This is a genomic window from Posidoniimonas corsicana (assembly GCF_007859765.1).
GTDB classification, from domain to species: domain Bacteria; phylum Planctomycetota; class Planctomycetia; order Pirellulales; family Lacipirellulaceae; genus Posidoniimonas; species Posidoniimonas corsicana.
In genome coordinates, this window is the sequence record NZ_SIHJ01000003.1 from 172,437 (window position 1) to 228,267 (window position 55,831).

Sequence of the window (55,831 nt, forward strand, 5' to 3'; positions counted from 1 at the left end):
ACGGGTCGTCTTTCACCAGGTTGAACTTGTGCACGATGTCGCGGAGGGACTTCTCCTCCTCGACCTGCTCCTTGACGAACCACTCGAGCTCGACCAGCGCGGCGAACGCCTTCTGCTCGATCGCCAGCTCAAACAGCCGGTCGATCTGCCCGGTGACGGTCCGCTCCTGCTCGAGCGCGGCCTCGAACACCTGCGGGATGCCCTCGTAATCCTTGCGGGGCTGGGCGAGCGCCTGCAGCACCACGCGGCTGCCGCGGGCGGTGAGGAACTCGTACAGCCGCATCGCGTGGGCGTTCTCTTCGACGCTCTGCGCCCGCATCCACGCGGCGCAGCCGAGGAACTGCTCGTGCTCAAGGTAGGCGGACATCGCCAAGTAGCTGTAGGACGAGCTGAGCTCGTTCTTGATCTGCTCGTTGATGGCGTCCTGCATGACCTGGGAGAGTTCTTTCATAGCGGCGAGTCCGTGGCCTGCGCTGTGGCAGAGTAGGTGGTGAAGCGGAGCAAGAAACTGCCGGCGGAATCACCCGCCTGCTTTGAGGGTACCAGGACCCGGAGCGACCGCCCAGAGCATAGCGGGCGTTGGCGGAGCGGTTTTCGCGGCCCGATCGGCGGCGGCTGAGACTCAGTATCGCGGCGCCAGAATCCGCCGGCCGGGCGGCCGAGAACGAGTCGCGTCAGCGGGCCGCTGGTTGGGGCGGGGCGCATAAAAAACGACCGCCGGAGAACCCCCTTGCGGGGAGCTCTCCGGCGGTCGACCCTTCGGTGATCGAAGAGTGGGCCCGACTGGAGTCGAACCAGCACGCCCTTGCGGGCACATGCCCCTCAAGCATGCGCGTCTGCCTATTCCGCCACGGGCCCAAAACATGCGGCGGGCCCCAGGGGACCCGCCAGCCTCAAAGTCTAGCTGATGGAGCGGGGGCGTCAAGTTGGGGCCCGCCGGCGGGGCTGCGGGGAGGGCCTCAAACACCGGGCAACACCCACAAACCACCTGCCGCTTGCCGCTGGGCACGGTTATCCTGGCGGGATGCCAGACGCCGAACGACTGATCGCTGTGGACGTTGGGAACAGCCGGGTAAAGCTCGGGCTGTTCGAACGCCCCGTCGAGTGCGAGCAGGCGGCCCTGGCCGCGCCGCTGCCGATCGCCGGGCCGCCGCTGCCCGAGCCGGTCGACACCTTCGATTTCACCCACATCGAGGGCGAGCCCACCAGCTACAACGCGCTCCGCGAGTGGCTCGGCCCGTACGCCGGCGCGGCGGCGCTGGTCGCCTCGGTGCACCGCAGCGCGGGCCAGTCGACGCTCGAGGCGCTGCGGGCCTGCGGGCTGGATCGCTGCAAGCCGCTGGTTGGCCGGCAGCTGCCGATCGAGGTCCGCGTCGAGCAGCCCGAGCGGGTCGGCGTCGACCGCCTGCTGGCCGGCGTCGCGGCCAACCGGCTCCGCCGCGCCGACGCGCCGGCCATCGTGATCGACCTCGGCACCGCGATCACCATCGACCTGATCGCGGCCGACGGAGCGTTCGAGGGCGGCGCCATCCTGCCCGGCATCCGCATGGCCAGCCGCGCGCTGCACGACCAGACCGACGCGCTGCCGGACGTGGCGATGCAGCAGCTCGAGCACTCGCCCGACGCGGTCGGCAAGACCACCGACGCCGCGCTCCGCGCGGGGCTGTTCTGGGGCGCCGTCGGCGCGATCCGCGAGGTGGTCGCGCGGCAGCGCGACCGCCTGACCGTGCCGCCGCAGCTGTACCTCACCGGCGGCGCCGCGCCGTCGGTCGCGCGGCTGCTCGCCGAGCCCGACTGCACCGTGCGGTACCTGCCGAACCTGGTCCTGTCCGGCGTGGCGATTGCCGCCGAGTCGCTCGCCGCCCAGCAGCCATGAGCGAGAAGCCCGTCGTGAGCGGGAAGCCCGCCATGAGCGCGCAGACCGCCGTCAGCGTGCAGACCGCCGAGGGCCGCGGGGCCGTGGCCGTGGTGCAGGTCACCGGCCCCGGCGCGGTCGACGCGGTCGACGCCTGTTTCCTCGCCGCGTCCGGTCGGCCGCTCGCCCAGCAGCCTCCCGGCGCCATCCGCTTCGGCCGCTGGCGCGACGCGTCGGGCGAGGAGGTGGTGGTCGTCCGCCGCGGCTCGCCCGACCCGGCGGTCGAGGTCCACTGCCACGGCGGCGCCGCCGCGGTGCGGGCCGTGGTGCGGGATCTGGTCGCCCAGGGGTGCGTGCAGCAGCCCGCCCGGCCGGAACACGCGCCGCCGGGCGCCGCGGCCGTGACGCTCGACGCGCAGCTCGCGCTGCGGCATGCGCTGACCGAACGCGCCGTCGGCGTGCTGCTCGACCAGGCGGAGGGCGCGCTGGAACGCGCCCTCCGCGAGATCGCCGATTCGCTCTCCGCCGGCGGCGGCGTCGACCAGCTGCGCCAGCTGCTCGACCGGGCGGAGCTCGGCCAGCGGCTCACCTCGCCGTGGCGGGTCGTGCTGGCCGGCGCGCCGAACGTGGGCAAGAGCAGCCTGATCAACGCGCTGCTGGGCTACTCCCGCGCGATCGTGTTCGACCAGCCCGGCACCACCCGCGACGTGCTGACCGCGGCGGCGGCGATCGAGGGCTGGCCGGTCTCGCTGAGCGACACGGCCGGCCTCCGCGCGGCGGACGACCCGACCGAGGCGGCCGGCGTCGAGCTGGCGCGGCAGATGCTCCAGCAGGCCGACCTGATCCTCGACATCCGCGACGCCGCCCAGCCCGACGCGCCGTCCGCCATCCCGGCCGACGCGCCCGCCACGCGGCGGCTGGTGGTCTGGAACAAGCAGGACCTGGCGCCGGCGCCCGCCGGCTCGCTATCAACCTCTGCCGCCACGGGGCAGGGCGTTGATGATCTTCTCGCCGCCATCGCCCGCTCGCTCGTGCCGCACCCGCCCGAGCCCGGCGCGGCGCTGCCGGTCACCGCCGCGCACGCCGAGCAGCTCGCCCGCGCGCTCGCCGCGGCCCAGCGGGGCGATTACGCCGCGGCGCTGCAGGCCGTGCAGGCGCTGCTGGCGCCGGCCGGGTCCGACTGATTTCACGCAAGTCGGCTGGGCGGGTTTGACGATTGTGTCGAATGGGCGGCCCCGTGCCGCGACGCCTCCTCCAGCGAAAGCCTGCTATGCGAACCCCGACCGCCGCTGTGGCCATCCTCTCCGCGCTGCTGCTCTCGTCGGCCTCGACCGCGTTTGCCCAACGCGGCGGCGACGCCTACTCGCTGCGCCGGTACCTGGGGAGCGACGCCTACCTGGTCGAGACCTTCTCGCGGCCCAGCTCGCCGCTCTCGGAGAAGGCCACCGTCAACCAGGCCGCCCGCCAGGCGCTGCCCACGCCGGCGCCCGCGCCCGAGCCGCCGAAGCTCACGTCCGGCGCCAACAACACGCTCAACTACTACGGCGGGGGCGCCGCCGCGCGGCACACCCTCGACCAGATGCCCCGCCGGCCGCGGTTCATCCCGCAGGGCGGCCAGGCGATCGGCGCCGGCGCCAAGCCCTACGCCAACTCCGGCGTCGCGACCGACCCGCCTATCAGCCCGTACCTCAACCTGTTCCGCGAGGAGCAGGAGGACTCGCTGCCCAACTACTACACCTTCGTGCGGCCCATGCAGAAGCAGATCGAAACCAACCGCACCCAGCAGCGCGAGCTGCAGGGGCTGCAGCGCCAGGTGCAGCGGGCCTCGTACCAGACGCCCACGACCGGCGGCGCGGGCGGCGTGCCCGCCACCGGGTTCCGCGCCCGCTTCGGCGACACCGGCCAGTTCTACAGCGGCTGGAAGTAGCCCCCGCCGGGTTGTCCGCCCCGCCCACGCTCCCAAAGTTGCTATCCGCGCCCGCATGCCGGACAATGGCGGCACGCGGCGACCGACCGGTCGCCCGCCACGTGTCCCCACCGCGGAGAACGCCATGCGGAGCCGCCTTGTCCTGCTGACGCTTTGTGCCGCCGCGCTGCCAGTAGCCGCTGCCGCCCAGCCCGCCGCCACGCCCACCGACGCCGCCGCGCCAGCCGGCGCCGCTGACTCTGAACTAGAGCTCTCGCCCGCCGAGCAGGCGTTCGCCAAGGCGATGGCCGGCGCGACGCTCGACGGCTCGTTCACCCTCAGCGACCGCCCCGACGCCAAGCCCCGCGCCGAACGCTACGACCTCGGCCAGGTCCGCAAGGTCGGCGAGGGCATGTGGCTGATCCCGGCCCGCATCCGCTACGGCGACCACGACGTCGAGCTGCCGATCACGCTGCCGGTCGACTTCGCCGGCGACACCGCCGTGATCCGCGTGGACAACCTCGGCTTCCCCGGGCTGGGCGTGTACTCCGCGCGGGTGATGATCCACGGCGGCAAGTACGCCGGCTACTGGCAGGGCGCCGGCCACGGCGGCCACCTGTTCGGCGAGCTCAAGCACAACCAGCCGGCCGATGAAGCGCCCGCCGTCGACAAGCCCGCTGCCGAGAAGGTCGAAGAGCAAGCGACGACCCCGCCGGCGGCGGATTGATCGCGGCGCCCGGCCGCGCGACTTTTGTCCCGGTTGGCGCTATCGATTTTTAGGGACAAAAGTCGGCTCCCACCCCGAGCCCGCAGGCTCGTTTCACACTTGTATAGCAGTGTCTGCCGGTTTGCTCCTCGCTGCCAGCGGCCGACTTTTGTCCACCCCTGTGCGCCAATAGGGACAAAAGTCCAAGCCTAGTGAATTGCCTCCGCCTTTGGGGAGGACCAGGGCGGGCGCGCCCCACGGACAGCAATCGCCCACACCCACCCCGCAACCCGATCGGCGGCGCGGACCGATCCCCACGCACCCCACATTAGACCGCGCGGGGTGGCCGGTTTCTACAAAGAAGTGGCGGGGGGAATGAGAGCGGTCTAGCTGGCCGCGTAGCTATGCCGACGCCGTCCAGGACGTTGCGCCTAATTCTATTAGGGTAGCGTACACCTCCGATCGGCACTTCCAGCGAGCTGGGCAGTGGCGCCGAGAAGCATGGGCAGCAGCACACGCAGGTGGAATCGGACTACGCCACAAGTATTGGGCATTGAACCCCGCGCTTAACTGGTCTCTGAGGCAGCCGAATCGGTGCAATTTGACGCCTGCTCCATCTGGAGGAGACTGACCAGGGACTCGATCTTGGCAAACAGTTCGTTGAACGTGATGACATCGACCGCTCTCAGGCCCGATCGGAAGAGCTCGAACGAATCGAGTTTCTCAGCATCAGCAAGCTGTTCCGTGTCGCCGGCAATCACCAGGCAACGAGGTTCAGATAACCGCACTCTCTGGCCGGTCGTGTCCTCGGTCTCCACTCGCTTTTCGTTGAAACCTTTCAACAACTTGTCTCTCTGATTCGAGATTTGGGCGACCGCTCCCGTCAACTCGCGAGAGGGGGCGTAGACCCCCTGTCGATATGCCTGCGTGTCGAGCAACCGAGAGCAAGGCGTCTTGATTTCAACCAGCAGAAGGTGGTTAGTCAGCGTGTTGCGAAGGAGGTAATCGACCTCCTTGCCGCCCTTGTTGTGGAAGTTCTTACCGCCGACGTAGCTCTTACCAGCCAGCATCACCACGGGTGATGAAAACGCTTGCGATAGCACGAATGGTCGTGCTTGAAAGGCCTTCTGCCAGAACTCCTCACTAGCATTCGTCTTGTTCGCTTCCCACAGGCACAGTGCTTCTCGCAGGGCACCAAGACTGGCGATAGCGCCTAAGCCCGCAAGGTCGTCCGGCTGAAGCTTAGAGATCGCTTCGATCGCTAGCCCAGACGATTTGGCGTCCGTCAGCAGGCGGATTACATCAGCGAAGCCTTCTTCGCCAACGGCTTGCAGCAGATCGGCCAGATTGCTAAGAGCATCGAGGCTTGCTGCTGTCTTGGCGTAGTCAGCTAGCTCGAAAGTGTCACCATCTCTTGGCAGCTGGTGCCCGTCCTTCCAGAACTTGCCATAAAGGCCGCGAACAATCTGAGTGAGCGAGAAGAGCTCTGCAGTACTGAGCTGCAGCTGCATGCCAGTGCCGGCCTTCATGGTGGTCAATTTGAAATGGGTGTCATCCTGCCAGGGATCTGTGACATCTGCTCTGCCCCGCTTCTGCCAAACCAGTTTTCCCTTCACGGGTTGCAGCTTGTCCCTATCGTTGTTCACGATCTTTGGCTTGAACACCAACCGTGCAAGCGGACCATCCCGAACTACCAGCGGTTCGACCTCCGCAGTATCAGCACTCGTGGTGGTTATTTTGGCTGTGGGCACGGCTTATCTCGTGTAATGACTCAGTCGCCTCGCATACTGATCCCGAGGAGCTGTCGGATCGAACCCAAATAGGCAGGCATCAAGTGATTGTCGATTTCCGGCACGGCCATCGAGTAGGCTCTGGGAGCGTCGTCGAAAACCGGTGGTGGTTCTGCCTTGAGTCGTTGCTGAAGTAGGCGACTTTCTTCTTCGGTCAACGGGGGTAGTGGGTGAGCTTGGAGAGGTTGGGCAGGAAGCGAGTCGTCGACACTGGATGAGGAGTACACAGCACGCGTACGTCGCCATCGACCGGGTCTCAACGTTCCGTTGAGTTCGACCAATGAGCCTGCGGGCTCATAGCCAGGTGGTGTCTTCGGTACGACGTCGCTGCCATTCACGAACCATGCGTATCGATTGTCAAAAAGGTCATCCAGGTGCTCGGCGAGATCAAGCTTCGCGACCATGGGTTGGCCGAACGTGATCAGCCCGGTGACTTTGTGTTCGCCCCGTGATTCGAGTCTGTAAGCACATACCGTTGCCAGAGCGCCGCCAAGGCTGTGCCCTGTGACCCACAGGTGCTTCGGCGCAAGTCGATCAAGCACTTCATTGATCTGGGGCGACAAGCCATCATACGCGCGATCAAAGCCCGCATGTATGCCGCCGTGCTCTGTGGGAGCCGCTCTAACAGCCTTGTTGACTCCCCAGTCAGACCATTCATTGAAGTCCGTACCCCGGAAAACGACAACTGCAACATCATCGATCGCAAGTACATATCCGACCATCGACCGGTCAAAGAGTGGAAAGCATCGCGAGAGACCAAGTCCCTCGTACCTTCCAGCAGCGAACACCGGCGGATCGTACGCGATATCGCTAATCTCCGCCAACGTTTCAACTACGGGCCAACGCGGATCTTCGTAGGCTTCCCACGGATTCTGTAGCCTCTCCACCGCAGTTAGTGAGGTATCGATTAGTCGGTCAGGGTCGAGCTCCTGGGGTGTAGTCTTTTTGCCACCCGGACCTCCCCGAAGAACTGCGAGAAAGCAGACCAAACTGAGCAACGCAATTCCACCTAGTACTCGCCATCGTGACCTGCTCGGGCGCGTCAGGGTGATCCGTAGGAAGCCCATCGCGATGCCGATGAGTGAGACGGCTCCAGCGATGCCGAGAATCAGCTCGAAGTACGTAAGAAACCAGTCGAACATCATCAAATCCCGCAGGAGTATCTGAACAACCGTCTATTGTCTCTGAATGTGGCCGACATCTCAATGCTGCACGGCTACGCCGAGTACCACTGGCTCAGCCACTGACACTAGCGTGCTGCGGAAGTCGCCCTAGAGACGCCAGTGGCACACGCAACCGGCTCGTTGCGCTGCAGCGATTCGGACAACTGCTGCGAACGCTATTTGAGGGTGAGTTTGTCAGGCGCCACGCCCACGTTGATGCCGCGTAAAAGCAGCGCCGCCCTCGCTGACGCTGCGGGTTGGGATGAGGGCGAAACCGGCTATGTTGCGGCGGCGGTTGTCGCCGCGGTTAGGAGGGCCGTCGTCTCATGAACGCCGACAGTGCCGCGGCCGTAACGACCGATACGCAAGCCGGCGGCGCCGGGGCGGCAAGGCCGACGCCCGGCGCCAACGCGTCGCGCCACACGGTGTAGTCCGCGGCGTCGACGACGCCGTCGCTGTTGCCGTCGGACTGATCGCCCGGCGCGGCGACCGGCGTCCCGTACTGCGACCGCCAGAGGTGGTAGTCGAGCGCGTCCACGGCGCCGTCGCGGTTGTAGTCGCCGGGGCGGATCGGCGCCGCGATCGCGATCCCCTCGCGCCCGTCGGCCAGCGCGTAGCGGAACGCAAACTGGCCGGCGTCGTTGTAGGCGTCGTACGCGGCGATCTCGGTGACGATCGAGCCGAACAGCGGGTCGCCCGTGCCGACCACGCGGTCCTCGTCCACGTCCGTGCCGTCGAACACGCCGATGCGGCCGTTGTCGAACACCGCGCTGAACAGCAGGCCGCCCGAGTTGTTGACGATCGCCCCGCCCAGCACTTCAAACGGCCCGGTGTCGTCGACCAGCAGGTCGGCCACGGGGTCGGGGCCGGTGAACAGGCCGGTGACGCCGGAGTCGAGCTCGGCGTAGAACGTCAGGTCGCCCCGGTTGTTGATGCGTGGGCTGATAAAGGTGGCGGCGAACGGCCCGGTGGAGTCGACCAGCGTGTCGGTCGCCGGGTCGGGCCCCGAGTAGAGCCCCGCCTCGCCGTTCGGCAGGCGCGCCTCGAAGACCACGTCCCCGTGGTCGTTGAGATCAACCTGCGTGCCGACCGACAAGAAGGGCCCGCTGTTGTCCACCAGCAGGTCGGCTACCGGGTCGGGGCCGGAATAGATCCCGGACACCCCGCCGGGTCGGCCGGCCTGAAACAGCACATCGCCAAGGCGGTTCATCGCGGGGAACAGCCCCACGCCGGTGACGCCGTCGGCCACCTGGTTGACGATCGAGTCGACCGCCGGGTCGGGGCCGGTGAACATGCCGGCGCCATGCAGGAAGCTCACCGCGTAGAACGCGACCTGGCCGCTGTCGCTGAGGAGTGGGAACTGGGCGAAGCTGGCGTCGCGGTAGGGCGAAAGGCCGTTGGAGAACGCCACCTGCTCGATCGAATCGCCCGCGGTGCGGAACAGCCCCAGGTCCGGTCGGGGACCGTCGTCGTCAAAGACCTCGGCGACAAAGACGACATCGCCCGCGTTGTTGATGATGGGGCTGCCCACGAACCCCACGAACGAATCGTCCTGCTCAACGAGCGGGCGGTACGCCCACTCACCGGCAGAGCAAACCGGCGCGAGCAGCAACAGGAGCGCGGCGGCGTCAACACGGAGTCGAGTCATAGCAGCGTCTACCGCGATCAAGAGGAGGGCTGACCTGCGATCCTAGAACCCTCGCGACCAGATTGCAATCAATCCCGGCCAGGATCGGCTCCCGCGGCGGGTTGGGATGGGGCGGCGGGGCGTTGGGGGGCGACGCGCGAAGCGCTTGATTGACGATCCGCTAGTCCGACAGCCTTAGGCCGGCGGGGCGAACGCCCGCACTAGTCGAGGTCGGGGCGGAGCTGGTGCTGCTCCAGCGCCTGGCGGACCATCTGGCCGAGCCGCCGGATGCGGAACGGCTTCTGCAGGAACGGCACGCCCTCGGTCAGCACGCCGTGGTGCACGATGGCGTCGTCGGTGTAGCCGGACATGTACAGCACCTTGATCGCCGGGGTCGACTCCGCCACGCGGCGGTACAGCTCAGCGCCGCTCATGCCGGGCATGATGACGTCGGTCAGCAGCAGGTGGATGTCGTCGCGGCGCTGGATAGCGAGCCGCAGGGCCTCGTCGGGGTGGGCGGTCTCGAGCACCTCGTACCCGAGCGACGAGAGCGTCTGCGACACCATCCGGCGGACGAGCTTGTCGTCCTCGACCAGCAGCACGGTCTCGGTCCCGTGCATCGAGTCGAGTTCCGACGCGGCCGGCTCGTCGTCCCGGCCGGCGGCGTCGGCGATCGGCAGGTAGACGCGGAACGACGCTCCGGCGCCCGGCTGGCTTTCGACGCGGATCGCGCCGCCGTGCTGCTTGACGATGCCGAAGGTGGTGGAGAGGCCGAGGCCCGACCCCTTGCCCTGTTCCTTGGTGGTGAAGAAGGGCTCGAACACCCGCTCGCGCGTGGCGGCGTCCATGCCGTGGCCGGTGTCGGTGACGGCCAGCATGACGGACCGCCCGGGCGGCTCGTCGCCGGCGTCGGAATCGTGCGGGCCGGTGTTGGCGGTCTCGATGGTCAGCCGGCCGCCGCGCGGCATGGCGTCGCGGGAGTTGATCGCCAGGTTCATCAGCACCTGCTCGATCTGCCGCGGGTCGACCTCCACCAGCCGCAGGCCGTCGGCGAGCCGCACGGCGAGCTGCACGTCCTCGCCGATGAGCCTCCGCAGCATCTCCTCGAAGTCGGCGACCACGTCGTTGAGGCTCAGCACCTGGGTCTGCAGCACCTGCTTGCGGCTGAAGGCCAGGATCTGCCGGGTCAGGCTCTTGGCGCGGTCGGCCGCCTCCTGCACGCACGCCAGCTGCGCGTAGGCCTCTTGGTCCTTGTCCATGGTCTGCATGACCATCTCGACGTAGCCGAGGATCGGCATCAGGATGTTGTTGAAGTCGTGCGCGATGCCGCCCGCCAGGCGGCCGATCGACTCCATCTTCTGCGCGTGCCGCAGGTGCGTCTCGACGTTGCGCCGCTCGGTGAGATCGACCAGCTGCACCGTGTAGCCCGAGATCGCGCCGGCCACGGTGAGCGGGCAGACGAGCATGTCGAGGTGCAGCACGCCGGTCTTGGAGGTCGGGAACAGCCCGGCTTGCTTGACGCGGCCGAAGTCGAGCTCCGTGGAGATGCAGATCGAATGCCCGCTCTTGACCTGCGCGATCCGCTCGGGCGTGTAGTCGGGCGAGTCCCACATCACGTAGCCCAGCAGACGCTGCTTGTCGTCGACGCCGAACAGGTCGAGCGTCCGCTGGTTGACGTCGACCAGCCGCCCGGACTCGTCGTACAGCTGGATGGCGATCGGCGATTGGTCGAACAGGCTGCGGAAGGTCTCCTCGCTCTTCTGCAGGACCTTCTCGGCGTGCCGACGCTGGGTGACGTCCTGCGACATGCCGATCATCTTGAGCGGTCGTCCGCGGTCGTCCCTCAAGACCTTCGCCACGTTGTGGATCCAGGCGACTGCTCCGTCGGGCCGGCAGATCCGGTAGTCGATGTCGAAGGGCTCGGAGGTGTGCTCTACCATCTCCTTGAGGTACCCCTCCCACCACTCGACGTCTTCCGGGTGGATTAGGGAACGAATCTGCTCGTAGGACGGCTCCCGGTAGCCGACCCCGAACACGTCGGACATGGGCGCGGACCAGACGGCCCGATTAGTGTCGAGCGTCCACTCCCAGCAGCCCGCCTGGGCGATGCTCTCCGCCTGCTCGAGCATCTCCTTGTGGGTGGCCAGCTCCTCGGCGGCGCGGCGGCGCTGCTCGGCGACCAGCGCGAGCTCCTCGGCGGCCTGTCGCCGCTCGGTGGTGTCCTGGGCGTGCATGACGATGTACCGGAGCTCGCCGTCGTCGCCGCGGACCCCGGTGCAGACCGCGTCGGCGCAGCGGATGGTCCCGTCGGCGAACCGGTACACGTCCTCGGTGCGGATCGGTCCGTCGGCGGTCTGTGCTTCCACCACGCGGCCGCGGATCTTCTCCTGCCACTCGGGCAGCTCGCGCCAGGCGGGCGTGTCCCAAAAGTACTGGCCGTCGTATTCCTCGCGGGACGCTCCCTGCATCTTCAGGCAGAGGTCGTTGACCTCCAGCACCCTGCCGTCGGGGGTCAAGATGGCGATGAAGAGGTACTGTTGGTTGAAGACGGTGCGGAACTTCTGCTCGCTCTCGCGCAGGCGGAGCTCGGTGCGTTTCCTCGCGGTGATGTCGATTGTCGACAGGTGCACCCTTTCAAGCGATTCCTCGCACCCGGGGACCACCTCCCAGCGCAGGGCCGTCTCGACCTCGCGCCCGTCGAGGCTCTTGGCCGACGCCTCGCACTCGTACTTGGTGAGCCCCTCGGCGATGGCGACCAGCTGCGCCCGGACCGCAGTGTACGACTTCTCGGTGAAGATCGCGGCGAGGTTCGCGACGAGCTGATCCTTCGACTCGGCGCCGTGAAGGTGGAGCGCAGCGCGGTTGACGTCCAGCACCCGCACCAGCTGCGCGCACTCCGCGACGCTCTCCGGGTGCTGCTCAAAGTAGGTTCGGAAGTCGGTCACGCCGTCCTGCCGGAGCTCTTCGATGCGTTTCTTGACCGCGGAGAAGTCTTCCTCCCACAGCGCAACGGGGCTGTTGTCGAAGAGCGACTGGAACCGCTCCTGGCTCTTCACAAGAGACGCCTGGGCGTCTTTGCTGGCGGTGATGTCCTGTGAAGCGATCACTACGCCGCGGACGGCGTCGTTGGCGAGGTGGTTCGCGCATATCATCCGCACCCACCTGAGGGCGCCGTCTTTGCGGTGGTGACGAACCTCGAAGGACTCCTCCCGGCCGGGGCACTCGACCACCCGGTCCCACGCCTGCCGTGCGGTTGTCGCGTCGTCTGGGTGGACGCGGGCAAACCCGTTCGTTCCCACGATCTCTTCCGGCGTCCACCCCAGCACCCGCTGAACGGAGGGGCTCGCGTACTGGATGGTCGCTTCGCGGTCGGTAACGGCGTAGACGGACGTGCTCAATTCGATCAACGATCGGAACCACTCCTCGCTCTTCTGCAGCGCCAGCTCGGCCTGCTTCCGAGCGGTGACGTCCAGCAGCTGCGCTAGCACGTGCAGGGGGGCGCCGTCGGCGCTGCGCACCAGCGTTGCGGTCACCGTCCCCCACAGGACGCAACCGTCCTTGCGCTTGTAGCGCTTCTCGAGGGAAAAGTAGTCCTTCTCCCCACCAATCAGGTTCTGAAAGTTCTCGATGGAATCGGGAAGATCCTCTGGTGCGGTGATGTCAGTAAAGCTCAGCGTGAGCAGCTCCTCTCGCTGGTAGCCGAGCATCTGGCAGGTGGAGTCGTTGACGCGGAGGATGCGTCCGGTCAGGTCGACGGTGACCATGCTGGTGGCGGAGCGGTCGAACATACACCGGAAGGTCTCTTCGCTCTCTCGCAGCTTTGTTTCCGCCTCGCGCTGCTGCGTGATGTCGCGGACGGTGCCGGACACGCAGTGGGGTTGGCCGTCGCCATTGCGGAACACTTCGCCGCGCGACTCGATCCACACGTAGGAGCCCGATTTGCTCCGCATCCGGTACTGAGACCGGAAAGGCTCCGTGTCCTGCAGCAGTTCGCCCATCCTCTGCCGGGCGCGTTGGGCGTCGTCCGGGTGGAACAGCTCGAGCATCCGATCGGACGTAGGGACGAACTCCCCATCTGCGTAGCCGAGCATCTCGTAGAACCGCGGCGACCACCAAAACACATTGGTGGAAAGGTCACGCCACTCCCAGTAGCCGTCCCGACTGCCCTGCAGCACCCGGCCGAGCCGGCCCTCGTCCCCGGCCGGCGACCCATCGGCCAGCGTGAGTTCGTTGGGGTTCATGGATTCCGCAGCTCCTCTGGGCTCCGTTGGCGCCGAGGGCTTTCGTTCCAATTGTCACCCAGGAGCAGAACATGCGCCGGCCGAGGGCCGATTGACTACTCGCCGGGAAGCCGGCTCGGGCTTGATGAGAAAAGACTGCAACGAAGGACGCGGCTCCGCCTGCCGGATGGGTCGCGTCCTGCCGGGCAGTTTAGTGCAATTCGATAGGTCTGGGAATCAGGATCTGCAGGCCACCTATTCGGAAAACCGCCCCGCTCGAGCATCGTCGGTTTGGACCGGTATCCCGCTACTCCGACAGCCTCAGCCCGGCGGGCAGGGACTCGCCGAAGGCGGATTGGCGTTCCTGGGCTTCCAGGGCGCCGCCGGTTTCGACGAGCTGGACGAGGTGGTCATTCGCCTCATGGCGGCGCAGCCAGGCGAGCACCGCGTCGCGGCGCGGCTCGGCGATGTCGCGGTGGCGGTCGTCGGTGCGGCGGGCGAGCTGCATCGCCGCGAAGTGGGCCACCGGCGGGTCGCCCGCCCAGTCCATGATCGCCTGCAGCCACCGCTCGGCGACCTCGGCCGGCACGACCGTGTTTAAGGGGCCGTACAGCGGCTTGCGTTGCCCCAGCCGGCTGAGCGTCCAGACCATGTCGGCGGCGCGGGGCGCCAGCTTGCGTTTGGGCAGCAGCTCGGTGATGGCGTCGCCCAGCTCGGTCTTGGCGGTGGTGGTCAGCAGCTCCAGCGCGCCGAGCAGCCGCCAGATCTCCGCGGTGCGGGTCGGGTCGAGCGCGGTGCTCATCGCCTTGGCCTTGCCGCCGCTGTACCGCCGCCGCAGCGCCCGCACGTCCGCCAGCAGCGGCTCGGCCAGCCCCTGCTGCGGCCCGTCCGCCAGCCCGCCGGCGAGCCGTCGCCAGAGGATCAGCGACTCGGGCAGCGAGGAGGGGAACGCCAGCTTGCCGCTCACCGCCCGCCAGGTCTGCGCGACGCGCCAGTCGTCGACGGCGAAGCCGTATCCCGGGCGGAGCGAGTAGCCGACGAGGTTCAGCCACCGCGACTCGTGGGCGGCGGAGCGGCGGCGGCCCGGCTCGCATTCCATCAGCGTTTCCCACAGCCGCCGCAGCACGGAGGTGGGCCACTCGTGCTTCGGCAGGTCGAGCGCGGCGGTCAGGCTCTTCATCAGCTTCGACGGCGGCTCGGCGGCGGACTCGCCGAACACGGCCTCGATCGCCGCGCGGGCGGCGGTCAGCAGCTCATCGTCGACAAACCCCTCGCCCTCGGCGGACGACTCGTGCGGCTTGAGGTCGGTCTCCGTGGTGGAGCGGACGTCGAACTGCAGCCGCCAGCTGCGCTGCGAGTCGACGCTGCGGCAGGAGAGCTCGAGCATGCCGATCTCCGACAGGTGCGCGTGCAGCCGCACTTTGGCGACCTGCGCGTCGGTCTTGCGGCTGGCGTGCAGCACGGTGCGGATGGGGGGCAGCGGGGTGAGCTCGGCCGGGTCGGCGCCGATCAGCTGGCCCGGCGCGTCGACCAGCCGCGTGCTCGACACGTAGATCGGGAACTCGACCGGCTCGGCGAGGGTGAGCTCGAACTCGAGGTCGCTGACCTCGAAGTCGTCACCCGCCTTGGCCACGCCCGGCGCCAGGCAGACGGCGCGCGGCGTCGGGCCGGCCACGCCCACGTAGTAGCTGCGGGCGAGCGTGGCGGTGATGCCGACGCCGTCGCCGCGGCGGACCATGCCGTAGTAGGCGGCGCCGCAGGCCACGGCCAGGTCGAGCTGCTGGCTGTCGAGCACCCGCGGCGTCCAGTCGGCGTCGGGGCCGGTGAACCACTCGCCAAGGGCCTCGACTAAGCGGTCGCGCAGCAGCGGCGACGCGAAGAACCCGCCGTTGAACAGCACCACGTCGGGCCGGGCCGGGTCGGCGGCGTCGGTGGGGCGGGCGCGGAGCGCGGGGAGCTCGTCACCGGTGTGGCGGTGGCAGGTCAGGAAGTGGGCCAGGTGGCGGGTGATGGCCGGGTCGGCGGCGAACGGCAGGCCGAAGTCCTGGAAGCCGGACTGGCCGCGCTGCGGCTGCGCGTCGAGGTCGACGCGCGGCAGGAAGCCGTCGACCAACAGCTTCGCGGCGTCGGTGCGGGTGACCTCGGCCTGCAGGCCGGCGGCGATCAGCTTCGACCCTGCCGCCGGCAGGTGGATGGTGAGCGACTCGGGCGCGTTGTCGGCGAGCAGGGTTTCTTTCACGCGGCGGGCGGAGCGGACGAGCGCCTCCCACTGCCGGCTCTCCAGCCGCCCGCCGGCGGCGAGCTGCGCCTCGACGCTCCGCGCGAGCGCCAGGTCCAGGTTGTCGCCGCCCAGCAGCAGGTGGTCGCCGACCGCGACGCGGTGGAACTCGAGGTCGCCGCTCTCCTGGTTCTCGCCGACGCGGATCAGGGTGAAGTCGCTGGTGCCGCCGCCGATGTCGCAGACCAGGATCTTCTGCCCCGGCGAGACCAGCTCGCGCCAGTCGTCCCGGTGGCGGTCGATCCAGGCGTGGAACGCGGCCTGCGGCTCTTCCAGCAGCACCACGCGTGGCAGGCCGGCCTGCTTGGCGGCGGCCAGCGTGAGCTCGCGGGCCACCTCGTCGAACGACGCCGGCAGCGTGATCACCAGGTCCTGCTCGGCCAGCGGGTGCTGGGGGAACCGATGATTCCACACGTCGTGCAGGTGGCGGAGCACGGCGGCCGCCGCGTCGACCGGCGAGAGCCGCTCGACGTCGGGGTCGCCCCGCCAGGGGAGCAGCGCCGCCGAGCGGTCGACGCCCGAGTGCGACAGCCACGACTTGGCCGAGCTGACGACCCGGCCCGGGCGGCTGGAGCTCTCGTCGCGGGCGAACGCGCCGACGGCCCACGGCTGGGGGGCGTCGCTCCAGGGGAGGGCGAACGCGTTGAACTGCTGCTCGGCGGCGGTCGCCTGGCAGAGGAACGATGGCAGCGTCGGGCGGTCGTCGACCTCGCCGGCCGCCACCACCTGCGGTAGCGGCAGCGTGCGGATCCGCCAGGGCGACTCCTTCGAGTCGACGTAGGCCAGCGCCGAGTTGGTGGTCCCGAGGTCGATGCCCACGACGTACCGGCTGGTCGGAGCGCCGGCGGCGGGCTCGTGAGGCTGCGCGGTCACGCCGGCGCCCCGTCGTTGGCTCCGTTTTCGGCCCCATTATCGGCATCGTCGCGGATGCTGAACTCCAGCTTCCAGCGGCGGTCAGACGTGGTGCTCACGCACCACAGCTCGAACACGCCCAGCTCGGTGATGCGCGACTCGAAGCGGACCGGCACGTACGTGTCCTGGTCGTCGCCGTCGGCCTCGAGGGCCGTTTCCAGCGAGTCGGTTTCCGCCAGTTGGTCCTCGTCGATGTGGGGCAGCACGTCGCCGGGCTGGTCCTGCGGCCGCACGGCGGAGCTGAAGAACCGGAAGTGGGCCGGCTCGCCCAGCACCAGGCCGATCTCGCCGGAGGGCACCTCGGCCTCGGTGCCTTCCTCCATGCCGAAGGGCACCACACACAAGGCGCGCAGCGGGCGGGGCACGCCCGGGATGGCGAGGCCGGCGGTCTCGACCCCGACGTAGTACGAGCGGGCCGTGCCGCCGCGGATCCGCATGCCGCCGTGGTGCTTGGTCCAGCCGTAGAACGCGGCGCCGCGGGCCACGGCGTAGGCCAGGTCGTGCTGGCCGGGCAGCTCCGCGACCGTGTGCCCCGCGGGCGACCAGTCGCGCAGCGCGCCGAGCACCAGCGAGCGGAGCGCGTCGGCCTTGAACACGCCGCCGTTGAACAGCACGTGCGTGGGGTAGGCGGCTTCGCCCTGGTCGCCGGCGTGGGCGGTGAGGAACGCCGCCAGGTGCCGGGTGATCGCCACGTCGGACTCGAACGGCAGCCCGATGTCCTGGAAGCCGGACGCGCGCTGCCGCTGGGGCTTGTCGGTCAGCTGGCACGACGGGAAGAAGCCGCCCACCAGCAGCTCCGAAGCCAGGTCGGACGGCACGTCGACGCTGACGGTGCCGCCGATCACCTTGCTGCCGCGGCCGAGCACCGACACGCGGTGCGTCTCGGGCCCGTCGGAGTCGAGCAGGGCCTCCTTGGCGTCGCGGCAGGCGTGCCACAACGACACCGACTGCCACGCGTCGAGCTTGACGCCCTGCTCGCCGAACAGGCCGGCCACGCGGTGCGCGAGCGCCAGGTCCATGTTGTCGCCGCCGACCAACAGGTGGTCGCCCACGGCCAGGCGCCGCAGCTCGAGCTCGCCCCCCTCGTCGGTCACGTCGATCAGGGTCAGGTCGGTGGTGCCGCCGCCGACGTCGCACACCAGCAGCCGGTCGCCCGACTTGAGGTCCTTGCGCCAGGCGTCGCCGCGTTCGGCCAGCCACGCGTAGAGCGCCGCCTGCGGCTCCTCCAGCAGCACCAGGTCGGTCGGCAGGCCGGCCGCCTCGGCCGCCTCGCGGGTCAGCTGCCGCGCGGCCGCGTCGAACGACGCCGGCACCGTCAGCACGACCTGCTGGTCGCGCGCCGGCGCGTCGGGGAACGCGGCGTCCCAACTCGCGATCAGGTGTTCCACGTACCGCTGTGTGGCCGTGACCGGCGAAACCGCGTCCACCTCCTTCGGCGCGCCGTACGGCAGGATCGGCTGCCGGCGGTCGACGCGGCTGTGCCCCAGCCACGACTTGGCGGCAACCACGGTCCGGTCGGGCATCTCGGCGCTGCGCCGCCGCGCATACTCGCCCACGCAGTACCGGCGGCCGTTCTCCCACGGCACGTCCAGCCCGCCGGACTCGACCTCGTGCAGCGGCGCCAGGTACAGGAACGACGGCAGCGCGCCGCGCTGCTCCACCGTGCTTGCCGCCACCAGCTGCGGCAGCTGCAGCAGCTGGACTTCGGGCTGCTCCGCGTCGAGCGGGACGTACGCCACCACGCTGTTGGTGGTGCCCAGGTCGACGCCAATCAGGTACTTAGCGCTCATCGTTGTGGTCGGCTCGGTCGTCCGCGATTCAGGTGACTTCGATCTCGGCGGGCGCGACAACCAGGGCCGCGTCGGGGCTGCCGGTCCAGGACGCGATCTCGCACTTCGTGGCGACCCAGCCCGCGTGCACCAGCGTGCCGGTGACCGGCGGCTGCTGCGAGAGGTTGCCCGTCAGCCGCAGCCGCCGGGTGTCGTAGTCGGCGGGCGCCTGGTAGGGCTCGCCCTCCGCCACGTCGGCGACCGGCGCCAGGGCGAACACGCGGTCGAGCACCTTGCCGCAGTCCGAGAGCACTTCCCGCGCGGCGGCGCCGATCTGCGCGTCGGAGTACCCGTCGAGCGACTCGCTGACCAGGTCGACGAACCGGGCCTCGCGCTGCAGGGTCGCCAGCAGGGCGATGGCGTCGCTCCGGCCGGTCTCGGCGGGTGGGGGGGCGACGGCCGGGCCTTCGGCGGGCGGCGGCAGCTCCGCCTGCGGAGCGGATGCGCCGTCATCGAGCTGCTGGATCGTCTTCCCGAAGTCGGCGTCGAATAGCACCCGCGCAAAGCAGCGGAGTGCAAGCATGAGTCGCATAGTGGTTTCCTGGGCGGGGCCGTCGTGGCCGGGCGGCGGTAGTCGGAGCCTCATCGTACCATTTGAAGCCGCCAGCGATCAGGCCTCGCCGGGGCGCTGTGGCCGCGGCTGACGGCCGCAGCTCAATCCGCTAGAGTAGCCCGCAAGCCCGCCCCAGCTCCCGCCTGCAGCCTTGCAATGCCGACCCGACTGTCGATCAACCTCCTGGCGCCCGTCCTGTTTGGAGTCCCCGTGCTGGCCGTGGGGCTGTGGCTCTCGTTGGCCTGGAATGCGCAGTCCAAACGGGCGGTGGCCGAGTTGGCGGAGCAGGGCATCCAGCAGATCCACCAGTCGGCGTCGACCAAGATCACCGACGTGCTCTCGACGCCGGTGCAGGTCTGCCGAGTGAACGAGCACCTGGTGGCCTCTGGGTTGCTGCCGCTGGACGACCTGCCCGCCTGGCGGCCGACCATCCTGCGTCAGGCCGAGGCGTTCGACACGCTCAGCTCCATCGCGTGGGGCGGTGCAGACGGCCGCTCCGCGTGGGTCACCCGCTACGCGGACGGGTCGGCCTACTGGGCCCTGAAGGCCGACGGTGACGCCCCGACCATGCAGGAGTGGCGGCTCGGCGCCGACGGCCAACCGACCGATGCGCAGGCCAAGACTTTCGACTTTGACGTGGGTCAGCGCCCCTGGTTCACGACCCCGCGCGACGCCGGCGGTTCGGCGTGGAGCGCCCCGTACGTCTGGGTCGGGGGCGTCGACAGCAGCGGCGTCACCCTGGGCATCTCGTACGGCATCCCCCTGTACGGCGACAGCGGCGAGTTTATCGGGGTCGTCGACGCCGACTTCTCCCTCAACGACCTGTCGGAGTACCTGGGTCGGCAGTCGATCGGCAAGACCGGCGTCGCGGCGTTGCTCTCGCCCGATGGGCGGCTGCTGGCGACCTCCGCCGACGCGGCGGTCGCAACGCAGGACGGCGGGCTGGTCCGGCTGGCCGACAGCGACAACCCGCTGCTGGCCGCGGCGGGCGGCGTGATCGAGCAACGCGACGGCGCCGCCGACGCGCTCGTGCCGCTGCTCGACGAACCGCACTACGTCACGACCTCGCGGGTAGGCGACGGCGTGGGGCTCGACTGGACGCTCGTGACGATCGTCCCCGAGAGCGACTTCACCGCCCACATCGAACGCGAGTACTCGCGGAGCTGGCTGACCAGCCTGATCGCGATGTCGCTGGCGGTCGCCATCGGCCTGTTCGCCGCCCGCTGGCTGGTGCGCCCGCTCAACCAGCTGGTGACCGCGGTGCGGCGGATCGGCCAGGGCGACCTCGACACGCAGATCGAGGTCCGGCACGCTCCGGAGTACGTCAACCTGGCGGCCGAGGTGAACCGGATGGCCGCCGGGCTTCAGGACCGCATGCGGATGCAGAAGTCGCTCTCGCTGGCCATGGAGGTGCAACGCAACCTGCTGCCGACCGACTCGCCCGAACTGCCCGGCCTGGAGATCGCCGGCCACAGCACCTACTGCGACGAGACCGGCGGCGACTACTACGACTTCCTGGACGTCTCGGGCAGCGACCAGCACACGGCCGTGCTCGTCATCGGCGACGTCATGGGGCACGGCGTCGCCGCGGCGCTGCTGATGGCCACCGCCCGCGGCATCCTCCGCAGCCGCTCGGCCGTGCCCGGCTCGCTGGCCGACTTCCTTACCCACCTCAACGACATGCTGGTTGAGGACACGCAGGGCGAGCGGTTCATGACCATGCTGCTGGTGACCGTGTCGTCCAAGACGCACGAGCTGCGGTGGGCTTCCGCCGGCCACGGTCCGCCCATGATCTACGACCCCACCAAAGACACCTTCTTCGACCTCGAGGGCGGCGGGCTGCCGCTCGGGCTGATGGACGGCGAGGACTACGAGGAGTACCAGCTGCCGCCGGTCGGTCCCGGCTCGGTGATCTTCGTCGCGACCGACGGCCTGGAAGAAACGATGAACGCCCGGCACGAACAGTTCGGCATCGAACGGCTGCAATCGCTCGTGCGCGAGAACGCGGCCAAGCCGGCCGAACAGATCAGCCAGACCATCCGCCAGGCGATCGCGACCTACCGCGGCGCGGTGTCACAAGCAGACGACCTGACGTTTGTCGTGGCGAAGGTGCTGGACTGACGGCGCCCTGCCCCGGCGCGTCACCAGTCTTCCCGCGCGGCGATCGCCACGGCGGAGGTTTCAATCCGCAGGATTGTGCGGCCGAGCGACAGCCGCGACCAGCCGGCCGCTTCGGCCGCGGCGACCTCGGTGTCGCTGAAGCCGCCCTCGGGGCCGATCAGCCGCCACGCCTCGGTGGCGCCGCCGGCTGTGGAGTCGGCCGCCGGTTGGTCGGCGCCCTCGCCGGGGTGGGCGATCCGCCGGCTGGCGGTCGGGGGCGCGAGCGTGAGCGCGGCCTCGAAGGGAACCGGCTCGTCGATGGTCATCAGCACGTTGCGGCCGCACTGCTTGGAGGCCTCAATCACGCCGCGGCGGAGCTTGTCGAGCGCCCCGCCCGACAGCTTCGCGACGCTCCGCTCGGTGACCAGCGGGACGAGCCGTGTGACGCCCAGCTCGGTCAGCTTCTCCACCAGGTACTTCTGGCGGTCGCCCTTGGGCAGCGCCACGCCCAGCACCAGCGGCCGCGGGCGTTCGCGGTCCACGTCGCGGCGTGCTAGCACGCGGGCGTCGACCGTGGACCGCGTGCTGGCGGCCACCTCCGCGTCGAACTCGGCGCCGGACCCGTCGAACAGCGTGATCGCGTCTCCTGGCTTGGCCCGCATCACGTGCAGCAGGTGGTGGGCCTCACTGCCGGCGAGCTGGGCTGTATCGCCGGTGATCGGCTGTTCGCAGAAGAAACGTTCGCTCACGGCAGCGTATCAGAGCAGGGGTGGTTGAACTCAGGTGTTGATCGTAGCCCCCGGCTCTGCCGGGGGATTGAATCATGGCAACACTTTGCACCTATGCTGTCTCCCAGCAGAGCCGGGGGCTACGAGCCGATCAACGGGACGGCCCGCACAATGCTCGCCCATGCTAGCAAGCGTCCCGCGGCGCCAGTTGGCGTTGAGTCGGCACGCCGGCAGCGCCGATTATGACGAACAGCCCCGCCCGCGCGCAGGCGCCGGGCCGACTCCTCCGTGGGAACCAAGCATGTACCTGAAGCACTGGCAGCTGGACTACTCGCCGTTTGGCACGACCATCGACCCCACGCGGGCGTACCCCTCGGAGGCGTTGGAGGAGGCCGCCGCGCGGATCCAGTACCTGGTGGGCGAGCGGCGGCGGGTGGGCGTGCTGCTGGGCGAGCGGGGGCTGGGCAAGACCGCCACGCTGGCCGCCACCCAGCTTCGGCTGCAGCGGGCGGGCGCCGCGGTGTGCCGGGTCGACGCGTATGGGTTGTCCCGCCGCGAGCTGCTGTGGCAGGCGGCCGAGGGCCTGCAGGCCGGGCCCGACCCGACCGACGACGAGGCGCGGCTGTGGCGGCGGCTGTCGGACCGCGCGCGGCACCTCAAGTGGCAGAACCTCGACGCGGTGCTGATGCTGGACGACGCCGACCAGCTGGGCGCCGACCTGATGCGGCAGCTGGTGCGCCTGCTGCGGCTGGACCCCGAGGCCGACTCGCGCTGGACCGTGGTCCTGGCGACCGACCCGGAGCGGCTGGCCCGGCTCGACGAGGCCGTGCTGCACGCCATCGACCTGCGGATCGACCTCTACCCCTGGACGCTGGACGACGCCGCCGGCTTCGTGCAGAACGCGCTGTTTGAAGCCGGACGCACGGCGCCCGTCTTCGACGACGACGCCATCGCCCGCCTGCACGAGCTGACCGCCGGCGTGCCGCGGCACGTGGTCCGGCTGGCCGACTTCGCGCTGGTGGCCGGCGCCGGCGCGGGCGCCGAAGCGATTGACGCCGGCATCGTCGAGCAGGCGTTCGAGGAGATCAGCTGGTCGCCGCCGGTCGCGGCGGGGTAGGGCGGCGCGGATTCGACGGCGTCACGGCCGACGCTGCGCGGTACAATAGGCCAGACCCCGAACCGCACCCCAGGCGCCCCCATGACCCACGACGAACTGGTCGCCACGCTCCGCAAGCTGCACGACGAACTCGCCCAGGCCGACGGCGTCGACGCCTCGACCCGCGAGGCGTTCGCCCGCGTGTCGGCCGATATCGAGCGGCTGACCGACCCCGACCAGCCGACCACCGATGAGGACGCCGCCGCCGGCCGCGAGGGCCTCAACGGCCTGGTCACCGAGTTCGAGGCCGAGCACCCGCAGATCTCGGCGATGATCGGGCGGATCGCGGACGCGCTGGCGCAGTTGGGGATCTAAATATTCTCCGAGGTGGGGGCCCCGGGGGCGCTCCGCGATAGCGGAAGCCCCTGCGACGCACCAACCGCGTCGCGTACCTCTCGGGGGCTTCCCTGCGGGAGCGCCCCCGGCGCCCGTGCAGCCATCGCGACCAGGGGAGATGCCCCAGGCTACGATAAGTAGTGTAGGGTGCATGAAATGCACCGGCTCTGTGACCGGTTGTGTGATGCGTTGCACGCACCCTACTAAGCGCCATCCCCCGAGGTCCGCAGCGCCGCGAGCTTTTCCCTTAGCTGCGTTAGCTGCCGCTCGAAGCTGGCCTGCTCGATCCGCACGCGTTCCAGGATGGTCTCGCTGGAGGAGCGGATGGTCTCGGCCGGCTTGCGGATCTTGTCCAGGTTCTGCGCGCTCTTCTCGATGCTGTTGATCGCCTTGTCAATGCTGGGCCAGTCGGCCTCCTGGGTGTCGGTGCCGCGGTGGAACTCGACGGCGCACGCCTTGGCGATCTCCAGCGCCGCCAGCAGGTAGGCGTCGGTCGCCGGGTCCTCCGGGTCCCATTTGACGAGAACGTCATTCCTATAGCGGACTAGGGGACGAGTCATAGCTTGAGAGGATTGCGCGAAAACGAAAACGCCAAAATCGGCTTTCCGATTTTTCCGAGCCAGATCGATCTCTTCGCGTGCCTTTACGACGGTGTACTTCCCGTCGTCTTTCGCTTCGACGACATACCGTGCTCCCGCCCCTTGTGACTCAGGGCCAAGCTCTACAACCACATCACCAACTTTGCGACGGCTGACAGCGCCTGTAGATGCGCCCGTGCGATCTGCAAGATCGCCGCTCCGCTGGCCGAAGTCCATCACGAACTCGGCCACGGCCTCCTCGAACAGGTTGCCGTGCTCCGGCGAGCGGGCGTCGGAGTCGCGCTTCTGCGACAGCCGCGCGAGCGTGATCTTGACCTCCTCCTGGAACTCGACGTTGGTTTTGACCTGCGCCTCGAGGATGGTCAGCAGCTCGCGCTTCAGCCGCGTGAGCGACGAGTGCTCGTTGTCCAGCGAGAACTCGCTGGTGATGGTCCGCTGCGCCCGCTCGACGTTGCCAACCAGCCGGTTGAGCGCGGAGTCTTCCTTGTTGAGGTCGAACTCCTTAACCACCTCGTCGATCTTGCCCTGCAGGTCCTTGCTGAGGTCGCCGTGGCGACTGGTCAGCTCGCGGACCAGCTTGAACAGGGCGCCCTCGTGGTTGTCGAGCGAGAACTCCCGCTTCATCTGCTCCTGCTGCTTGGTCAGCTCGGCGTCGACCGTCTTGCGGAGCGTGGCCAGCAGGCCCTCGGACTGCTGCGGGTCGAGCTGCCTCAGCAGCGGGCCGACCATCGCCTCGACGCGCTTGGCGAAGGGCGAGCCCTCGCCGTGCAGCTGCACCTCGAAGAAGCGGGCCAGCTCGCCGTCCTCGCTCACCAGCCGCTGCAGCCGCTCGGGCAGGCGGCCGCTGGCGGGGTCGAAGTACTCCTTCAGCACCACGGCGGTCCGTTCCTGCGTCTTCTCGCCGTGCTCGGCGAGGGTCTTCTGCAGGTTCTCCAGCAGCTCGGCGCTGGCGTTCTTGACCAGGTCGGCGTCGATGCGGCTGTTGGCGTGCCGCAGCGCCAGCACGCCGATCCGCAGGGCGTCCAGCGCGAAGTCGCTGCGGGGTCGGCCCTCGGGCACCTCGGCCAACGCCTGCAGGGTCTCGCGGTCGCGGACCAGCAGCTCCAGCCGCATCAGCGCGGCGGGCTCCAGCGGGTGGTCTTCGAGGGTGGTGTCGTCGTTGTCGTCGTCGAGCTCGGGGAACAGCGACATGCGCGAAGGACTCCGTTCTTCGGAAGCGAGGAGCAGGGGCCGGCCGCGGGCCCGGGTGCTGTACAGGTGTACTATCGCGGAACGCGGCGGCCGCGGCAAGTCGGGCGGCATAACTACAGAGGGTGGTGGGGGCGCACACGACGGGAAGCCCCCGTGGCGTAAGGCTCCAGCGCTGACGTATCAGGGGCTTCCGCTAGCGCGGAGCGCCCCCGCCACCCAGTGCATGCGGCGCAGCTTACGCAGGCCGCAGGGTCAGCTCGCCGCACGCCTCGTCCACCGCGGCGCGCATCTCGGGCAGCAGCCGCGTGAACTCGGTGGGGATCTCCGGCAGGCGGACCCGTTTCATCACCTGGTTGAGCCGCATCAGCAGCCGGTGGTCGTCGGCGTAGTCGGCCAGGAACCGGACCTCGACGTACTTGCCAATGAACCAGGCCAGGTCGCCGGCGGGGCGGGCGGTCATCTGCTCGACCGCTTGCTGGACGAACGCGGCGTCGACGCGGGCGACTTGCTCGTAGTACGCGGCGAGCAGCGGCGGGTCCTGGGCGATGAGCGTGGCGTCCAGCAGCAGCTCCACCAGGATGTGGCCCAGGAACCAGGGACGCATGCCGTCGGCGTCGCAGAAGGCCTCACGCAGGCGGCGGGCGAAGTCGAGCGACAACCGCGTGAACGCGGCCGACTCGTGGAACCAGTGGTCGTCCGCGTGGTGCCGCGTGACGCCCCACGCCAGGTCCGCCAGCCGCGAGTCGGCGTCACGCAGGTAGGGCTCGGCGTGGCGGGTGCGGCACTTGGTCCGCTTGGCGACCACACCCAGCCAGTCGGGCACGGCGACGCCGGCCAGCGCGTACACGCCGCGGCTGGGCTCACGGAGCAGCGGCAGCGCGTGGGCGAAGTAGTTCACGTGCTCTCCGTAGCACTCTTGCTGAGCAATGCCGGCTGTGCGGCGTGGTCGGGGAGCGTCGCGGCAATAGGCGGATGCCACAACCCCCCGACTTCAGCCGGAGGACTGCGTCACCTGAGAACTGATGCTCTGGCATATCCCCCCACCGAGCGGGGGGCTACAAGCGAACAGCTTTGCTGCCCGCGAACCATTGAGCGGCGCGGAGGGCCCGCTAGCCGCTGAAGCGGCTCAGCTCGAGGTACAGGAACAGGCAGCCGAACAGCATCGACAGGAAGGCGATGATCAGCATCACCGTGTAGATGTTGGTCTTGGGCTTCTGGACCAGAACGCCCCGCGGCGCGTTAGCCGAGGTTGAGTCGAGTTGCGACACGGTCACTCTCCTGGATTCGGCCTTCTTGGAAACGGGGGTCGATGCGACCGATCGCGCGGTCGGGTTCGGTCGAGAGGATCTCGGCGCGGCCCAGGTAGCGGGTGCCGCGGAAGATCTCGACCGTGTGGCCCTTGCGGAGGCCGTCGTCCTCGCCGATGGATACCTGGATCAGGATGGTCGAGCCGCGGCGGGCGACGCCCGTCACGACGCCGTCCACGCGGGGCGTGACGTCGTCCATCGTGGCGCTGGGGTCGAGGCCCTCGGCCTCCATGACGCTGGTCATCTCGCCGACCTGGGCCAGCAGGCTGGTGCGCTGCTCGATGGTGTTCTCGAGCTGACGCTGGGCCTGGTGCAGCTCGTCGGTGGCTGCCAGGGCGCGGTTGATCGCCTCGTCGGTCTCGTTCAGCGCGACGCGGATGTCGCCTCGCAGCTGCTGGTTCTCTTCGGTGGTGTTGTTGATGCTCTGCTGGGTGCTCGCCACGGCGGCGGTCGCCTCGGTCCACTCGCCGCGGAGGTCGTCGACCTCGCGCTGCAGGTTGGTGGTGCGTCCGGCCAGCACGTCGCGCTCGCTCTCCAGCTTGCGGACCTGCTGCAGGGCCGCCTCGCGCTGGGCCTCTAGCTCGCTCTGCAGCCGCTCGAACTCCGACTCCTTCTGGCTGAGCCGGTTCTGCGCCTGGGTGAGCTGGGTCTGGGCCGTGTTCGCCTTCGCCTGCCAGTCGCGGTGCGTCGAGTACACCACGGCGGCGAGCGTCATGAAGATGATGCTCATGATGAAGATGAACACGACGAAGATCTTGCCAATGAAGTTCATCGTTGCTTCCAGTGTTCCTGGGACCGCTCCGGGGCGGATCTTGCCCTCGCGGCCTGGGGCTGGGCGCCCCGGGTTCCGTGCCGTGCGCCGCCATGCGTAACCAGCCGCGTCGGTCCCAACGCGGCCCCGGCGGCGTCCAAGCGCCGCGGAGAAACTTCAGTATAGTCAGGCCGTTTCCGGGGTGTCAATTTACGCGCTCTGCGTAAACCAAGGCCGGATAAGGGCTTGGGAACCGGTTGTGACGGCCGCGCCGCCCGCCCGCCCGACGCCGCCGCTCAGCCGCCCGGAAAACAGGCGCAACCCGACCCGCACGACCCCGGCGGGGGGCCGTCGTCCCGCGGAGAACCGCCCCCGGAGGGCGCCGCGGGCACGCTCAGCAGCTTCATCAGCTGCTCGCCGCCGCACTCCGGGCAGACCGGCTTCTCGTCGCCGCGGATCAGCAGCTCGGCGGGATTGTCGCAGTCGCGGCACAGGTACTCGTACAGGGGCATAGCTGGTCGGTCGCGTAGGGGAGGGCTGTCGGGCCGGGCGGCCGCCGCGTGGCGCCCGGCCTGTTATTCAAACGTAGCTCGCGGCGGGTTGGTTCGGGGGATCACCAGCGGTCGGTTGGCCGCTGCAGGATCTCGTTCAGGATGATCGCGTTCCGCACGCCTTCGGGGTTGGCCAGCATGGCGGCGATCTGCTCGCCGCCGAGCGTGGCGGCCAGCGGGTCGACCTCCGGCTCCGGCTCTTCCTCCCGGCGGCGGAGCGTGCCGAGCCGGTGCTCGAACTTCGCCTTGAGCCGGGCCTCGAGTTTCTCGTCGGCCAGGCCAACCTCTTCGCCCAGGTGGGCGGCCTGCTCGGCGAGCTGCGACTCGGCCAGCGGCCGCACGTGCTGGGCGACGTGCTCGCTGACGGTGTCGCCGTGGTAGGGGCTCGGCTCCAGCGGCGCGGCGATCTTGCGGGCCGGCTGGTCGGCGTCGTCGAGCATGATCGGCTCGACGGCGGGCTCGGGCTCCTTCGGCGGCAGGCCCTTCGCGCGGCGGAGGAACTCGTCCACCTCCGAGCGGAGGTCGGCCTCGCGCGGCGCGCCCGGCTTGGGTGGGGGTGCCGGGCGGTTGCCGGCCGGTTTCGGCTTGGGCTTCTCGCCGCCGCCCAGCTCGGTCAGCACGTACCGCAGCACCACGAACACGATCACCACCAGGTAGCCGATGATGTCGGTCCAGTCGGCGAGCAGCAGTGCTTCGGGCTGGGGCATCGGGGTGGTGGCTGTTGGTTGGTGGTTTGCTGGCTGGCCGGTGGGCCGTGTGCTATCGTTTGCCGGCCTTGGCGATCGCGTCGCGCATGTCGGTGTCGGCCTGGACGTTCTGCAGCTTGTAGTAGTCGAGGATGCCGAGTTTGCCGGTCTGGAACGCGGCGGCCATGGCGCGGGGCACCTCGGCCTCGGCCTCGACCAGCTTGGCGCGGCTCTCCTCGATGGTCGAGAAGTTCTCCTGCTCCTTCGCCACGGCGTTGGCGCGGCGGCCCTCGGCCTGGGCCCGCGCGACGCGGGTGTCGGCCTCGGCCTGGTCGGCCTGCAGGCGGGCGCCGATGTTGTCGCCGACGTCGATGTCGGCGATGTCGATCGACACGATCTCGAACGCCGTCTGCGAGTCGAGCTTCTTAGCCAGCACCGCGCGGCTGATCCGGTCCGGGTTCTCCAGCACGTCCTTGTGCGTGTCGGCCGAGCCGATCGCGCTGACGATGCCCTCGCCCACGCGGGCGATGATGGTCTCTTCGGTGGCGCCGCCGATCAGCTGGTCCAGGTTCGCGCGGACCGTGACGCGGGCCTTTACCTTGAGCTGGATGCCGTTCTTGGCGATCGCGTCCAGCGAGGACCGCTTGCTGTTCTTGGCCGGGCAGTCGATCACCCGCGGGTAGACGCTCGTCTGCACCGCCTCGAGGATGTTGCGGCCGGCCAGGTCGATGGCCGTGGCCCGCTTGAACTCGAGGTCGATGATCTTCGCCTTGCGGGCGGCGATCATCGCGCGGACCACCAGCGGCACGTTGCCGCCGGCCATGTAGTGCGCCTGCAGCGCGCTGGAGGTGACGCCGTCCGAGTCGCCGATGCCGGCCTGCACGGCCATGATCTTGCTGCGGACGATCACCGACGGGTTGACCTTGCGGATCCACATCCAGAACAGGTCGAACAGCCCGATCCCGGCGCCGGTCGTGATCGACTGGATCCACAACCGTGCGAATCTGGCGAATATCGCCAGGACGAAAAGCAAGAACAGCAACCCTGCGACCGCAATGATCAGCGCTAGGGTATCGCCTTGAGCGAGCGGGAAGAGCGGCATTTCAGGTGGTCCGAATGGGTGGGTATCCAGCTACGTTGTAGGAGTTCGCGGGGCGGAGTTCAACCTTGCCGGGTGCGGGCGGTCGTTGCACCGCCGCTACGCCAGCGGGTCTTCCAGCGAGTCGATCCCCAGCTCCTCGATCGGCCGCGTCAGCAGGTCGTCGGGGTTCTGGTTGGCGGGGCGGTCGCCCTGGTCGGCGGGGCGGACCATTACTCGGTTGCCGCGGACCTCCACCACCTTGACGTACTGGCCCGGGTCGATCGCCCGGCCCTGGCTGATGGCGTCGATCATCTGGCCGTCGATCTCCACGGCGCCGCTGGGCAGCATCTTGGACCGGGCCACGCCCACCCGCCCCACCAGCGCGTGCCGCGGGTCGTCCGGCAGCACGTCCTCCTCGCGCGGCGCCTGGCCGATCATCGCCTTGCCCATCGGCGTGTGCGGCAGCACCTTGAACGCGCCGATCAGCAGCAGCGGGACCACCACCACCAGCCCCAGGCCCATCCCCAGGCCGCCGCTGGCACCCGCGGCCTGGTACGCGTAGTAGATGCTGGCGATCAGGCTGCACGTGGCGAAGAACCCGATGATGCCGCCCGAGGGGATCAGCACCTCCGCGACAATCAGCAGGCAACCCACCATGGCCAGCAGCAGGGCCAGGCCCAGCGGGGAGACCAGGTTGAAGTCGGCGAGGAGCATCGGGCTGGTGGGTCGTAGGTGGTGGTTGGTGGTCTGTGAGGCTGCGCGTTAGCTGGGGGCGGTGTCAGGTCTTCTTCACCATGACGCGGCTGCCCTTCGCTTTGACGACGACGATGCGGTCGCCGCGGTCGATGACCTCGCCGTCGGCGATGACGTCCAGCAGCTCGCCGTCGATCTCGGCCTTGCCGCTGGGCATCAGGTTCGTGACCGCCGCGCCGGTCTGGCCGACCAGGTGCGCGTAGTCGGCCAGCGACTCGCGGTGGTCCAGCTCGGCCAGCTCGACCTCGTCGGCCGGCGCCAGCATCATCCGCCGCACGCCCGGCGCGTGGGGCAGGTACCGGCGGAAGGCGAACGCGGCGATCATGCAGCCCACCATCGACAGCACCACCAGCGTGATCGACTCGCGGAGCTCGCCCATCTGGCCCTGCGTCTTGGGGATCACGAACGTCTGGCTCACCAGCACCAGCGAGGCGAGCACCATCGCGATGCCGCCCAGGCCGAAGATGCCGAAGCCGGGCAGGACGAAGGCCTCCATCAGGATGAAGAAGATGCCGAACAGGAACAGCAGCACCTCCAGCCACTCGGCCGTGCCCGACAGGAAGTGGCTCCAGAAGAAGAGCAGGAACGCCACGCTCGCGACGAACCCGCCGACGCCCAGGCCGGGCGCGTTGAGCTCGATGTAGATGCCGCCGAAGCCGATCACCAGCAGCAGCCCCGCCAGCCACGGGTTGGCGAGCGCCTCGACCAGCTCGAGCGCCCAGTTGGGCTGGGCGACCGGCGGGTCGGCGTCGAAGCCGTAGAGCTGCTTGAGGTCGTCGTAGCTGTCGACCACGGCGAACGCCACGCCCAGCCGCTTGGCGTCGGCGGACTCGAGCGCCAGCACGGCGCCGGGCTTGGTCAGCTCCTCCTCCTGCCGCCACGCGTCGGGGTTGGGCTGCGCGGCGAGCTCCTCCTCGTTCATCAGCCGTTGGCCGCCGGTCTCGCGGTCGGTGTAGCGGTGGAGCGTCTGGCCCGGGTCAACCATCGCCGCCAGCAGCGACCAGCTGTGGCCGCCGTGCTCGGCGAGCGGGCCGCGGATGCTGGCCAGCGTCGCGTCGACCTGCTGCTGGGTGAGCCGGTTGGGGTTGGGCTTGTCGTCTTCCGGCCGGGCGCGGCCCGGTCGGTCGCCGGGGGGCGGCATGCGGCGGGCGGGGCCGTCGGCCGCGGGCGGCTGGACCGTGATCCCGCCGCCGATCGTGGCGCCGGGGTGCATCACCAGCTGGTCGCAGGCCAGCGCGATCAGCGCCGCGCCGCCGGAGGCCTCGACCGGCACGTAGGCCACGGTGCGGACGTCGGACTCTTCGAGCTCGGCGAGGGTCGCGGCCAACTCGGCGCAGAGGTCGATGCGGCCGCCGCCGGAGTTGATCCGCAGGCCGATCCAGTTGACGCCGCGCTGGTCCATCTCGCTGCCGATGAGCGTCTTGATCTGCTTGAGCCGCCGCTCGGTGAGCTCGCCGTTCAGCTCGATGAAGGCGGGCGTCCAGTTGGCCAGCGTGGTCTGGTCCTCCTGCACCGCCGACTCGGGCAGCGCCAGCACGCGGGCGAGCGCGGACTCGTCCCGCACGCGGTAGTCGATCCAGCTCTGCTCGCGGGCCTCGCTGCCGGTGAACACCGCCAGCGCGCCGGCCGGCGAGAGCACCTGCGTGTCGATCACGGTCCGCTGGGCCTCGAGGTCGTCGAGGTCGCGGCGGAGCACGAAGTCGACGCCGGTCTCGTTCTCGACGCGGAGCAGCTCCAGCCGCCGGTCGATCATGGCGAGCGCCGCGGCGGGCGGGATGTTGCGCCGCGCGGCGGCGATCTCTTCGTACACGGCGGCCATGCCGGGCTCGACCGGGCGCGCGGGGTCCTCGTCCAGGCCCGCCTCGCCGAGCTCGGCGTCGGGCGACATGGCGATCTCTTCGCAGGCCAGCGCGACCAGCACGGCGTGGCCTTTGACCGTCTGGGGGAGATAGGCGATGGTCTTCACGCCGGTCATGTCGCGCAGCAAGAACCGCGCGAGCGACAAGCAGCGTTCGAACTCCGACCCGCCGGCGGCGCCGTCGCCGTCAAACTGGAGGATGAGGGTGGGGCGGCCGTCGCGGTCGGGTGCGGCCTGCCGCTGGAGCTTCTCCGCGGTGCGAGTGAGCACGCCCTGCAGCGCCTGGTCGTCGCCGCCGGTGAGCGGAAGCCGCAGCTTCACCAGGCTGCCAACGGGCTCTGCGGCTGACGCGTCCGCGCACCCGGCGAGCACCGCTGCTGCGACTGCGCACGCCAGCAGCCCGCGGAGGCGAGCGCCAGCATCGAACGTGGGGCGGATCATTCGGAATGTACTGGCTGGGGTTCGGTCGGACGAATTATAGAGCCGGGGCAACAAGCGGGCAAAGCACGCGGTCCGCCGCGTGGCGCCAGGGTATTCGTATCTTCGGCCAGCAGATTGCTCCGCGGCCCGCGATTTATGGCTAAGCCTGCGCTCGACTGTTAAGCTAGAAGGAGCAGGCCCGCGGCCCGGCGTGGACGCGCGGCCCCCTCTTTTGGAACAGTAGAGCATCGCGGCGATTCTGGCGCGCCGCCGATGGGTCCCCCAGGTTGCAATGTCGGATCCGACCCCCCCCGCCAACTCGCCCCCTGCGCCGCCGCCCGCCACCGATCGCGACGGCGAAGACCAGCGCGGACCCTCCGCCCTGGGCGAGGCCTGGGGCGAGATCGTGCAGGGCAGCCCGAGCTGGCTGACCAGCCTGGTGCTGCACATGGTCGTGGTCATCGTGCTGGCGCTGTGGTCGCTGCCGGTGCTGCCCGAGCTGAGCAAAAACCTGCTGCTGTCGGAGCCGAGCACCGAGGAGGAGAGCTTCGACGACTTCGAGGAGATCAACCTCGACCAGGCCGAGCTCGAGACCGAGCCCGTCGAGTTCGAGGTGCAGCCCGAGGTGGAGCAGCTGGCCGAGGAGGTGAGCCTGTCCACGTTCGAGGACCTGACCGCGGCGCCCACCTTCACCGAGCTGTCGGACGTCGGCCTGACGCCGGCGGCGCCGTCGCTGCCGAGCGACGCGCTGGGCTTCAGCGGCGTTGGCACCACGGGACGCGGAAAGATGTCGCTCGCGGCGATCGCCAAGGCGGGCGGCAGCGCCGAGAGCGAGGAGGCCATCGAGAACGCGCTGAAGTGGATCGCCGAGCACCAGAACCCCGACGGCACGTGGACGCTGGTCCACACCCTGGGGCCGTGCCAGGGGCGGTGCCCGAACCCGTCCAACCGCCCGCCCGCCGAGTCGGTCCGCGCCGGCACCGGGCTGGCGCTGCTGCCGTTCCTGGGGGCGGGCCAGACGCACAAGGACGGCAAGTACAAGCGGGTGGTGACCCGCGGCCTCGAGGCGCTCGGCCGGCTCGGCAAGGTCGAGGACGTCGGCGCGTCGTGGCGTGACGCCATCGGCGGCGGCGCGTACTCGCACGGCATCGCCGCCATCGCGCTGTCAGAAGCCTACGGCATGACCGGCGACTCGTCCGTGGGCGGATTCGCCCAGGCGGCCATCGACCACATCATCGCGAGCCAGGGGACCGACGGCGGCTGGCGCTACGCCGCCAACCAGGTCCCGGGCGACACGTCGGTCGTCGGCTGGCAGGTGATGGCGCTGAAGAGCGCGTACCTGGCGCATCTCCGAGTGCCGCCGGCCGTGGCCGCCGGCGCCAGCCAGTTCCTCAACACGGTGTCGCACGCCAACGGCACGGAGTACTCCTACCTGCCGAGCCCCACGGACCCGAACTACGGCCCGTCGCCGACCCGCTCGTCCATCGGGCTGCTGTGCCGCATGTACCTCGGCTGGAAGCGCGACAACGAGGCGCTCCGCGAGGGCGTGCTCAAGCTTGCCGAGCGGGGCCCATCGAACAACGACTACTACTACAACTACTACGCGTCGCAGGTGCTGTTCCAGTACACCGGCGGCAAGGGCGCGGTGTGGCGCGACTGGAACCTCAAGCTCCGCGACCAGCTGATCGGCCAGCAAGAGACCCAGGGCCACGCCCGCGGAAGCTGGTACACCGACGGCCCGCACAACGATACCGGCGGCCGGCTGTACATGACCTCGCTCGCCACGATGACGCTGGAGGTCTACTACCGGTACATGCCGATCTACCAGACCGACGCGGTCGACAAGGAGTTCCCGGAGTAGCGGGCTACAGCTCGGCCCGGTCCAGGTGCTCTTCGCGGCCGATGTCGGGCTGCTTGCCGGTCAGCCGCCCCTTGGCGATCTCGAACAGGGTCATCGGCTTGGAGTGCTTGGCCTTCATATACGTGACGGTCAGCGCCTCGACGAAGATCAACGCTAGCCGAGGGTCGTCCGGCCCGCCGTCGCGGCCGGGGCCGTCGTCCGGGAACCACATCTTCCAGTCGTCTTCGTAGAGCTCGTGGATCTTGTCGCGGTCCTGGCAGATGCTCGCCCGCCCGCTGACCGACACCCACTCGCTGGAGCCGTGGTCGTAGTAGCCGAGGCTGACATGCGGGTCGGCCTCGATCTCGTCGACCTTGTGGGTATCGATGCTGGTGACGAACCACAGGTCGGCCAGCGGCCCGCGGTCCTGGGTCGCCATCGGGCGCGTGACCAAGAGCCCGTCGGGGCGGCGGGTGGTCATCAGCGCGACCTCCATGCCGTCGATCAGTTCGTAGAGCTCGTCGATTTTTTCGGGGGTGGTCGTGGGGGAACCCATGGTGGTTGCTTTCGGTTGGGCGAACGCGCCGCAGGGCGGCGTGCTTGCGAACTCGGTGCGGCCGACACTCGCGTGATCGGCGGAGTCCAACTGGATGCAACTCACATACCACGCCGCCGCGAGCCCCTGCCGCTGCGCGGCGCCCAACCACCCCGGCCGCCCGGTGACCAGTTGTCTGAGCCGGAGACCTACGGGCGCAGGAGTTATTGAACTTGGCGATGCGGTTCAGTTCTTCGCCAGATCGATGCAGACCAGCCGATCGTCGCCCCGCAGGTAAAGCAGGCCGCGGGCCAGCACCGGCGCGGTCCAGGCATAGGGCTCGAGCAGCTGCTTGCCGGTGGCGTCACGCAGCGTGACCGACCGCACCAGCTCGTACCGCCCGGGGGTGGCCTTGAGGACGTGCAGCTCGCCGCTCTCGGCCAGGCAGATCAGGTGGCCGTCGGCGTAGAGCAGCGAGCATCGCCCCAGCGATTCTTGACGCCATTTGACTTCGCCGGTCGACCACTCCACGCAGCGGAGCTCGGCCCCGTTCGAGTGGCGGCCGCTGCTGCCGTACAGGTAGCCCTCGTGGTGGATGGCCGTGTTCCAGTGCAGCTGCATTGACTTCTCACGTTCCCGCGGATCGTCCCGCCAGACGATGTCGAACGCCCCGGGCCGCACCCGCAGCAGTGAACTTCCAGGGCCGTAGGTCTCGGAGATGAAGACCTCGTCGCCCACCACGACCGGCGACGAAGCGTTCACGCTCTCCAGGGTCTTCGCCCGCCAGGGGTACTGGAAATCAATCTCGCCCGTCTGTGGGTTCAGCGCGACCAGGCCGCCGCGGGCGAACACGAAGCACCAGGGCCGGCCCTCGATGTCGGCGGCGACCGGGCTCGCGTAGCTGGCCAGCTCGTCGGCGCACGTCCAAACCACCTTGCCGTCTAGCTTGTCGAACGCTGCCACCCCGGCGCCGTTGGCCGGCACGGCGCCCCGCGCCGCGTAGACATCGCGCGGCGCGTCGGCCGGGCTGCCGCCGACGTTCACGATCACGTGGCCGCCGACCACCAGCGGCGTGCTGCCGACGCCGAAGAAGTTCTTCACCACGCGAAACCGCTCGGTGGTGTCGACTTCCCACAGCAGCCCGCCGTCGGACGCGCTGGCGCACCTCAGGACCCCCTCGGCGCTCAGCGTGTAGACCCGCGCCCCGTCTACCACCGGCGAGCAGCGGGGGCCGTTGTTGTAGCCGAGCAGGTCCTCGTAGTCGGTCGGGTAGGAAACGGCCCAGAGCTGCTCGCCCGTTTCCGCCACGCGGCAGGTCAGCCGGTCCTGATCGCCGTGGCGGTCGAAGTGGAACAACCGTCCGCGGCTGATCGAGGGCCCGCTGTAGCTGGTCCCCAGCGGCGTCTGCCACACGATCGGCGGCCCCTCGGCCGGCCAATCGAAGTCGAGTCCCGTCTCCCGTGACTTGCCATCGGCCGCGGGCCCAAGAAACGTCGGCCAGTCGTGCCCGAAGTCGCGAGTCGCGATGTCCGGCGGCAGCGGCTCAGCGGCGTCCTCCGTTGCCGGTTCGGCGCGGCCGGGCGTGCCCCACGCCGCCAGCAGCAGAGCAAACAGTAGCGATCGGAGCGGCGTGGCGAATCGATAACGACTCATGATGCGACCGGACGGGGTACGCGGAGCAGGTTGGCCAGAGCAGCGACGCCAGCATCCTTGAGATTCACGAGTGTAGCACAGCTAGGGGATACTGTTGGCGGTTGAGTCAGCCTTCCGGCCGGCGTTCTATTCGCGGTATCTTACCGCTCCTCAGCAGGCATTGGCCCCCTGCTTGTTCAAATTGGCATTGCCCTGTTAGTCGTGGGGCATTGTGAGTTGTTTTGGGCTCGCCATGTTTCATGCTCCGATGAGTATGCGATGCAACTCACTACATTGCGATAAGAGCGAATCAACTGCCCGGGCGAGTCGCCGAAGTAATCGTCCACGCAGTGCACCCGCGAGTCTGTGGCGGCATGAACTCACAGCAGAACGCACCCGCCGGGTCGCCCGCGGCCAACCCTTTTAAATCGCCAACGGCGCGGGCGGAGGTCCGGCACGCCACGCGCCGGCCGGTCGCCTGGGGGAAGGGGATCGCCACGGGCGCGGCGGTGTGGGGGCTGGCGAGCCTCGCTGCGTGGGCGCGTTTCGGCCGGTTCGGCGAGGTGCTGAGGGAGGGGAGCCCGGAGTTTGAGATCTACGTACTGCTGCTCGGGCCGCTGTGGTTCCTCAGCGGGCTGCTGGATCTGCAAGCGTGGGGAGTCAGCTCGCTTGCCGAGTACCGCCTGTGGCTGCTCTCAGGCGTGCTGCTGCAGGCATTGGTCTGGACCGGGGTGTTCACCGCCATGCGAAGCTGGTCGGCCCGCCGCGCCTTTGTCGAGAGCCGACAGCCAACAGCCGATAGCCAATAGCGTTCCCGCAGCGAACTCACACGCCCCGCGCGATTAGCGTAATGTTCTGCCCGCCGAATCCGAAGCTGTTGGACAGCACGATGTTGCACTGCTGGTCGCGGGCCTCGTTGGGGATGTAGTCGAGGTCGCAGTTGGGGTCGGGCGTTTCGTAGTTGATGGTCGGCGGCAGTTTGTTGTCCTTGATGGCCATCAGGCTGATGATCAGCTCGGTGGCGCCGGCCGCGGCGATCAGGTGGCCCATCATGCTCTTGGTGCTCGAGACCGGCGTGGCGCGGGCGTCGTCCTCGCCGAGGGCCTGCTTGAGGCTGAGGGTCTCGACCTTGTCGTTGACGGTGGTGCTGGTGCCGTGGGCGTTGACGTAGTCGATGTCGGATGTGCCGATGCCGGCGTCCTTCAGCGCCATCTTGATGCAGCTGGTGGCGCCGCGCCCCTCGGGGTGGGTGTCGGTGATGCGGAAGGCGTCGGCCGTGGCGCCGTAGCCGACCAGCTCGCCGTAGATCTGCGCGCCGCGGGCCTTGGCGTGCTCGTACTCCTCGAGGATCAGCATTGCGGCGCCCTCGCCCAGCACGAAGCCGTCGCGGTGCTGGTCGAACGGGCGGCTGGCGCGCTCCGGCTCGTCGTTCCGTTCGGAGAGCGCGGTCAGCAGGTTGAAGCCCGTGACGCCGAACGGGTGGATCATGCTGTGCGCGCCGCCGGAGATCATGACGTCGGCGTCGCCGCGGCGGATGATCTCGGCCGCCTCGCCGATGGCCTGGCTGCTGGCGGCGCAGGCGGTCAGGCAGTTGAAGTTGGGGCCCTGGGCGTCGAACTGCGCGGCTACGTAGGCGGCCGGCATGTTGGGCTCCTGCTCCAGCTCCTCCATCGGGTCGAGCAGCTCCAGGCCCTTCTGCACGAACTTGGTCAGGTCGAACTCGCCGCCCTGGATGGCGGCGGTCATCATCGCGCTGAAAGCGCCGAAGTCCTGCTGGCCCTCGCCCGCGCCCAGGTACACGCCCATCCGCGTGGGCTCGACCGTGCCGAGCGCGCCGGAGTCCTCCATCGCCTGCTTGGCGGCGCCGACGGCGAAGCGGGTGTGGCGGCCGCGCTTCTCCCACACGGCCGGGTCCTCGCCGACCGAGGCGATCGACCAGTCGCGGACCTCCGACGCGATGTTGGTGGGGAACTTCGACGCGTCGAACAGCGAGGTCTGACGCACGCTGCTCTTGCCCGCCAGCAGGTTGGCCCACAGCTCGGGCACGGTGGTCCCCAGCGGGGTGACGCAGCCAACTCCGGTGATGACGACTCGGTTACGCATGGCGGGCTCGCGGGAAGAAGCTGCCGCCGACCGCGGTCGGCGGGGGGAGGATTCCGGAACGTTATTTTACGCCGGCCGGAGGCGGCGCGTACACCGGCGGCGGACGCCGCCGGGTGTGCTGGCGCCCAGGCTCACGCGTACGACGGCAGGCCGTAGTCGCCGGGCGTCATGGGGCTGCCGTCCTCGTGCCTGCCGACCTTGAACACGTCGGTGATCTGCAGCCAGTGGGCCAGGTCCTCTGGGTCGAACAGCCGGCTCGGCAGGCCCTGCGCGGTGGCCGCGCCGGCCTGCATGCGGGCGAAGAAGATCTCCGCCCGGGCCTGCTGGCGGTCGCCCACCGTGCCGACCACGGTCGCCTGGGCGCCCACCTCCTTGGTGGCGCCCACCTCGGCGCGGTAGGTGATGGTGTCGCCGGGGCGGACCAGGCCGTCGAACTCCAGCCGGGTGAACTTGGCCAGCACCACCAGCTCCTTGAAGTCGTACAGCTCGCTGACCAGCAGGCCGGCCGTCTGGGCCATGCCCTCGGCGATCAGCGTGTTGGGCATCACCGGGTACGACTCCCAGTGGTCGTGCAGGTGCTCCTCGCTCAGCGAGACACCCTTGTGCCCCACCGCGTGCGAGCCCGCCACGTACTCCGTGAATCGATCGACCCAGAACCAGCGCATGGGAGGAAGGGGTGGTTGGTGGCTAGTGGCTAGTGGTTGGCGGCCCGCGTTGGCCCTGGCCCCCGGCGTGCGCCGGGGGATCGGACCGGCCGGCGCTACTTGCTCAGCTTGTGCTCGACGAAGCGGCACATGTCCTGCACGGTGAGCTGCTTGCCCAGGTTCTGCACGACCGGGTCCGACTCGAAGGCGGACAGGTCGGCGAACGGCATCCGCTCCTTCAGCTTGGTCAGGCCCTCGGGCGTGACCTTGCCGTCCTGCACGTAGGAGGCGTCGGTCAGGATGTCCTCGGGGAACAGCTCGCCGCGCTCGATCTTGATGTCGAACGCCTTCTCCAGGCGGAACACGATGTCCAGGAAGTCGATGCTCTCGGCGTCCAGGTCGGCCTGCAGCTTGGCCTCCGGCGTCACCTCGTCCTCTTCAACGCCCAGGGCGTCGACCAAGGCTTCTTGAACCTTCTCAAAGATCTCTTCTTGCGTGGGCATCGTAATCGTTCTCCGGTCTGACTGGGTTCTGTACTCGGATCGGCCGGGCGGGGCCCGTGCCGTAAAGGCTTGGCGGGGTGGTTGCGGCGGCCCCGGGCGCCGGCGTTGCTAGCTGTTGGCGAGCGCGGCCTGCATCTCTGGGGTGACGATCGCCTTGGACCACTTACGCAGCGAGGTCCGCAGGCGCCCGTCCGACTCGGCCTGCGCGGGGTCGTCGTCGGCCAGGCAGTAGCGCTCCAGCACCAGGCGGCCGCTCAGCGAGGTCCCCTCGTCGACCTTGCCGGTCACCTTGAAGCCGACCTCGCGGCCCTCCACTTTGTTCACTTCGGCCGTGATGGTCAGCTTGCTGCCCGGCGACACGAAGTCCGCGTACTTGACGTTGCGCGCCTCTTTGAGCGCGACGATCGTGTGCTGGAAGTCGTCCGACAGCCGCAGCAGCCACGCGGCCGACTGGGTCGCGGCCTCGAGCATGAACACGCCCGGCAGCACCGGGAACTCGGGGAAGTGGTCCTGCAGGTACTCCTCGCTGTACGAGACGTTCTTCGACGTCACCATGCGCTCGCCGGGCACAAACTCTTCGATGGCGTCAATCAACCAGAATCGCATGGGCAGGGTTCTCTTGACGTCGCGAGGGCCGCTGGCGGGCGGATGGAGGGTTTGGAGGATTGGGGGGGATGGATAATATCAAGCCCCGGATTATATCCCGCTCCCCTATCCGCCACAACGGTGAGGGGCCGCCGGACCGGGCCGGATTGCCCCACCCCGCTATTTTCGTGCGTCTCGTTTAGTGGAGTCCGCGGGCCCGGGCAAGCCCAGTGGCGGCGTCGGGCCCGCGCCGGCGGAAAACACGATTCCCCTTATCGACCAATCACCGGGGCCGTTGTCAGCCTCAATTGGGCTTTCGGCTGGCTAAAGTCGGCCGGACCGCCATCCGGAAGGGATTGCCGCCCAACGGCTGGCGGGCGGGGTATAACGGTGCGGTCAGCCGTCGCGTCGTGGGACAGCACGCGCGGGCCGCATCGAAGTTCAACCCGCCCGCAACTCCTGCCGAGCGACCGTGGAGAGCGAAGCCGACACAATACCCGCGCCGGTGGTTCCGTTTCGAACGACCTTCCGCTGCGCCGCGATCATGTATTGGGGGGTCTTTGTGCCTCCCTGTTACCTGTTCTTCATGGCGACCTACAGCTGGTTCCGGCTGAGGAGGCAGACAGGCAGTCGGGCGGACTACGCATTGCTGCTGCTCCAATGGCCGAACTTGGCGTTCGTCTACCCATTGGTCGTGGCCGGGTGCGTAAGCGCGGCGCGGATTGCTTGGGCGCCCAGCACCCGCCGCGGCGATCTTTGGGTGCGCATCGGAGTTTACACGGGTATGGCGAATTGGCTCGTGCTCGCCGTGCTCTGGGCAGTGGGCGTGGACCAACAAACGTCGGGGTCAGGAAGCTTCATCATCCTGTTGGCGATCGCGCCGATTGTGTTCTTCCTGGGAACTCTCCCGTGGGTTGCTTGCACCCGCGTGTCATCAAATGGTCCTCCCTGGGAGTCGATGCTCTACGGTTTGTTCTTTGTGGTGGCGATCGCAACGTTCTTTGTCACGATCCCGGCCTACTTCTATGGTTCGACTATCTGGGCGGCGCCGTTGGCGTTGGTCTGCTACGCCTGGGCGGGTTGGGATTGCCTTGCCGGAGACCCACTGAGCAAGCGACGCGTGTCGTTAAAAGCCATGCTTGGAGTGTTTGTATGGCTATCGATCCACCTCGCTGCGTGGCGGTACGCTGTGACCTCGATGCTCGCGCGGCACGGGCAGGAGTTCACGGAGTGACCCGATAGTCTCACCCGGGATGTGGTAGGATCCGCCCGGAGATGCTGGATCGAGCTGAACCTTTTGGCCGCCACCCGCGTCCCACTCTAGGCTGCGATTGCACGCTCCTCGGCAACACCGGAGGCTCCTCATGCTGCGGACCACTTATCTCGTGCTGGCGATGCTGGCCGCGGCCGCTTTGCCCGCAGAAGAGCCAAAGACGCTCTTGGCCCGGATCTTCGAGTGGCGGTACCCCGACGCCAAGATCCTCGAGTCGGTTATGAGTGACGCCGCGACAAAGGACGCCCAAGGGAAACGCACGACGCCCTCGGGGCAGTGTCGCACCGTGATGACCACCGCCGACTCGTTTGCGGAAGTGGTGGCCTACTACACTGCGATGCTCACCCCGCCAGACGGCGGCAAGCATAGCGAACCGGCCGGCGCGGCGTTCCCGCGGTCGGTCACCTATCACAGCGACTCGGCCGAACGTCCCGTGGCGATTCAGATCATCCAGGTCACCACCGATACGTCCTCGACCACGCTTGTGATCAGCCGTGCGAAAGGTGAGGCCCAGACGCACATCGCGTGGACGCAGTACGAGCGGCTGTAGGTGATTAGGGGTGACGGGCTTGCGGAGCGGCATTCGAGACACGCGGCTGACAACCAAAGGCCACGACATGACCGACCTCATCCTCGACACCGAACGTCTGAGGCTCGTGCTCGATTCGGCGGAAGCCACCCGTGACTGGATCGACGAGCTGGGCCCCGAGATCCGGGCCCAGCTGTCGGCCGAGTGGCTGGCGCTGGTCGAGGCGGCCGACGAGGCCGACCCGTGGGTTCACGGGTTCCGGATGGTTCAGCGCGACTCGGACATGGTGATCGGATCGTGCGGCTTCAAGGGCCCGCCCTCGGCCGAGGGGGCAGTGGAGATCGCCTACCAGGTCGAACCCGACTGGCAGGGCCAGGGCTACGCCACCGAGTCCGCCCGGGCGTTGGCCGCGTACGCGGCGGGGCAGGGCGGGGTGAGGGTGGTCAGGGCGCACACGCTGCCGGAGGAGAACGCGTCGACGCGCGTGCTCACCAAGTGCGGCTTCGAGTGTGTCGGCGAGGTCATCGACCCCGATGACGGTCCCGTCTGGCGGTGGGAACGACGCGGCGGCCGCTAGTTCCGGGCGACGGTGGGGGCCTTGTAGTTCAGCAGGAACTCGCGGCGGGCGTCGAAGAAACTGCGCAGCGTGCCCTCGGCGCCCGCTTCGGGCGAGGTGGACCGCTCGAAGGCGGCGAAGTCGCTGAGCCCGCGGGTGTCGACCTTCACCGAGTCGGCAACCAGCTCGCGCTGCTGCGCGACCAGCTTGCCGATCTGGTTCCAGTCGAGCTGCTTCTCGGCGATCTCGCGGACGTAGCCCAGGTACCGCTCGCGGAGTTCGGGGACGGCCAGCAGGCGGCTGCGGAGCGGGGTGCGGTCGTTGTCCAGGCCGACCAGCGGGTCCAGGTCGGGGCCGCCGTGACCGGGGCCGCCGCCGAAGCCGCGTCCGCGCCGGCCCCCGCGGTCATCACCGCGCTGGCGGTCGCCGCGGCGGTCGTCCCGCCCCTCGCCGCGCGGCCGCCGCTGACGGCCGCCCTCGTCGTCGTCGCGTTGGGCGAACTGCTCGGGCGGAGGACCGAACCCGGGCGGTGGGCCAAAGCCTTCGGGCGGCCCGGCCTGGGGATCAAACCCGGGGGGCGGCCCGAAGCCCGGCGGCGGTCCGAACCCGCGGCCTCCTCCCGGCCCGCCGCGTCCGCCGTGCGCCTGCATCGCCTCGTTCATGTCGTGCGGGATGGTGTGGAACACGCCGTTGGCGTCGCGGAACAGGCTGTAGTCGCTGGCGCGGGTCCAGTAGCCGTCGCTGTTCACCAGCGCCACGTCGAGCGCTAGGAACCACAGCGTCTGATTAATGTCGAGGATCGGGCTGAGCTTCTCCTGCAGGTTGTCGAGCGGCGTTTCGTTCAGCACGCGGCAGAGCTCGACCAGCGCCTGCCACTCCTCGTCGCCGTCGTCGGACTTCATCTCGTACCGCTGCTTGTAGTCGGCCAGGTCGTCGCCGGTGTAGCGGAGGCCGCCGTCGCCGCGGGGGCTGCCGGGCACCTTCCAGCGGGTGCCCTTGGACGGGTCGAAGTTCTCCTTCAGGAACACCTTGTTGAACTGCTGCACGTTGGCGTACACGCCCCAGAACTCGCCGTTGATCACCACGCGGGCCAGGTTGGCCCTGGGCGCCGGGAGGTGCTCGCGGGCGATGTGTGAGTAGAGCAGCGTGCTCATGAGCGACGGGTCGCCGTTGCAGTTGAGCAGGTTGAGCGACTTGTGGCCGTAGAGCCGCTGGTCCTTGTCCGCCATGTCGATCGACACGTTGAGCGAACGCTTGCGTCCCTCCGGCACCATCATGAACGACGACGCGCCGCGGAATCCAACGCCCACGTTCTCGTACACCTTGCCGTCGACAGTCAGCCGCGCCGGAACCTCGACGTCGGTCGGCTTGAAGGCCGCCATCTGCTGCTCCCAGTCGTCGTCCTCGAACTCGAAGAAGAACGTCCGCAGGACCGACGTGTCGTACAGCTCGGCGTCGGGGAAGATCTCCGCGTCGGCGGGCGCCACCTGCGGGCCGGGCTGGGGCGGCTGCTGATCACCGCGGCCGAACCGGCCGCGCCCGCCCGGGCCCCGGCCGCGTTGCGGGCGGTCGGCGAGCTCCTTGCGGGCCTCGGCGCGTTCCTGGCTGTTGAGCCAGCCGTCGTGGTTGGCGTCGTGCTTGGCGACGAGCTCCATGTCGGGGCCGCCCATCGGGCCGCCGAAGCCGCGGCCGCCGGGGCGGCCGCCAGGGGGACCGTCGAAGCCCGGCGGTTGGGCGACCACACAGGCAGCTAGCAGCAGCGAGGCGAGGAACCAGGTGGTGGTCGACTTCAGGCGTAGCATATCGGCTTTCGTTTACTGGGCGACGGTGACTGGGCGTCGGTAGGGGGGCGACGCCAGCAACGCGATGGTGACTGGGCGTCGGGAAGCACGGGCCGAGAAACGGCGGCAGCCGGCGGCAGTCTACAGGCGCGGCGACTTTCTTTCTCCGCACCGTGGTGCGTGCAGGGCTTATAACACCGCCGCCGCGGTGTGGCGCCGGACTCGCCGGCCATTTGTCGCCCTAGCCGAACAGGCCCCGCACCCAGCCGAACAGCCCGCGGCTGGCGCCCTCCACCTCATCGAAGCGGCGGAACTTTGCTAGCTCGTTCCGCGCGTGCTGCGAGACGGGCGTCCGCCGCAGGTCGATGTGCCGCAGGCTCGGCGCGAGGGTCACAGCCAGGATGCCCTGGTCGGTGACCTTGGTTCCGGCCAGCCGCAGCGTTTCCAGATAGGCGACGCCGTCGGCGTTCGCCATCAGCTCGCTCAGCTCGGCGTCGCCGACCGGGCGGTCGGTAAGGTCGATGCCGCGGAGCCGGTCGGCGAGCTGCGAGAAGTCGACGCCGACCGTGTCCTCCAGCCAGTCGAGCTGCTGCAGGTCGATCGCGCCGCCCCACTGCTCGACCAGCTCGATCACCTCCCGCTGCGCGACGTACATCGGCAGCTGCGCACCGAGCCACGGCAGCCGCTTCTCGTTCTTCTTGGCGTACTCCACCGCCTCGTCGAACGCCTGCTGCACCTCGCGGAACGCCTCGGCGCTGCCGTTGTGATCGGGGTGGGTCTCGCGGGCCTTCTCGCGGAACGCCTGCTTGACGTCGTCCATCCGCACGGGGAGCGACAGGCCAAGCACCTTGAGGAAGCTGCGCTGGCGACGGCTGCGGCGGACGATATCGGCGTTGCGCTCGATGGTCGCGTCCATCGCGGCGGCCCGCTCGCGGCGGGACTCTCTGGCGTCGCTCATAGCTGAATAGAACCCCCGCGCCGGTCTTGGTCGGAATGGTCCTATTCTAGGCAGCCGTGGACGCCGGGACAAAGCGGCAATCACGGCCACAGCGCGAATCCCGCCGGGCCGGGCGTCGGGTTAGGCCGGTTGCCCCTGCCGGATCCGCGTACAGACGCTGTCCCACAGCGCGAGCCGCGCCCGCAGCGTGCCCACGGCCGCCCGCTCGGCCTCGCGCCACTTGTCGTCGCTGCCCTGGCAGACCGAGGCCACCAGCCGCTCGGCCATCGGGCCGTGGTGGTCGCCGTCGAGCTCGATGTGCCGGCCGAGGTAGTACTCGAACTCGTCCAGCCCCCCATCGGCGCGGTTCACATTCGCGACGATCTGCCGGAACACGTCCGGCAGCAGGTCCTCCCGCCCGAACGTGAACGCCGCGGCGACCTCGTGCGTCGCCCCGTGCTCGACCAGGTCGAAGGTCGCGCCGACAAACTCGGCCACGCCCGGCTCTACCGACCCGTCCGCCAGCGCGTCGCGGACCAGCTGGCCGCCGCGGAGCCGTTCGACCAGGCTCTCGATCGGCCCGCAATCGGCGCCGCAGGCGCGCATCGCCGAGAGGTACAGGTCGTAGTGGCTGGCGTAGCCGTGGTCGGGCCGCTCGTCGGTCTCCTCACCGAGCACGATCTCGTTGATCAGCCGCGCCGAGAGCGGGTCGGCCGGCGGCAGCCAAGGCTGGCTGGCGCCCGTGAGGTCGGCCTGCAGCCGCTTGAGCAGCGACATGAAGTCCCACACCGCGTACACGTGGTGCTGCATGAACACCCGCAGCGCGGGCAGCTGGTCGATGGATTCGTAGAGCGAGTGCTCGAGCAGCGCCAGGCGGTGGGGCTCGATGGCCTGGCGGAGTTGCTCGAGTCGGTGGTCGTGCGGCATGTGGTCCTCGGTAGGGCGGGGCGGGCGGTCGGAGGCACTATAGAAGCTAAGCCTGCCGAAGCCCACCGTGGAACCCACATCAGCCGGCGGGGAACTGACGGCAGTACTCGTACAGGGCCATCGCGGTAGCGGTCGCGACGTTGTAGCTGTGCGGCATGCCCCACACCGGGATCTCCACCACGTCGTGCAGCAGGGCCAGGGCGTCGTCGGTGAGGCCGGTCCGCTCGTTGCCGATCACCAGCGCGGTGCGGCGCTGGAACTCGTAGTGGTGCAGGTCGGTCGAGTCGGTGGTCTGCTCCAGCCCGACCAGCCGGTAGCCCTCCTCACGCAGCGACTTGAGCACCGGCGGCAGGCTCCGCTTGACCTCCAGCCGGACGGTCTCGGCGGCGTCACGGGCGATCTCCGCGTCGAGCTTCGCCCGCCCGGTGGCGATGATCCGCTCCACCCCGCAGCAGCCCGCCGCGCGGAAGATCCGCGACAGGTTCACGTTGCTCCGCAGCGGCGCGCAGACCAGCAGCAGCTCGCGGGGGCGCTGCAATCGGGCGGGCGGCTTGTGGCGGAGGTGCTCGAACGACATGCGTTCTATCCTGCCTTGCGGGCGGAGAAACCGCCAGAGGCCGACCGCGCGGCCTCAGTCCTCCAGGTAGAACACCTCGTCGGTCGGCTCGTCGAACAGCTTGGCGATGCGCAGCGCCAGCGCCAGCGAAGGGGTGTACGCGCCCTTCTCGAGCGCGATGATCGTCTGCCGCGTCACGCCCACCTCGTCGGCCAGTTGCTGCTGCGTCATCCCTGCGCGTTCGCCGCGCAGCTCGCGCACCCGGTTCTGCAGCCGCGGTTCCGCTTTACGAGGCATGCCCGGCGCCCCGGTAGCTGCGGACCTCAACGAACCCCTTCACCGCGTAGCACACGGCGAACTGCACCCACACCAGCCAGGTGAGCCACGCCACGGGCACGGCCGGCTCTCGCTGGGAGGAGGCCCACAGCACGATGGCGATCATCCCCATGAAGCCGAGCATCCAGCCGGTGAATACCCCCAGTCGCAGGCCCCGCTGGTGGATGACGCTGTCGCGCTCGTCCAGCACGACCGCCGCCCCGCGCTTGTTGGTGAACAGGGCGGCCGCGCCCAGCAGGCCTAGCAGCCCGAAGGCGCCGGTCGCGCCGTTGCCCAGCCAGGGGTACAACGCGGTCACGGCGGCTATCGCGGACAGGCTTGTGACCAGCTCCAACCAAGCGATCTTCTCACCAGCGTTCATCGGACCACTCCAACTAGGGGCGAAGCGAAACCAACGTGTGTAACATAAACTAGACAATTGCGGATGTCAACTCTATTTGACATGCCACCCGGCGCAACCGGAGCAACCCAACCGCCGCGGTTGCTGCACCGCCGCGACGTTGTCGCTTTTTCTCATCGCACGGCGGCCGGGGCGACCTACTTTTGCAGCGAACGCCGCGTGGGACCTCCCCGCGCCGACCCGCCTGCCCGACCCCGCCCGCTGCAATGACCGCTTCGCCCAAGCTGCTCCTGGTAGACGACGACCGTCAGGTTCTCGAGTCGATGGCCGACTGGCTACGCGACCAGGGCTTCGACCTCGACACGGCCGGCGGCTACTCGGACGCTCTGGAGCGCATGGGCGCCGGCGCATACGACCTCTTGCTGTCGGACATCCGGCTGCAGGACGGCGACGGCTTCGACCTGTTGGAGCGGTCGCTCCGCCAGTGGCCGCAGACGCAGGTCATCCTGCTCACCGGCTACGGCACCCCAGACTCCGCCATCGAGGCGGTCCGCGCCGGCGCGTTCGACTACCTCACCAAGCCGCTCATGGACGACGAGCTCTTGATGTCGATCGAGCGGGCGTTGTCGCAACGCAAAGTCGTCGAAGAGAACAACAGCCTGAAGGCCGAGCTCGAGAAGAAGTACGGCCTGAGCGGCGTGGTCGGCGCCGACCCGCGGATGGTCAAGGTGTTCGACATGGTCGAGTCCATCGCCGACACCCGCGCCACGGTGCTGGTGACCGGCGAGAGCGGCACCGGCAAGAGCCTGATCGCCCGCGCCATCCACCGGCGCAGCAGCCGCGCGAACGGGCCGTTCGTTGAGGTCGCCTGCGGCGCGCTGCCCGAGAACCTGCTGGAGAGCGAGCTGTTCGGCCACGTGGCCGGCGCCTTCACCGGCGCGACCGCCAACAAGACCGGCAAGTTCCTGCAGGCCGACGGCGGCACGATCTTCCTGGACGAGATCGGCACCGCCACGCCCGCCATGCAGGTCAAGCTGCTGCGGGTGCTGCAGGAGCTGGCCTTCGAGCCGGTCGGCGGCAGCGAGACCCACACCGTCGACGTGCGGGTGATCCTGGCCACCAACGAGGACCTGGCGAAGAACGTCGCGGAGGGCACGTTCCGGCAGGACCTGTACTACCGGATCAACGTGATCAACATCGAGTTGCCGCCGCTCCGCAGCCGCGTGAGCGACGTGCCCGTGCTCGCGCAGAAGTTCTTGCAGGAGGTCTGCGAGGACTCCGGCCGCGACGTGAAGGGCTTCACCGACGAGGCGATCGCCACGATGCAGAGCTACGGCTGGCCCGGCAACGTGCGGGAGCTGCAGAACGTGGTGGAGCGATCGGCGCTGCTGGGCAAGGGCGAGATGATCGACACCATCGACCTGCCCCCCGAGATGCGCGTGGGCGGCGGCCTGACCGCGCCGGCCAGCTTCAGCGGCAAGACCCTCAAGGAGGCGCTCGAGGGCCCCGAGCGGCAGATCATCCGCGAGGTGCTCGAGAAGAACGACTGGAACCGCAACCAGACCGCCGACGAGCTGGGCATCAACCGCACCACGCTCTACAAGAAGATGAAGCGGCTGGGCCTGGAAGAACAGGCCGTGGCGCGCGGTAAATAGCCGGCGGCCGCAAGCGACCCCAACGTAGTAGCCGATGGATTACATCCATCGGATGCTCCGGGTAACGCTCTGCTGTACGAGTCGACCCAACTCCGAGTTCTCCGACAGATGTAATCTGTCGGCTGGAGTGGGCGCGACTTTGCTTTGCCGCGCCGTGTTGTGCTAACCTCGGGGGTTCCCTCTTCCCCCCTCCGAGGCCGATCGATGCGCTGGCCCCACTCCGTGTGCACCCGCGTCGCGCTTGCACTGCTCCTCTTTCTGCAGCTCACGAACATTGCTGTGGCCGAACCGCCCAGCCGCGCCCAGACGCTTGCCGCCATCAAGTCGGCGGCGCGGTACTTCCGTGGCACGCACGCGCTGCACGGCGGGTGCGTGTACCACTACTCGCTCGACACGCAGCAGCGGTGGGGCGAGGGGCCGGCCGGCGAGTCGCTCGTCTGGGTCGAGCCACCCAGCACGCCGAGCGTAGGGCTGGCGATGCTCCGCGCGTTTCGCGCTACCGGTGACAAGTTCTACCTCGATGCCGCCCGCGAGACCGCCGGCGCGATGGTCAACGGGCAGATGGCCACCGGCGGGTGGCCCCGCGCGTTCGACATCGCCGGGCGGATGCGCGGCGAGCCGTTCTCCGGGGCGCGCGACCGGACCGAGGGCCGCTCGTCGCTCGACGACGGGCAGACCCAGACCGCCATCCGCTTCATGGCCCGCGCCGACCAGGCGTTCGGCTTCGCCGACAAGCCGGTCCACGACGCCTCGCGGCGGGCGTTGGCCGCGCTGCTCACGGCCCAGTTCCCCAACGGCGCGTTCCCCCAGGTGTGGAGCGGGCCGGTCGAGCCGCACCCGGTCGTCCCGGCCGGCTACCCGGACTACGACTGGCGCACCGAGCACCGCGTCAAGGAGTACTGGGACCTCTACACGCTGAACGACAACGTGTGCGGCTACGCCGCCCAGGCGCTGGCCGCCGCCCACGAGGTCTATGGCGAGCCCGACTACGAGGCCGCGCTCCGCAAGCTAGGCGACTTCCTGATCCTCGCCCAGATGCCGGCGCCGCAGCGTGGCTGGGCCCAGCAGTACAACTACCAGATGCGGCCCGTCTGGGCCCGCGCGTTCGAGCCCCCCGCCATCGCCAGCGACGAAACGCAAGAAGCGATCGAGACGCTGCTGCTGATCCACCGCGTCACCGGCGACGACAAGTACCTGGCGCCCATCCCCGCGGCGCTCGACTACCTCGAGTCGTCGGTGCTGCCGGACGGGCGCCTGTCGCGCTACTACGAGCTGCGCACCAACCGCCCGCTGTACATGCAGCGCAACGGCCGGCAGTACACGCTGACCTACAACGACGACCGGCTGCCCAGCCACTACGCGTGGAAGATCCCGTCGCGGCTCGAGTCGCTGCGGAAGAAGCACGAACGCGCCGCGTCGGGCGACGGCCCGCCCCAACCCAACCCCGCCGCGCTGGCGGAGCGGGCGCGGCGGGTCATCGGCGAGCTCGACGACCAGGGCCGGTGGGTGAGCGTCAACAGCGGCGGCCGCCACAAGGGCCAGCCGGAGTTTGCCGCCGGCGAGCGGTACGTATCGAGCGGCGCGTTCTGCGAGAACATCGGCGTGCTGTGTGATTACCTGCAGGCCATGTAGCGCGGGGCAGCAGCATGTGGCTTGTAGGGTGCATGCAATGCACCATCGCGGTGTGGTGGGGTCGTTGGTGCATTTCATGCACCCTACCGACTCGTCGCAGAGGACCCGCTAGCCGATGGATTACATCCATCGGACGCCCCGGGGCGATGCTTTCCCTGGCCGGTCGACCTTTCACCGGGTTCTCCGACGGATGTAATCCGTCGGCTACTGAGCCTGTGGATCTGCTGCAGGCAGCTCTCGCAGCAGCGTGTACCGGACCACGCCGTGGGGGTAGACCGTCAGCTCGTGCTTCACTTCGTAGCCTAGCCGCAGGTAGAGCTCGGGCGCCTGGAAGCTGAAGGTCTCGAGGAACACCGACGTGCACCCGCGTCGTGCTGCGGCGGCTTCGAACTCGCGGACCAGCCGGCTCGCGATCCCCTGGCGGCGGCGATGCGGCGCGACCCACAGCTGCTGCAGCTCGCAGGCGGGGCCCCACGTGCGGCCGATCGCGCCGGCGATGACCCGCCCCTCGGACCGCGCGAAGCAGGCCAGCGGTCGCACCTCACCCAGCGGGGCCGCCTGCTCGTTCGCCGCGCCGAGGCCCTCGTCGACGATTGCAAGGTCGTCATGCGACGGGGCGTCCGTGGTGCTGTAGTCAACGCTGCTCATTCGGAATCGGCCGCGGGTGCTGGCGGAAGAACTCGCGCTCGCTGATCTCGCCAGATTCAAGTTGCCGTAGGAGCTCTGCCGGCGTCTTAACGCTAGTTGTTTCGCTCTTCACCCGGAAGATCCCATGATTGGTGCTGGTGACGGTGCGGACCCCCTTATCGGAGAAATAGACTTCGTAACTCCCGTGTCCTCTGACCTCCCCAACATAGGTGGCGCCGTCGGGCAAGGTGACGAAATACGCGAACGGTTCTTCACCGTTTCTCAGTATCTGGACCTCACCGTTAGCGTCCGCCTTGCATGTGCCGCTGCCCAGGATGATGGTCGCGCCCGCCGTCGGCATTCCATCGACGTGAAACCGAAGCGTTGTGCGCCACGGACCGCGGTCTGCAAACGCGGCCAACACCACGGCCCCGGAAGCCGCTGCTACGAAGAGCAGTGCGTAGTCAAAGGGCCGCAGTCGCAACCGATTGGAAGTTTCGGTCACCGACACTACACCCAGGGCCCGCCGAACTTGTCGTCCTTCGGCAGCCCCTCGGTCAGCTCGTCGACGCCCTCGGTCGCCTCGGGCGTGTCGGAGGGGAGGCGGCTGAACTCGCGGCCCTCGGCCGGGTCGACCGGCTTGAGGTCGGCGGACGTGTACTTGTTGGGGAGGTGGCGGTCGTTCTCCTGGATGTGGTAGACGACCTGGCCCTGGTAGTCGTCCCACTGCACCTCGGCGACGCGGCCGGTGTGGGCCTCGTTGCGCATCAGCCGGGTGCGGACCTCGACCAGGTCGCCGATCTCGTAGTCCGGCTTGGCAACCTCCTGCCACAGGGCCGACTTGACCCGCAGCGTCAAGTCTCCGTAGCGGATCGTGTGGTAGGCGCCCGACTCCTCGTCGCGGCGCCAGATCCGCTGGCTGGGGAAATGCGACCGCGCTAGCGCGACGTCCTCGGGGTGGACCCAGTCGTCCCCGTCCTGCGGCCAGTGCGGGTAGTAGCCGTACTTGGGGGTGAGCTTGAGTGGCGGTGGATTGGCGGCTTCGTCCATGCTCCAATTATACGGGAATTGCCGGTTCCCGTGGCAAGGGATTCCGCCGGGGGCGCGGCGGACAAGCGGCCGACGACCTACAATTACAAGACTCCCTCCCTAGCCGAAACCCGACGATCCTCCGGCCCCGCCCGCAGCATGCGCACCGACCAATTCCTCAAGCACCACGGCGTCACGTCCAACCCGTTCACCGAGGAGGACGCCCAGACCGACCCGGTGTTCAAGTCGAAGTGCCGCGGCACCACGTTCCACCCCGCGTGGGACAAGGTGTTCGGCGAGCCGACCGACCCGGCCACGTCGATCGTGTTCGGCGAGAAGGGCGCCGGCAAGACCGCCATGCGGCTGCAGGTGATCGGGCAGCTGGCCAGCCACAACAAGGAGGTCAAGCAGGGCCGGCTGTGGGTCATCGAGTACGACGACTTCAACCCGTTCCTCGACCGGTTCGCCGACCGCCTGAGCGCCCGCAAGCAGCGCGACCCGGCCAAGGTGCTGGCGGAGTGGAAGCTGTGGGACCACATGGACGCCATCCTGTCGCTCGGCGTGACCGACCTGGTGGACCACCTGCTCGACTCGCCGCACCGCGACGGGCCGGAGGCCAACCGGCTGCGTCCCAGCCCCGGCGCGACGCAGTTCAAGAACGCGCTGGACCGCTCGCAGAAGCGCGACCTGTTGCTCCTGGCCGCCTGCTACGACAACTCCACCGCCGAACCGTTCACGGTCCGCTGGAAGCGGCTGAAGCGGGCGGTCGGCTACGGCGCGGCAAGCGCCTGGGGCGAGGCGCTCGTCGGCCTGGCGGTCACCGCGATCGCCGTGGGCGCGATGATCGCCACCAGCAACTGGGGCTGGCTATCGGCGCCGTGGGTCTACCTGGCGGTCGCCTTCGGCTGGCTGCCCTGGGTCTACAAGTGGGCCCGCCGCCGCTGGATGGCCGGCAAGGTTTCCAAGCACCTGCGGGTGCTCCGCCGCGACGCCGGCAGCATCCGCGAGCTGCTGATGTCGTTCGCGTCGCGCGACCTGCTCAACCAGCCGCTGCCCGACAAGAACCGCACCGACGACCGCTACGAGCTGCTCGGCAAGCTGCAGGGCGTGCTGCGGGCGCTGGGCGTGACCGGCGTGGTGGTGCTGGTGGACCGCGTGGACGAGCCGCACCTGCTCAACGGCAAGGCCGAGCTGATGCGCGACCTGGTGTGGTCCATGCTCGACAACAAGTTCCTCAAGCAGCCGGGCATCGGTCTGAAGCTGCTGCTGCCGTCCGAGCTGGCCGAGCACGTTCACCGCGAGGACCGCGACTTCCACCAGCGGTCGCGGCTGGACAAGCAGAACATGGTGCCCTCGCTCGACTGGACCGGCGAGGCGCTGTGGGACCTGACCAACGACCGCATCGCCGCCTGCAGCGACGCCGACCCGTCGCCCACCATCCGCGAGATGATCTCCGCAGACGTGTCCGACGAGCGGCTGCTGGACGCGTTCCGCTCGCTCCGCACGCCGCGGCACCTGTTCAAGTTCCTGTTCCGCCTGATCTCCACCCACTGCAGCGCCCACAAGGACACCGACCCGGCGTGGAAGATCAACCGCGAGACCTTCGAGTCCGTCCTGGCGGTCTACACCCGCGAACAGGCGGCGGTCGACCGTGGGCTCTCGGTGGGGTAGCGGGAACCGCGTAGCCCGTAGTTTCCTCGAGCCCTCTCGCAGCAACCATCGACGAGGTCCGTTGGCGATCGGGCGCACGGAGCGAACCTGCGTAGCCGACGCACAACCGCCCGCTTCCGCCGGCAGCGGCTCGGGTAGAAGTGGTCGCGGTTTGTTGCTCGCACCTCGCAACCCTTCCCGGTCGCGGCTAACATGGTCGCTGGCGGCCGAGCGAACCCCGAAACCAGAGCCCGAAACCCGAAACCCGAGTTATGGCGAGCCAGCAGTGCATCGGAGTCCTCACCAGCGGCGGCGACTGCCCCGGGCTTAACGCCGCGATCCGCGGGCTCGGCAAGGCCGCGGTCGACCAGTACGAGATGTCGGTCATCGGCTTCAGGGACGGCTTCCGCGGCCTGGCCCTGGACCGCATCCTGCGGATCACTGCGGACCAGCTCTCGGGCATCCTGACCGACGGCGGCACGCTGCTGGGCGCCAGCCGCGACAAGCCCCACAAGATGCCCATCGGCGACCGCACCGAGGACATGACCGACGCCATCGTCAAGACGTACGAGCGGCACGGCCTGGACTGCGTGGTCTGCATCGGCGGCGGCGGCACGCAGAAGAACGCGCTGCGGCTGCAGGAGGCGGGCCTCAACGTGGTGTCGCTCCCCAAGACCATCGACAACGACATCGGCCTGACCGACGTGTCGTTCGGATTCGACACGGCGCTCGGCATCGCCACCGAGGCGATCGACCGACTGCACTCCACCGCCACCAGCCACCACCGCATCATCGTGGTCGAGCTGATGGGCCACCGCGCCGGCTGGCTGGCGCTCGGCGCCGGCATCGCCGGCGGCGCCGACGTGATCCTGATCCCCGAGATCCCCTACTCGATCGAGTACGTCGCCGAGGCGATCAACGCCCGTGCGCGGCGTGGCAAGCGGTTTAGCATCGTCGCGGTGGCCGAGGGCACGATGACCGTCGAGCAGGCCAAGACCATCGACGAGCTGGCCGCCGCGAAGAGCAGCGCCGAGACCAAAGAAGAAAAGAAGAAAGCCTCGCAGCAGCTCGAGGACTTCCACAAGGAGCACGTGGACCACACGCTCAAGCTGACGCACCAGTTGGAGGAGATGACCGGCCTGGAGTCGCGGCTCACCATCCTGGGCCACCTGCAGCGGGGCGGCACCCCCTCGGCCGCCGACCGGCTGCTGGCCACCAGGCTGGGAACCGCGTGCGCCGAGCTGCTGCACGCACGCAAGTACGGCTACATGGTGGCCGCCCGGGGCGACGGCTCCGAGGCCGTGCCGATCATCGAGGTCGCCGGCAACAAGAAACTGGTCCCGCCCGACCACCCCTGGGTCCGCGCCGCGAGGAGCGTCGGCACCAGCATGGGCGACGCGTAGCCTCAGCCACCCCACCCCTACCTAACCGACTCACCAGTCCGCCGATCATTCCCTCCGACGGAGCGCCCGCTCCGTGCGGCATGGATTGCAGCACGCGCACCGGGCCCCCGCCGGCCGCAGCCCACCGGGCGGCGGCGCCCAGCAAGTCGAACGTCACGCGTCACACGTATGGCCAACGCCGACCCCAAGCAACGCCTGCAGGCCCTCGACGTCATGCGGGGCGCCACCATCCTGGCGATGATCCTGGTCAACAACCCGGGCACGTGGGGCGCCATCTACGACCCGCTGGAGCACGCCGCGTGGCACGGCTGGACGCCGACCGACCTGATCTTCCCGTTCTTCTTGTTCATGGTTGGCGTGGCGATGGCCTACGCCTTCCGGAAGTATGAGAAGCAGGGGCCA

General features: G+C 69.0%; 50 protein-coding genes and 1 tRNA gene (2 of these 51 only partly in view). 17 read left to right on the forward strand and 34 right to left on the reverse strand.

The features are described from left to right. A protein-coding gene (locus tag KOR34_RS20085) for a ferritin (RefSeq protein ID WP_146567569.1) crosses the window boundary here: on the reverse strand, positions 1-451 show its 5' portion. Its footprint begins 68 nt before the window's first position; the window shows 451 of its 519 coding nt (coding positions 1-451); its start codon is at positions 449-451; the stop codon falls past the left edge of the window. A gap of 323 nt (positions 452-774) precedes the next feature. Beyond that, positions 775-858: transfer RNA gene (locus tag KOR34_RS20090), tRNA-Leu, on the reverse strand. 166 nt (positions 859-1,024) lie between these two features. On the opposite strand from KOR34_RS20090, the gene KOR34_RS20095 reads away from it, so the two are divergent. From KOR34_RS20095 to KOR34_RS20110, 4 genes are all read left to right on the forward strand, one after another. Next, positions 1,025-1,876 carry a type III pantothenate kinase gene (locus KOR34_RS20095; RefSeq protein WP_197531617.1) on the forward strand — a complete coding sequence of 284 codons (852 nt, stop codon included), beginning with the start codon at positions 1,025-1,027 and terminating at the stop codon, positions 1,874-1,876. Beyond that, a complete protein-coding gene (locus tag KOR34_RS20100) occupies positions 1,873-3,039 on the forward strand; it encodes a GTPase (protein ID WP_146567573.1) in 1,167 nt (388 codons plus the stop codon). The genes KOR34_RS20095 and KOR34_RS20100 overlap by 4 nt, the downstream gene beginning before the upstream one ends. Positions 3,040-3,125: 86 nt before the next feature. Further along, the gene (locus KOR34_RS20105) at positions 3,126-3,782 is read left to right on the forward strand and encodes a hypothetical protein (protein ID WP_146567575.1); all 657 of its coding nucleotides are present in this window, start codon (positions 3,126-3,128) and stop codon (positions 3,780-3,782) included. Positions 3,783-3,906: 124 nt separating this feature from the next. Further along, the gene (locus KOR34_RS20110; protein WP_146567577.1) at positions 3,907-4,488 is read left to right on the forward strand and encodes a hypothetical protein; all 582 of its coding nucleotides are present in this window, start codon (positions 3,907-3,909) and stop codon (positions 4,486-4,488) included. A 545-nt stretch (positions 4,489-5,033) separates the two neighbouring features. On the opposite strand, the gene KOR34_RS20115 is transcribed toward KOR34_RS20110, so the two are convergent. The 7 genes from KOR34_RS20115 to KOR34_RS20145 all read right to left on the reverse strand — a co-directional run bounded on the left by KOR34_RS20115 (position 5,034) and on the right by KOR34_RS20145 (position 18,818). Beyond that, complete coding sequence (locus KOR34_RS20115) at positions 5,034-6,218, reverse strand: Shedu immune nuclease family protein (protein WP_146567579.1); 1,185 nt, start codon at positions 6,216-6,218, stop codon at positions 5,034-5,036. Positions 6,219-6,238: 20 nt separating this feature from the next. Next, positions 6,239-7,399: a lipase family protein gene (locus KOR34_RS20120; protein WP_197531618.1), complete on the reverse strand. Its 1,161-nt coding sequence runs from the start codon at positions 7,397-7,399 to the stop codon at positions 6,239-6,241. A 328-nt stretch (positions 7,400-7,727) separates the two neighbouring features. After that, positions 7,728-9,068, reverse strand: a complete 1,341-nt coding sequence (locus KOR34_RS20125; RefSeq protein WP_146567583.1) for a DUF7453 family protein — start codon at positions 9,066-9,068, stop codon at positions 7,728-7,730. A 200-nt stretch (positions 9,069-9,268) separates the two neighbouring features. Then, positions 9,269-13,288 carry a PAS domain S-box protein gene (locus tag KOR34_RS20130; RefSeq protein WP_146567585.1) on the reverse strand — a complete coding sequence of 1,340 codons (4,020 nt, stop codon included), beginning with the start codon at positions 13,286-13,288 and terminating at the stop codon, positions 9,269-9,271. A gap of 286 nt (positions 13,289-13,574) precedes the next feature. Further along, a complete protein-coding gene (locus KOR34_RS20135; protein WP_146567587.1) occupies positions 13,575-16,418 on the reverse strand; it encodes a hsp70 family protein in 2,844 nt (947 codons plus the stop codon). Beyond that, positions 16,415-18,247, reverse strand: coding sequence for an Hsp70 family protein (locus KOR34_RS20140; RefSeq protein WP_146567590.1), 1,833 nt, complete (start codon positions 18,245-18,247; stop codon positions 16,415-16,417). Before KOR34_RS20140 ends, KOR34_RS20135 begins: the two co-directional genes overlap by 4 nt. 28 nt (positions 18,248-18,275) lie before the next feature. After that, positions 18,276-18,818, reverse strand: a complete 543-nt coding sequence (locus KOR34_RS20145; protein ID WP_197531619.1) for a DUF2760 domain-containing protein — start codon at positions 18,816-18,818, stop codon at positions 18,276-18,278. Positions 18,819-18,995: 177 nt separating this feature from the next. On the opposite strand from KOR34_RS20145, the gene KOR34_RS20150 reads away from it, so the two are divergent. Then, positions 18,996-20,960 (forward strand): SpoIIE family protein phosphatase, encoded by a 1,965-nt coding sequence (locus KOR34_RS20150; protein WP_146567594.1) that lies wholly within the window; start codon positions 18,996-18,998, stop codon positions 20,958-20,960. A gap of 20 nt (positions 20,961-20,980) precedes the next feature. Here KOR34_RS20150 and KOR34_RS20155 read toward each other — a convergent pair whose 3' ends face one another. Beyond that, on the reverse strand, positions 20,981-21,688 hold the full coding sequence (locus tag KOR34_RS20155; RefSeq protein WP_146567597.1) for an RsmE family RNA methyltransferase: 708 nt from the start codon (positions 21,686-21,688) through the stop codon (positions 20,981-20,983). Between the two features lie 280 nt (positions 21,689-21,968). Here KOR34_RS20155 and KOR34_RS20160 point away from each other — a divergent pair, with 280 nt between their 5' ends. Together KOR34_RS20160 and KOR34_RS20165 are read left to right on the forward strand one after the other, a co-directional pair. After that, positions 21,969-22,784 (forward strand): ExeA family protein, encoded by an 816-nt coding sequence (locus KOR34_RS20160; protein ID WP_197531620.1) that lies wholly within the window; start codon positions 21,969-21,971, stop codon positions 22,782-22,784. A gap of 81 nt (positions 22,785-22,865) precedes the next feature. Then, positions 22,866-23,138, forward strand: a complete 273-nt coding sequence (locus KOR34_RS20165) for a DUF4404 family protein (protein ID WP_146567601.1) — start codon at positions 22,866-22,868, stop codon at positions 23,136-23,138. 224 nt (positions 23,139-23,362) lie between these two features. Here KOR34_RS20165 and KOR34_RS20170 read toward each other — a convergent pair whose 3' ends face one another. From KOR34_RS20170 to KOR34_RS20205, 9 genes are all read right to left on the reverse strand, one after another. Next, the gene (locus KOR34_RS20170) at positions 23,363-24,949 is read right to left on the reverse strand and encodes a hypothetical protein (RefSeq protein ID WP_146567603.1); all 1,587 of its coding nucleotides are present in this window, start codon (positions 24,947-24,949) and stop codon (positions 23,363-23,365) included. A gap of 235 nt (positions 24,950-25,184) precedes the next feature. Beyond that, a complete protein-coding gene (locus KOR34_RS20175; protein ID WP_228714716.1) occupies positions 25,185-25,847 on the reverse strand; it encodes a hypothetical protein in 663 nt (220 codons plus the stop codon). Between the two features lie 211 nt (positions 25,848-26,058). Beyond that, on the reverse strand, positions 26,059-26,217 hold the full coding sequence (locus tag KOR34_RS26885; RefSeq protein ID WP_197531621.1) for a hypothetical protein: 159 nt from the start codon (positions 26,215-26,217) through the stop codon (positions 26,059-26,061). Next, the gene (locus KOR34_RS20180; RefSeq protein WP_146567605.1) at positions 26,189-27,028 is read right to left on the reverse strand and encodes a hypothetical protein; all 840 of its coding nucleotides are present in this window, start codon (positions 27,026-27,028) and stop codon (positions 26,189-26,191) included. Before KOR34_RS20180 ends, KOR34_RS26885 begins: the two co-directional genes overlap by 29 nt. A gap of 275 nt (positions 27,029-27,303) precedes the next feature. Continuing rightward, entirely contained in the window at positions 27,304-27,519 is a 216-nt protein-coding gene (locus KOR34_RS20185; RefSeq protein ID WP_146567607.1) for an FmdB family zinc ribbon protein, read from the reverse strand. A gap of 101 nt (positions 27,520-27,620) precedes the next feature. Then, complete coding sequence (locus KOR34_RS20190; protein ID WP_146567609.1) at positions 27,621-28,265, reverse strand: hypothetical protein; 645 nt, start codon at positions 28,263-28,265, stop codon at positions 27,621-27,623. Between the two features lie 52 nt (positions 28,266-28,317). Continuing rightward, a complete protein-coding gene (gene floA, locus KOR34_RS20195) occupies positions 28,318-29,346 on the reverse strand; it encodes a flotillin-like protein FloA (protein ID WP_146567611.1) in 1,029 nt (342 codons plus the stop codon). A 96-nt stretch (positions 29,347-29,442) separates the two neighbouring features. After that, positions 29,443-30,039 (reverse strand): NfeD family protein, encoded by a 597-nt coding sequence (locus tag KOR34_RS20200; RefSeq protein ID WP_146567613.1) that lies wholly within the window; start codon positions 30,037-30,039, stop codon positions 29,443-29,445. 64 nt (positions 30,040-30,103) lie between these two features. Next, positions 30,104-32,377 (reverse strand): NfeD family protein, encoded by a 2,274-nt coding sequence (locus tag KOR34_RS20205; protein ID WP_146567614.1) that lies wholly within the window; start codon positions 32,375-32,377, stop codon positions 30,104-30,106. A 271-nt stretch (positions 32,378-32,648) separates the two neighbouring features. On the opposite strand from KOR34_RS20205, the gene KOR34_RS20210 reads away from it, so the two are divergent. After that, on the forward strand, positions 32,649-34,217 hold the full coding sequence (locus tag KOR34_RS20210) for a hypothetical protein (protein WP_146567616.1): 1,569 nt from the start codon (positions 32,649-32,651) through the stop codon (positions 34,215-34,217). A gap of 4 nt (positions 34,218-34,221) precedes the next feature. On the opposite strand, the gene KOR34_RS20215 is transcribed toward KOR34_RS20210, so the two are convergent. Together KOR34_RS20215 and KOR34_RS20220 are read right to left on the reverse strand one after the other, a co-directional pair. Continuing rightward, entirely contained in the window at positions 34,222-34,752 is a 531-nt protein-coding gene (locus KOR34_RS20215) for a pyridoxamine 5'-phosphate oxidase family protein (protein WP_146567618.1), read from the reverse strand. A gap of 225 nt (positions 34,753-34,977) precedes the next feature. Continuing rightward, positions 34,978-36,384 (reverse strand): PQQ-binding-like beta-propeller repeat protein, encoded by a 1,407-nt coding sequence (locus KOR34_RS20220; RefSeq protein WP_146567620.1) that lies wholly within the window; start codon positions 36,382-36,384, stop codon positions 34,978-34,980. A 353-nt stretch (positions 36,385-36,737) separates the two neighbouring features. Between KOR34_RS20220 and KOR34_RS20225 the strand changes: the two genes are divergently transcribed. Next, entirely contained in the window at positions 36,738-37,172 is a 435-nt protein-coding gene (locus KOR34_RS20225; protein ID WP_146567622.1) for a hypothetical protein, read from the forward strand. A 16-nt stretch (positions 37,173-37,188) separates the two neighbouring features. Here the strand turns inward: KOR34_RS20225 and KOR34_RS20230 are convergent, their stop codons facing one another. The 4 genes from KOR34_RS20230 to KOR34_RS20245 form a co-directional block, all read right to left on the reverse strand. Then, the gene (locus tag KOR34_RS20230; protein WP_146567624.1) at positions 37,189-38,466 is read right to left on the reverse strand and encodes a beta-ketoacyl-[acyl-carrier-protein] synthase family protein; all 1,278 of its coding nucleotides are present in this window, start codon (positions 38,464-38,466) and stop codon (positions 37,189-37,191) included. A gap of 131 nt (positions 38,467-38,597) precedes the next feature. Beyond that, on the reverse strand, positions 38,598-39,131 hold the full coding sequence (locus KOR34_RS20235; protein ID WP_146567625.1) for a 3-hydroxyacyl-ACP dehydratase FabZ family protein: 534 nt from the start codon (positions 39,129-39,131) through the stop codon (positions 38,598-38,600). A gap of 95 nt (positions 39,132-39,226) precedes the next feature. Then, the gene (locus KOR34_RS20240; protein WP_146567627.1) at positions 39,227-39,613 is read right to left on the reverse strand and encodes an acyl carrier protein; all 387 of its coding nucleotides are present in this window, start codon (positions 39,611-39,613) and stop codon (positions 39,227-39,229) included. 108 nt (positions 39,614-39,721) lie between these two features. After that, the gene (locus KOR34_RS20245; RefSeq protein ID WP_146567629.1) at positions 39,722-40,219 is read right to left on the reverse strand and encodes a 3-hydroxyacyl-ACP dehydratase FabZ family protein; all 498 of its coding nucleotides are present in this window, start codon (positions 40,217-40,219) and stop codon (positions 39,722-39,724) included. Positions 40,220-40,670: 451 nt separating this feature from the next. On the opposite strand from KOR34_RS20245, the gene KOR34_RS20250 reads away from it, so the two are divergent. The 3 genes from KOR34_RS20250 (at position 40,671) to KOR34_RS20260 (ending at position 42,577) form a co-directional block, all read left to right on the forward strand. Next, positions 40,671-41,432, forward strand: coding sequence for a hypothetical protein (locus KOR34_RS20250; protein ID WP_146567631.1), 762 nt, complete (start codon positions 40,671-40,673; stop codon positions 41,430-41,432). Positions 41,433-41,562: 130 nt separating this feature from the next. After that, positions 41,563-42,021 (forward strand): hypothetical protein, encoded by a 459-nt coding sequence (locus tag KOR34_RS20255; protein WP_146567633.1) that lies wholly within the window; start codon positions 41,563-41,565, stop codon positions 42,019-42,021. A 67-nt stretch (positions 42,022-42,088) separates the two neighbouring features. Continuing rightward, entirely contained in the window at positions 42,089-42,577 is a 489-nt protein-coding gene (locus KOR34_RS20260; RefSeq protein ID WP_146567635.1) for a GNAT family N-acetyltransferase, read from the forward strand. On the opposite strand, the gene KOR34_RS20265 is transcribed toward KOR34_RS20260, so the two are convergent. The 6 genes from KOR34_RS20265 to KOR34_RS20290 form a co-directional block, all read right to left on the reverse strand. Further along, positions 42,574-44,358, reverse strand: coding sequence for a CotH kinase family protein (locus tag KOR34_RS20265; RefSeq protein ID WP_146567637.1), 1,785 nt, complete (start codon positions 44,356-44,358; stop codon positions 42,574-42,576). The genes KOR34_RS20260 and KOR34_RS20265 overlap by 4 nt on opposite strands. 220 nt (positions 44,359-44,578) lie before the next feature. Beyond that, complete coding sequence (locus KOR34_RS20270; RefSeq protein ID WP_146567639.1) at positions 44,579-45,295, reverse strand: J domain-containing protein; 717 nt, start codon at positions 45,293-45,295, stop codon at positions 44,579-44,581. A gap of 120 nt (positions 45,296-45,415) precedes the next feature. Continuing rightward, the gene (locus KOR34_RS20275) at positions 45,416-46,201 is read right to left on the reverse strand and encodes a DUF3050 domain-containing protein (RefSeq protein WP_146567641.1); all 786 of its coding nucleotides are present in this window, start codon (positions 46,199-46,201) and stop codon (positions 45,416-45,418) included. Between the two features lie 79 nt (positions 46,202-46,280). Further along, positions 46,281-46,778 (reverse strand): TrmH family RNA methyltransferase, encoded by a 498-nt coding sequence (locus KOR34_RS20280; RefSeq protein WP_146567643.1) that lies wholly within the window; start codon positions 46,776-46,778, stop codon positions 46,281-46,283. A 54-nt stretch (positions 46,779-46,832) separates the two neighbouring features. Continuing rightward, positions 46,833-47,054 (reverse strand): helix-turn-helix transcriptional regulator, encoded by a 222-nt coding sequence (locus KOR34_RS20285; protein WP_146567645.1) that lies wholly within the window; start codon positions 47,052-47,054, stop codon positions 46,833-46,835. After that, the gene (locus KOR34_RS20290; protein ID WP_146567647.1) at positions 47,044-47,454 is read right to left on the reverse strand and encodes a hypothetical protein; all 411 of its coding nucleotides are present in this window, start codon (positions 47,452-47,454) and stop codon (positions 47,044-47,046) included. The genes KOR34_RS20285 and KOR34_RS20290 overlap by 11 nt, the downstream gene beginning before the upstream one ends. Positions 47,455-47,699: 245 nt before the next feature. Here KOR34_RS20290 and KOR34_RS20295 point away from each other — a divergent pair, with 245 nt between their 5' ends. Then, entirely contained in the window at positions 47,700-49,088 is a 1,389-nt protein-coding gene (locus KOR34_RS20295; protein WP_146567649.1) for a sigma-54-dependent transcriptional regulator, read from the forward strand. Between the two features lie 204 nt (positions 49,089-49,292). Continuing rightward, a complete protein-coding gene (locus KOR34_RS20300; RefSeq protein WP_146567651.1) occupies positions 49,293-50,720 on the forward strand; it encodes a pectate lyase in 1,428 nt (475 codons plus the stop codon). A 204-nt stretch (positions 50,721-50,924) separates the two neighbouring features. On the opposite strand, the gene KOR34_RS20305 is transcribed toward KOR34_RS20300, so the two are convergent. Genes KOR34_RS20305 through KOR34_RS20315 form a run of 3 tightly spaced genes read right to left on the reverse strand, consistent with a single transcriptional unit; the run spans position 50,925 to position 52,397 of the window. Next, positions 50,925-51,368 (reverse strand): GNAT family N-acetyltransferase, encoded by a 444-nt coding sequence (locus KOR34_RS20305; RefSeq protein WP_146567652.1) that lies wholly within the window; start codon positions 51,366-51,368, stop codon positions 50,925-50,927. Further along, positions 51,355-51,852, reverse strand: a complete 498-nt coding sequence (locus KOR34_RS20310; RefSeq protein WP_146567654.1) for a hypothetical protein — start codon at positions 51,850-51,852, stop codon at positions 51,355-51,357. Before KOR34_RS20310 ends, KOR34_RS20305 begins: the two co-directional genes overlap by 14 nt. 5 nt (positions 51,853-51,857) lie before the next feature. After that, positions 51,858-52,397 (reverse strand): DUF6960 family protein, encoded by a 540-nt coding sequence (locus KOR34_RS20315; RefSeq protein WP_146567656.1) that lies wholly within the window; start codon positions 52,395-52,397, stop codon positions 51,858-51,860. A gap of 138 nt (positions 52,398-52,535) precedes the next feature. Between KOR34_RS20315 and KOR34_RS20320 the strand changes: the two genes are divergently transcribed. The 3 genes from KOR34_RS20320 to KOR34_RS20330 form a co-directional block, all read left to right on the forward strand. Next, positions 52,536-54,047 carry a hypothetical protein gene (locus KOR34_RS20320; protein ID WP_146567658.1) on the forward strand — a complete coding sequence of 504 codons (1,512 nt, stop codon included), beginning with the start codon at positions 52,536-52,538 and terminating at the stop codon, positions 54,045-54,047. A gap of 251 nt (positions 54,048-54,298) precedes the next feature. Further along, on the forward strand, positions 54,299-55,429 hold the full coding sequence (locus tag KOR34_RS20325; protein ID WP_146567660.1) for a 6-phosphofructokinase: 1,131 nt from the start codon (positions 54,299-54,301) through the stop codon (positions 55,427-55,429). Positions 55,430-55,597: 168 nt separating this feature from the next. Then, positions 55,598-55,831 carry the 5' portion of an acyltransferase family protein gene (locus KOR34_RS20330; RefSeq protein WP_146567662.1) on the forward strand. Its footprint extends 1,017 nt past the window's final position, so 234 of the gene's 1,251 nt are visible here — the first part of the coding sequence; its start codon is at positions 55,598-55,600; the stop codon falls past the right edge of the window.

What these genes read in the sequence shown, in the direction of transcription:
- KOR34_RS20315 (WP_146567656.1), bottom strand. Translation starts at nt 52,397, where the DNA reads ATGGACGAAGCCGCCAATCCACCGCCACTCAAGCTCACCCCCAAGTAC.
- KOR34_RS20210 (WP_146567616.1), top strand. Translation starts at nt 32,649, where the DNA reads ATGTCGGATCCGACCCCCCCCGCCAACTCGCCCCCTGCGCCGCCGCCC.
- KOR34_RS20215 (WP_146567618.1), bottom strand. Translation starts at nt 34,752, where the DNA reads ATGGGTTCCCCCACGACCACCCCCGAAAAAATCGACGAGCTCTACGAA.
- KOR34_RS20220 (WP_146567620.1), bottom strand. Translation starts at nt 36,384, where the DNA reads ATGAGTCGTTATCGATTCGCCACGCCGCTCCGATCGCTACTGTTTGCT.
- KOR34_RS20145 (WP_197531619.1), bottom strand. Translation starts at nt 18,818, where the DNA reads ATGCGACTCATGCTTGCACTCCGCTGCTTTGCGCGGGTGCTATTCGAC.
- KOR34_RS20125 (WP_146567583.1), bottom strand. Translation starts at nt 9,068, where the DNA reads ATGACTCGACTCCGTGTTGACGCCGCCGCGCTCCTGTTGCTGCTCGCG.
- floA (WP_146567611.1), bottom strand. Translation starts at nt 29,346, where the DNA reads ATGCCGCTCTTCCCGCTCGCTCAAGGCGATACCCTAGCGCTGATCATT.
- KOR34_RS20245 (WP_146567629.1), bottom strand. Translation starts at nt 40,219, where the DNA reads ATGCGATTCTGGTTGATTGACGCCATCGAAGAGTTTGTGCCCGGCGAG.
- KOR34_RS20200 (WP_146567613.1), bottom strand. Translation starts at nt 30,039, where the DNA reads ATGCTCCTCGCCGACTTCAACCTGGTCTCCCCGCTGGGCCTGGCCCTG.
- KOR34_RS20255 (WP_146567633.1), top strand. Translation starts at nt 41,563, where the DNA reads ATGCTGCGGACCACTTATCTCGTGCTGGCGATGCTGGCCGCGGCCGCT.
- KOR34_RS20275 (WP_146567641.1), bottom strand. Translation starts at nt 46,201, where the DNA reads ATGCCGCACGACCACCGACTCGAGCAACTCCGCCAGGCCATCGAGCCC.
- KOR34_RS20100 (WP_146567573.1), top strand. Translation starts at nt 1,873, where the DNA reads ATGAGCGAGAAGCCCGTCGTGAGCGGGAAGCCCGCCATGAGCGCGCAG.
- KOR34_RS20205 (WP_146567614.1), bottom strand. Translation starts at nt 32,377, where the DNA reads ATGATCCGCCCCACGTTCGATGCTGGCGCTCGCCTCCGCGGGCTGCTG.
- KOR34_RS20165 (WP_146567601.1), top strand. Translation starts at nt 22,866, where the DNA reads ATGACCCACGACGAACTGGTCGCCACGCTCCGCAAGCTGCACGACGAA.
- KOR34_RS20325 (WP_146567660.1), top strand. Translation starts at nt 54,299, where the DNA reads ATGGCGAGCCAGCAGTGCATCGGAGTCCTCACCAGCGGCGGCGACTGC.
- KOR34_RS20225 (WP_146567622.1), top strand. Translation starts at nt 36,738, where the DNA reads ATGAACTCACAGCAGAACGCACCCGCCGGGTCGCCCGCGGCCAACCCT.
- KOR34_RS20295 (WP_146567649.1), top strand. Translation starts at nt 47,700, where the DNA reads ATGACCGCTTCGCCCAAGCTGCTCCTGGTAGACGACGACCGTCAGGTT.
- KOR34_RS20270 (WP_146567639.1), bottom strand. Translation starts at nt 45,295, where the DNA reads ATGAGCGACGCCAGAGAGTCCCGCCGCGAGCGGGCCGCCGCGATGGAC.
- KOR34_RS20120 (WP_197531618.1), bottom strand. Translation starts at nt 7,399, where the DNA reads ATGTTCGACTGGTTTCTTACGTACTTCGAGCTGATTCTCGGCATCGCT.
- KOR34_RS20265 (WP_146567637.1), bottom strand. Translation starts at nt 44,358, where the DNA reads ATGCTACGCCTGAAGTCGACCACCACCTGGTTCCTCGCCTCGCTGCTG.
- KOR34_RS20150 (WP_146567594.1), top strand. Translation starts at nt 18,996, where the DNA reads ATGCCGACCCGACTGTCGATCAACCTCCTGGCGCCCGTCCTGTTTGGA.
- KOR34_RS20230 (WP_146567624.1), bottom strand. Translation starts at nt 38,466, where the DNA reads ATGCGTAACCGAGTCGTCATCACCGGAGTTGGCTGCGTCACCCCGCTG.
- KOR34_RS20320 (WP_146567658.1), top strand. Translation starts at nt 52,536, where the DNA reads ATGCGCACCGACCAATTCCTCAAGCACCACGGCGTCACGTCCAACCCG.
- KOR34_RS20190 (WP_146567609.1), bottom strand. Translation starts at nt 28,265, where the DNA reads ATGCCCCAGCCCGAAGCACTGCTGCTCGCCGACTGGACCGACATCATC.
- KOR34_RS20235 (WP_146567625.1), bottom strand. Translation starts at nt 39,131, where the DNA reads ATGCGCTGGTTCTGGGTCGATCGATTCACGGAGTACGTGGCGGGCTCG.
- KOR34_RS20130 (WP_146567585.1), bottom strand. Translation starts at nt 13,288, where the DNA reads ATGAACCCCAACGAACTCACGCTGGCCGATGGGTCGCCGGCCGGGGAC.
- KOR34_RS20305 (WP_146567652.1), bottom strand. Translation starts at nt 51,368, where the DNA reads ATGAGCAGCGTTGACTACAGCACCACGGACGCCCCGTCGCATGACGAC.
- KOR34_RS20105 (WP_146567575.1), top strand. Translation starts at nt 3,126, where the DNA reads ATGCGAACCCCGACCGCCGCTGTGGCCATCCTCTCCGCGCTGCTGCTC.
- KOR34_RS20095 (WP_197531617.1), top strand. Translation starts at nt 1,025, where the DNA reads ATGCCAGACGCCGAACGACTGATCGCTGTGGACGTTGGGAACAGCCGG.
- KOR34_RS20180 (WP_146567605.1), bottom strand. Translation starts at nt 27,028, where the DNA reads ATGAACTTCATTGGCAAGATCTTCGTCGTGTTCATCTTCATCATGAGC.
- KOR34_RS20300 (WP_146567651.1), top strand. Translation starts at nt 49,293, where the DNA reads ATGCGCTGGCCCCACTCCGTGTGCACCCGCGTCGCGCTTGCACTGCTC.
- KOR34_RS20160 (WP_197531620.1), top strand. Translation starts at nt 21,969, where the DNA reads ATGTACCTGAAGCACTGGCAGCTGGACTACTCGCCGTTTGGCACGACC.
- KOR34_RS20240 (WP_146567627.1), bottom strand. Translation starts at nt 39,613, where the DNA reads ATGCCCACGCAAGAAGAGATCTTTGAGAAGGTTCAAGAAGCCTTGGTC.
- KOR34_RS20170 (WP_146567603.1), bottom strand. Translation starts at nt 24,949, where the DNA reads ATGTCGCTGTTCCCCGAGCTCGACGACGACAACGACGACACCACCCTC.
- KOR34_RS20290 (WP_146567647.1), bottom strand. Translation starts at nt 47,454, where the DNA reads ATGAACGCTGGTGAGAAGATCGCTTGGTTGGAGCTGGTCACAAGCCTG.
- KOR34_RS20285 (WP_146567645.1), bottom strand. Translation starts at nt 47,054, where the DNA reads ATGCCTCGTAAAGCGGAACCGCGGCTGCAGAACCGGGTGCGCGAGCTG.
- KOR34_RS20280 (WP_146567643.1), bottom strand. Translation starts at nt 46,778, where the DNA reads ATGTCGTTCGAGCACCTCCGCCACAAGCCGCCCGCCCGATTGCAGCGC.
- KOR34_RS20140 (WP_146567590.1), bottom strand. Translation starts at nt 18,247, where the DNA reads ATGAGCGCTAAGTACCTGATTGGCGTCGACCTGGGCACCACCAACAGC.
- KOR34_RS20260 (WP_146567635.1), top strand. Translation starts at nt 42,089, where the DNA reads ATGACCGACCTCATCCTCGACACCGAACGTCTGAGGCTCGTGCTCGAT.
- KOR34_RS20110 (WP_146567577.1), top strand. Translation starts at nt 3,907, where the DNA reads ATGCGGAGCCGCCTTGTCCTGCTGACGCTTTGTGCCGCCGCGCTGCCA.
- KOR34_RS20185 (WP_146567607.1), bottom strand. Translation starts at nt 27,519, where the DNA reads ATGCCCCTGTACGAGTACCTGTGCCGCGACTGCGACAATCCCGCCGAG.